This is a genomic window from Nocardia sp. NPDC004711, from assembly GCF_053601595.1.
In genome coordinates this window covers 1-57671 of record NZ_JBSGCB010000020.1, presented here as the reverse complement: position 1 = coordinate 57671, position 57671 = coordinate 1, and the positions used below count along the sequence as shown (strand labels likewise).

The following is a 57671-nucleotide window of genomic DNA, read 5'->3' as shown; positions in this document are numbered from 1 at the left end:
GCTGCAGGAACACGGCGTCACCATCTGGGACGAATGGGCCGACGCGCAGGGCGAATTGGGCCCGGTCTACGGCGTGCAGTGGCGGTCCTGGCCGACCCCGGACGGCACCCACATCGATCAGATCTCGCAGGTGCTGCAGACGCTGCGCACCGATCCGGATTCGCGGCGCATCATCGTCTCGGCGTGGAACGTGGCCGAGCTGAACAAAATGGCGCTGGCCCCCTGCCACGCCTTCTTCCAGTTCTATGTGGCCGACGGCAAGCTGTCGTGCCAGCTGTATCAGCGCAGTGCGGACCTGTTCCTGGGCGTCCCGTTCAATATCGCCAGCTACGCGCTGCTGACCCACATGGTGGCCCAGCAGACCGAGCTGCAGCCCGGTGACTTCATCTGGACCGGCGGCGATGTGCACATCTACGACAATCACCTGGCCCAGGTGCGCGAGCAGCTGACCCGCGAGCCCTACCCGTTCCCGCAGCTGCACCTGCGGCCCGCGCCCACGCTGTTCGACTACGCGTACGAGGACGTGGAAATCCAGGGCTACCAGCATCATCCGGCCATCAAGGCGCCGGTGGCGGTATGAGTGGCCAGGGCCGGAGGCGCCGCTCCACCTCCCCGCGCTTGCGGAGTGTAACCATGGAGGCCCCCAGCTCATACCCGGCGGGCACAGCATGAGCCGGACCATCGGGCTGATCTGGGCCCAGACGCCGAGGGGAATCATCGGGCGGGACAACACGATTCCGTGGCGCGTGCCCGAGGACATGGCGCATTTCAAGGACGTCACCTTCGGGCATCCGGTGATCATGGGCCGCAAGACCTGGGATTCGCTGCCGGTACGCTTCCGTCCGCTCGACGGCCGCCGCAATATCGTCGTGACCCGGCAGGCGGACTGGTCCGAGGCCGGGGCGGAGCGGGCGGGCTCGCTGGCCGAGGCCCTGCACATGACCGGCGAGAAGTCGGTGTGGATCATGGGCGGCGGCGAGATCTACCGTGCCGCAATGTCTTTCGCGACCGAGCTGATGGTCACCGAGATCGACGCGGACATCGACGGCGACACCCTGGCGCCGGCCATCGATCGCGCCTGGCAGACGGATGCGGCCGACTGGCGCGAGTCGTCGACGGGTCTGCGGTATCGCTTCCGCCGCTATCGCCGCGCCACCCCGGGCTTGCGGTAACGCCTGTATTCCTAGTCCGGCAATTCCTGCAAACACCGCCTCGAAACCGCCGATCGGCCCGGGTGCGTCCGGCATACTCAGCGATATTCCGGCGAAAGGCAGTCCATGGACAAGAAATCGCTGACCGCGGTTGCCCGCCAGCAGTTGAAGCTGGCGGCCACCGCCTCGAGCGGGCGCAGTTCGTTGACCATCTATGGCGGCCACACCCACACCCTGCGCCAGACGGTCATCGCGATGACGGCCGGACAGACGCTGGCCGAGCACGAGAATCCGGGCGAGGCGACCCTCGTGGTGCTGAGCGGGGTGCTGGTGGTGATCAGCGGCACCAACGAGTGGAAGGGCTCGGCGGGTGACCTGATTGTGATCCCCAACGCCCGCCACAGCGTGAAAGCCATCGATGACGTGGCATTTCTGCTGACCGTCGCCAAATAGTCCGGGGGACGCGGGCATACCGGACGGGTCGGCGGTCGGCCGCACCGCATAAGGTGGTGCCCATGGGTGAGCCACAGCCGATCCTCGACCCGCTCACACCGGCCGCGATCTTCCTCGTCGTCACCATCGACGAAGGTGGCGAGTCGGTGGCGCGGGATTTGCTCGCAGATCTGCCCGGGTTGCGCCGCTCCGTCGGATTCCGGGTGCCCGGATCCGGCCTCGCGTGCATCACCAGCATCGGGTCCGCCGCCTGGGACCGCCTGTTCTCCGGGCCGAAACCCGCACAGCTGCACGAGTTTCCGGGTTTCATCGGTGAGCGGCACCAGGCCCCGGCCACGCCGGGCGACCTGCTGTTCCATCTCAAGGCCGAAACCCAGGACGCCTGTTTCGAATTGGCGATGAAGATCGCCGAGCGGCTGTCCGGCGCGGCCACCATCGTGGATCAGACGGTCGGCTTCCGCTATTTCGAGCAGCGCGATCTGCTCGGATTCGTGGACGGCACCGAGAATCCGGAGGGCCGGCTCGCCGCCACCGCCGCGCTGGTCGGCGACGAGGATCCCGAGTTCGCCGGTGGCAGTTACGTCATCGTGCAGAAGTACCTGCACGATCTGGGCTCGTGGAAGGCGCTGTCCACCACCGAACAGGAAAAGGTCATCGGGCGAACGAAACTCGACGACTTCGAACTGTCCGACGCCGACAAGCCCGCGAATTCGCATGTGGCCGTGAACGATCAGGACGAGATCGGCAATATCGTGCGTGCCAATATGCCGTTCGGCTCGATCCAGGACGGCGAATTCGGCACCTACTACATCGCCTACGCCGACGACCCCGCCATCACCGAGAACATGCTGGTCCGCATGTTCCTGGGCACGGCCGACGCCGCCTACGACCGCATCCTGGATTTCTCCACGGCGGTCACCGGCACCTCGTTCTTCGCCCCGCCCGCAGGTTTTTTCGACGCACTGCCGGATGCACCCACCGCGTCCGCGGCCCGGCTCGATTCTGGACTGCGCTCCGCCTCCCCGCGCTTGGAGCGGGGGAGCGAAGCGGAGGAGCGGAGGAGGGAAGAATCGAGCTTGCAGGGCCGCGGACAGCCGGAGCGAAGCGGAGGCAAATTGGACACAGGATCCCTCGGCATCGGGGCCCTACGCAATCGTTGAACCGCCGCTACGGAATCGTTGAACCGAACGGAGCTGACGCATGAACAACCTGCATCGCGAACTCGCGCCCATCACCTCGGAGGCCTGGTCGGCCATCGAGGAGGAGGCGACGCGAACCTTCAAGCGGCACATCGCCGGTCGCCGCGTGGTCGATCTGTCCGGCCCGCACGGCACCGACTACTCCGCCGCCGGACTGGGCCGTACCTCCACCATCACCTCCCCCGGTGACGGGGTGCAGGCCCGCCAGCGCGTGGTGCTGCCGCTGGTGGAGCTGCGGGTGCCGTTCACGCTCTCCCGCGAGGAGCTGGACAATATCGAGCGCGGCGCGCACGACGCCGATCTGGATCCGGTGAAGACCGCGGCCAAGAAGATCGCCTTCGCCGAGGACCGCGCCATTTTCGAGGGCTATCCGGCGGCCGGGATCATCGGCGTCCGGGCCTCCACCTCGTGCGAGCCGGTGAAGCTGCCCGGCGACCCGCGCTTGGCCCCGGAGGCGGTCGCGCAGGCGCTGAGCAAGCTGCGGCTGGCGGGTGTGGACGGGCCGTACTCGGTGCTGCTGTCGGCGGATCTGTACACCGCGGTGAGCGAGACCTCCGATCACGGGCACCCGATCCGCACCCATATCGAGCGGCTCATCGACGGTGACATCATCTGGGCGCCGGCCATCGACGGCGCGTTCGTCCTGTCCACGCGCGGTGGCGATTTCGATCTGCAGATCGGCCAGGATCTGTCCATCGGCTATCTCTCGCACGATGCCGAGACGGTGCAGCTGTACTTCCAGGAGAGCCTGACGTTCCTGGTGTACACCGCCGAGGCGGCGGTCCCGCTCGAGGCGTGACCAGCTGATCCGGGACGAAACTAGGTGAGCCGGAAGCGGTTTCGATACTCCGTCGGCGTGGTGTCCAGTACGCGCCGGAAGGCCCGGGTGAGGGTGTCGGTGGTGTTGAAACCGCTCAGGGTCGCCACCCGTTCGAGCGTGTGATCGGTCGTCTCGAGCTGATTGCGCGCGAATTCGACTCGGGCGGACTCGATATAGGCCGCCGGGGTGGCGCCGAGATCGGTCTTGAAGATGCGGGTCAGCTGCCGTTCGCTGACATGGGCCTGCGCTGCCAGATCCGCGACCGTCAACGGCTCGGCGAGATGGCGGGCGATGTAGTGGCGCAGGTCGTCGATCCGGCGCGTGGTCGAGATGGGTTCGAGTGACACGCTGAACTGGCTCTGCCCGCTGGGCCTTTTCAGGAACATGACCAGCTGCCGTGCCACGCGCAGTGCGAGGGCGTCGCCGAAATCGTCGGCGACCAGTGCCAGGGCCAGGTCCAGGCAGGCGGTGAGTCCCGCACCGGTCCAGACGTTCTGGTCGCGGATGAAGATCGGATCGGCGTCCACGGTGACGGCCGGATGTTCCGCCGCGAGCTGCTGCGCGGTGGACCAGTGGGTGGTGGCGCGCTTGCCGTCCAGCAGCCCGGCGTCGGCGAGAATGTGCGCGCCGACGCAGACCGAGGCGACGCGGCGGCTGTCGGCGGCCAGCTTCGCCACCCACGCCACCACCCGCGGGTCGCTGAGCGCGCGCACCCGGCCGTCGCCGTCCACCTCCACCGAGCCGGGCACCACCAGCGTGTCGATCGCGCGCCCGGCGAGGTCGGCGAAGGTGTTGTCGGGCAGCACTCGGACTCCGGCGGAGGTGGTGACGGGGTCGAGGGTCTCGGCGGCCAGCGCCACCTGGTACCCGGTGTCCCCGTTCATCTCTCGCTGGAGCAGCGCGAAAACCTCCGGCGGCCCGGTCACATCCAGCAGATCGACCCGGTCGAAGAGCACGATGACGACGAATCGCGCCGGTGCAGCCACGGTTCCTCCCTCCCTCGGCATGTCCGAATCTGCAGGCTACATGACATTTCCGACACGCCCGCCGGCCCATAGCGTGGAAAACGTCCACCGCACAGGGCGGTTCGGATGTGCAAACCCAGGAGGATCTCCATGCCCGCGCAGACCCTGCGTGACCTCAGCGGCTTCGATCAGACCCCGGCCACCCTGGCCGACGCGACCCTGATCCTCGTCGACTACCAGAACACCTACACCCGCGGCGTGATGGAGCTGACCGGGTGGCAGCCCGCCCTCGACGCCGCCGCCGGCCTGCTGGCCCGCGCCCGCCGGGCCGGCTCGGCGATCATCCACATCGTCAACGACGGCGGCCCCGGCACCCCCTACGACATCACCGCCGAGATCGGCGCGATCCACCCCGCCGTGGCCCCGGCCGACGGCGAACCCGTTGTCGTCAAACAGGTTCCGAACAGCTTCCACGACACTGACCTGGCCGCCCGGGTGGACGCCGCGGGCAACAAGAACCTGATCATCGCCGGCTTCATGACCCACATGTGCGTCACCTTCACCACCGAGGGCGCCTTCCTGCGCGGCAACCACCCCACCGTCGTGGCCGATGCCTGCGCCACCCGCCCCCTGAAGTCGGCCGTCGGCGAGGTGACCGCGGCACAGCTGCACGACAGCGCGCTGGCCACCATCGCCGATCTCTACGGTGTCGTCGTGGCCTCCGCCGCCGAGCTGAACTGACCCGCGGGGCCGTCCGGGTATCACCCGTCCGCGTCGAATTCATCGGCGATGCGCACCGGCGGGTACGGTGACCGGCAGTCGGTTTCGGGAGGCGGAATGACGATGGTGCGGGCGGGCGTGGTGCCGGGGCGGCGCATGGCCGGGTACGTGGCCGCGGGGATACTCGCGGTGGCCGTCGTCTGTGCGGGCACGGTCGGGGTTTTCGGGCTGCATCGGGTGTTCACCGGACTGTTCTTCGGCGCGGCCGTCGCGGTGGGGCTGATGGTCGCGCTGTTCGGGCGGGACCGGGTGGAGCTGACCGAGGATGCGATCGTGCGGCGGACCCCGTGGGGCGCCTCGACGGTGGCGTGGGATCGGGTGGTGGCCGGACGGTTCGCGCTGGGCGAGAAGGGCCGCTGGACCCTCGCGCTGGATCTCAACGGCGGCGACGAGCCGCATCGGGAACTGGTGCTGCTGTCCATCCCGCCGGTGCAGCGGCCCATCGCCAACGCCTACGACATGCGCAAGCATGAACAGGTCGACGAGATCCGAACCATGTTGCGGCACAAGCGGATTCCGGTGACCATCCTGCCGGAGATCGCCGACGCCCTACAGCGGCACTGGAAGATCGCCCCGCCCACCCGCTGAGCCCGCACACCTAGGGGATCTCCCTGAGCGACCGGCGACCACCGGACGATGCGTCCGCCCCGGTCACAGCGCGAGAATCCTTGGTGTGGCTGGTGATCGCAGCGTCCTCTACGGAACCTCACAGCCACGGCGGATCGGATGCACAGCCGTAGGTGTGAGGGTGATGATCGTGGCGTTGAGCGTTGTGGCGGAGGACTTCCGCCAGTATGGATGGACGATCGAGACGACCGGCGACGGCGTCGACTTGATCACCGGCGAGCAGATCGCGGCCATCGAACTCACCGGGTCCGTCGCTGCCGGGGTGCGCCGGTACCTGCGCGCCAACAACCTCTCCGGACCGGTCATCGAGGTCCCGGGTCCGCAGCGGCGGGAAATCCATCTGGTCGTCGGCGTGGCCAAGGCCGCACGGGCCATCGAGAGCCTGCGCGCCGCGGGGGCGATCGTGCACACCGACGGTGACCGGGTCCCGCTGCCGCAGCCCGGCCGCGGGACCGCGTGGAGCGTCATGCCCCACGAGGCGCGCTGGGTGCCGCCGGTGGTCGCCATCGCCGCGGCCGTGCGCGCCGTCGCGGCCGGCGACCGGGCGCGGCTGCGGACCGTGGCCTGCTGACACCGGCCCGATGACACCGCGCCCGCGCCTCCGCGCTACCGCGGCTGGCTAGGGTGGGACGGGTGATTCGCACCGCGGCACTGGCGCATATCCGGGATCGTCGCATGTTGCAGACCCGGTCCACCGGCAAGGACGTCTTCTATATGGCGGGCGGCAAGATCGATCCGGGTGAGACCCCGGAGATGGCCCTGCACAGGGAGATTCACGAGGAACTCGGGGTGGCCGCCACCGGCGTCAGCGAGCTGGGCGTGTTCGAGGCGGAGGCCTACGGGCACGCGCCCGGCACCCGCCTGCACATGACCTGCTTCCTCGGCGAGCTCACCGACGAGCCGCGCCCCTCCGGGGAGATCGCCGAACTGCGCTGGTTCACCCTCGGCGAATACGCCGCCATGAACGCGGTCGCCCCCGGCTCGCTGCTGGTCTTCCGGCGGCTGCACGGGCTCGGCCTGATCGACTGACCCTCGCACTGTAACCACCCGCGCTACTTCTGAATGGCAACTACGCCAACCGGATCCGCGCCCCGAGATGCGCCGGTCCGGATTCCGGATCGCACCGAATCAAGGGTGATTGCAGTGATCAAACCGCTTACTCTGCTCGCGACGGCCGTGCTGGCCGCGGGTGGCCTCGGCTTCGGCACCGTGGCGGACACCCGTTTCGACTCCGGCGCCGACTGCCTGTGGGCGGGCGGCGCGCACCCGCAGGGGTCACAGGTGGTGGCGGGCGGCTCGGCCTTCACCTGCGGCAGCGACGCAGCCGGTCCGCACTGGTACCGGGGCGGCGCGGCGGGCGGGAGCACCGTGCCGAATCCCGGGGCGGATGCCAATCCGGCGGGCCGCTTCAGCGCGGGGGCGCGCCAGCCCGGCACCGATTACGACGACTACTGCGTCGGCGATCAGCTCATCCCCGGTGTCGGGGACGTCTTCGAGGCGGTCCCGACCAGCGGCGGCCTGCTGTGGAAGTCGGCGGGCCCGGTCTCGCAGTGGACCTTCGACCCCGGTGTGGTGCAACCGAGGACGTCCACCCGCTCGTCCGGGATGTGCCTCGACGGTCAGCTGCTCTGAGCCTCCTCGTCCTCGTCCGCCGCCGGGTAGGGCCGGTTCGGGATGAGGGCGGCCGAGGCCAGGCCGACGAGCAGGAACAGCGCCGCGGCCAGCAGCGCGGTCCGGGTGGAGTCGGTGAAGGCCCGGCTCAGCGCGTCCACGATGGCCGCGGCGCCGTGGTGGTCCCGCAACCCGCTGATGGCCCCACCGGCCGACTGCCGGGTCGCGGTGGCGAGGGTGTCGGCGGCCGGCTTCTGCAGATCGGGCACGTGTGCGAGCCGTTTGGGCAGATCGTGGGCCAGCGCCGCCGACAGCAGCGCACCGATCACCGCGGTACCGAAGGCCGAACCGATCTGCCGCACCGTGGACTGGGCGGCCGATCCCTGGCCCGACTGCTCCGGCGGCACATCGGCGAGCACGGTCCCGGTCAGCTGCGCGGAGGCCATCCCCAGCCCGATGCCGTACCCGATCAGCAGCACCGCCAGCCACCAGCCGGAAATGTGCGGGGTGACGAACAGCGCGGCCAGCACCACGGCGACGGCCTCGAAGACGAGGCCCAGCTGCACCACCCGCACCGGTCCGAACCGGCGCACCAGCCGCTCGGCGAGCCCCGCGGCCAGGAGCGCGCCGACCGCCATGGCGGCCAGCACATAGCCCGCGCCGAGGGTGGACAGCCCGAGCACGTTCACCATGAACAGCGGCAGCACGAACAGCAGGCCGAATTCGCCGAGCGCCACCAGGAACGCGGTGATATTGCCCCAGCGGAAGCTGGGGATCCGGAACAGCGCGGGATCCAGCAGCGCCGAGCGGCCGATCAGACGGCGGTGCTGCTCCCAGCGGATGAACAGGTACAGCGCCACCACCCCGAGCACCAGCAGGATCGGGATCAGCGAGACCGGCGCGCTGGCCGGCCAGTTCCACCCGACGAGCGGGAATTCCCGCAGCGGCTTCCCCCAGCCGTAGGTCTGACCCTCGATGAGCGCGAACACCAGCAGCGCGAAACCCGCTGCGCTGAGCAGGAATCCGTCCACGTCCAGGCCCGGCGCGGCCTTGCCCATGCGGGTCTCCGGGACGTACAGCACCAGCCCGATCAGCACCACCGCGCCCAGCGGCAGGTTCACCAGGAAGATCCACGGCCAGGTGAAGTAGGTGGTGAGCCAGCCGCCCAGCAGCGGGCCGATGGCGGCGACACCGGAGACGACCGAGCCCCAGACCGCGAAGGCGATCACCCGGTCACGGCCCCGGAAGAGGGCGTTCATGGTGGCCAGCGTGCCGGGCAGGACACCGGCCGCGCCGATGCCCTGCACGGTGCGTCCGAGGAGCAGGGGCCAGGCGCTGTGCGCTGCTGCGGAGAGCACGCTGCCGAGTACGAAGATCACCACGCCCAGGGCGAACATCCTGCGCCGTCCGAGCCGGTCGCCGAGGCGGCCGCTGGTGATCAGCAGCGCGGCCAGCACGACCGCGTAGATGCTGTTGATCCATTGCGCCTGAGTGAAATTCAATCGCAATTGGTCGATGATGACGGGCAGGGAGACCGCGACGATGGTGCCGTCCAGCACCACCATGGACAGTCCCAGCGCCAGGACACCGAGGGTGATCCATTTGTTGCGACCCAGGTCGAGCTGCGTTTCCGTCATTCGTCGCTCCCGCCGCTGAACAGCCGTCCGAAGAGTCCGATTATCCGTTAGCCGCCTATGCGCCAATTGTCCGTTCAACAGTGTATGTCGAGGCGGCTGGGCAGCCGAATATTTGCCGAGAGGTGACCTCTGAACGGCGGATGTCCGGATCGGATACGTTGGATCGTGTGTCGATGCTGAAGGGTTCCAACGTTCCGGTGGTGGTGTCCGAGATTCGGATCGAACTGGGGTGGCAGTCGGGACCCGGGGTTCCCGACGCCGACGCCTCCGCACTGCTGCTGTCGAGCGGCCGGGTGCGCTCGGACGCCGATTTCGTCTTCTACAACCAGCCGCTGCACGCGTCGGGCGCGGTCCGCCACCACGGCAAGCAGACGGGACCGCTGATCGTGGACGCCCTCTCGGTGCACCTGGGCCGGGTGGAACCGCAGATCGACGCCATCGTGCTCGCGGCCTCGGCCGACGGCGGCACCTTCGCCCAATTCCAGGGCCTGCACGTGCGTTTGGTGGATACGGGCGGCGTGGAGCTGGCCCGCTTCGACAGCACCGACGCCACCTCGGAGACCGCCTTCGTACTCGGCGAGCTGTATCGCCGCGACGGCGGCTGGAAGTTCCGCGCGGTCGGTCAGGGCTACGACTCCGGATTGGCAGGGCTGGCAACCGATTTCGGCATCTCGGTCGATGAAGCGCCTGCCCCGCAGCCGAATACACCGCAGCCCCTCACGCCCCCGCAGCCGGTCACCTCGCCCCAGCCCGCGGCCACCCGACCGCCGATCGCTCCCCCGCAGCCGGTGCCGGCGCCGCAACACAATTTCGGGCCGCCGCCGACGCCTGCACCCCGGCCGAACACCGGCAAGATCTCGCTGACCAAGGAGGCTCCGGCGGTCTCGCTGACCAAGCAGGGCGCGACCGGCGGGATCATGCGGGTCAACCTGAACTGGTCGGTGCCGAGCTCGGGTGGTTTGTTCGGGCGCAAGCGGGCGAACGGCGGGCTCGACCTGGATCTGTGCGCGTTCTGGGAACTGGCCGACGGGTCGAGGGGCTGTATCAGCGCGCTGGACACCTTCGGCGATCTGTACAAGCCGCCGTTCATCGCGCTGGATCGCGACGATCGCACCGGCGGCAGCGCGACCGGCGAGAACCTGTCCATCAACCTCGATCACATCGCGGATTTCCGCCGCATCCTGGTATTCGCCTCGCTCTACGAGGGCGCGCAGGACTTCCGTGGCGTGCACGCCACCGCGACCCTGTTCCCCCGCAATACGCCGCCGATCGAAATGGAAGTCGGTGGCTGCCAGGATGATTCGCGCGAGATGGTGTTGGCACTGATCGAGAACGTGCACGGCGAGCTGGTGGTGCGGCGGGAGGGCCGGTTCGTGCGCCCGCCGGAGGGCCGCCGGTTCTGGGGCAAGCTGGCGGTGGATCAGGCCTACGGCTGGGGCCTCAAGTGGGGCACCTCGAAGGGCAAGTCCTGACGCGGATCACTCCGGAGCGAGTCGCCGCGCCAATTCCAGTGCGGCGACCCGGGTTTCGGCCAGTGAACCGGGCCAGCAGAGCAGTCGCAGGATGGCGTCGGGAATGAGCTGCTCGGCGTACTCCGGCGCCGCGCCCTCATCGGAGCGCATATTGATGACCGACTCCACCAGCCGGAACGGCAGCAGTTCGGCCCCGGCCACCGCGCCCGCGCCGGCCGCGGCGATGACGGACCCGGCCTCGGCGATCACGGCGGCGGACAGCGTCTCGTAGTGGCCGCGCAGCTCGTCGCGGCGTTCCCGGAAGCGGGCGAAGCGTTCGCTGCGCAGCTCCGGCAGCAGGTACAGCGCGCCGAGATTCCAGCGGCTGGCGCACAGCTGGCTGACGTCGTACCAGGACAGCGCGTACAACCGCACGGCCGCGGGCTCGGTCCGGCCGGCCAGCACGCCCGCCAATTCCAGTGGCGTGGTGACCGTTTCGGCGAGCAGGGCGTCGAGGATGTCGTCCTTGGCGGCGAAGTGGTGATACAGCGAGGCCTGCCGGATGCCGACGGCGTCGGCGACCGCGCGGGTGGAGGTATTGCCGTAGCCGTGACTGGTGAACAACTCGGCGGCGGCGTCGAGGATTTCGGCGCGCGGTGTCTGGCCTGCACGCCGGCGCGGTTCGAGGCGAGGACGGCCGGGTCCGAGTTGGGTCACCCTGCCATTCTGTCCTACCCGCACCATCGGCCTGCCTACACGCATAGCCGGCCCGCCCACCCGAGCGGCCGACCTGCACAGTGAGGTTCCTGTCATTCGACAGAAATACCGGCAATACAGAAGTTACGGCGGGCCATCCGACCGATACAGCGGCGTCACCTGAGCCGCGATCGCGACCGGAAACCTTTCAAGCGATAGATATTCGCCTCGCGAAAGACTCACCGCCATGGTTGCCTCCGCCGACGCCATCATTCCCCAGCCCCCACCGGCCATCGCCGGGACCAGCCCGAACAGCGCCGAAACCAGCTCGGACAGCGCCGATCTGGCGCGCTTCGGCTATCAGCCGGTGCTGCACCGCAAGCTCGGCCGCTACGCCTCCTTCGCGGCCGGATTCTCCTTCGTCTCCATCCTGACCACGATCTTCCAGTTCTTCGGCTTCGGCTACTCCTTCGGAGGCGCGGCCTTCTTCTGGACCTGGCCGATCGTGTTCGCGGGCCAGTTCCTGGTGGCGCTGAACTTCGCGGAACTGGCCGCCCGCTACCCGATCTCGGGCTGCATCTATCAGTGGTCGCGCCGGCTGGCCGGGGAGATCGTCGGCTGGTTCGCCGGCTGGATGATGATCATCGCCCAGATCGTCACCGCCGCGGCGGCCGCGATCGCGCTGCAGGTGGTGCTGCCGACCATCTGGTCCGGATTCCAGCTCATCGGCACGAACAGCGATCTCACCTCCCGCGACGGGGCGTCGAACGCGGTGCTGCTGGGCAGCGTGCTGCTGGTGATCACCACCCTCATCAATGTGGTGGGCATCGACTGGATGGCGCGCATCAACTCGCTCGGGGTGACCATCGAGATCATCGGTGTGATCGCGGTGATCGCGGTGTTCTTCACCCACACCGACCGCGGGCCGGGCGTGGTCACGCACACCGATCAGGCCGCGGCCGGGCCGTACTGGGCCGCCTTCCTGGCCTCCGGATTGATGGCCGCCTACGTCATGGTCGGATTCGATTCCGCCGGTGAGCTTTCCGAGGAGACCAGGAATCCGCGGCACGTCGCGCCGCGCACCATTCTGTCGGCGCTGGCCGTGTCCGCGCTGGGCGGCGGACTCATCCTGCTGGGCGCGCTCATGGCCGCACCGAGCCTGTCCGACGGCTCGCTGGCCAGTGGCGGGCTGGCGTACGTGATCGAGGCCAAGCTGACCAGCGTTCCCGGCAAGGTGGTGCTGGCCTGCGTGGCGTGCGCGATCACGGTGTGCACCCTGGCGATTCAGACGGCCGGTTCGCGCCTGCTGTTCTCGATGGCCCGCGACGGGCGGCTGCCGTTCGCCAAGCCGCTGTCGACGGTGCATCCGCGCTTCGGCACTCCGGTGTGGCCCGCCGTGGTGATCGGCGTGCTGGGTATCGGCCTGCTGGTGGTGAACCTGGGCAATGCCGCCATCTTCGCGACGCTGGCCAGTGTCTGCATCGTCATGCTCTACCTCGCGTACCTGCTGGTCACGGTGCCGCTGCTGGTGCGCCGGATCAAGGGCTGGCCCGCCGATATCGCCGGCGACGCCGGCGGCACGAAACTGTTCGCGCTGGGCCGCTACGGCATTGCGATCAATGCGCTCGCGGTGATCTGGGGCATCGCCATGGCGGTGAACCTGGCCTGGCCGCGCGCCGCGGTCTACACCCCGACCGGCGGCGGCTGGTGGATGCTCTGGGCCGCACCGCTGTTCGTGCTGCTCACGGTGGCGGTCGGCGCGGTGGTGCATCGGATGGTGACCCCCGCGCGCGGCGTAGTCACCGATCCCATTCCCCAAATCGCCTGATCCACAGGATATTCCGATGATATCGCCGGAGACCCGGCCAACGCCTGCACCGCCGGCCGGGTCTCCGGCATCCCCGAGAAACGGAGTAGCAATGAGCACAGCCAACACCACCGGCGCGCGGGATCATGCCCGGTCCCAGGCGGCCGCCGCCGAACGCGTCGGGCCCGAGCTGCCCGTGGACGTCGACATCGCGAAAATCACTTTCGCCCAGCGGATTCCGGCGGGCGGATACGCGAATGCGGTGCTCGCGCGTGGTACCCGGGTGCGGCTGTCGGATCCGTTCGGCGCGGCGTGTGCGCATCTGCTGCTGCTACGAGCCGAATCGCCTTGGGAACGGCTCAATGTCGCCGACACGGTAAAGGTGCCGTGGCAGGCGTATCTGGGCGTCGGTCATCCGCTGCTCTCCGATCAGGGGCGGGTGCTGGCCACGGTGATCGCGGACTCCTCCGGCCGTCACGACACCCTGTGCGGCCCGTCGCCCGCCGCGCGCCAGAGCCTGCGACTGGCCGGGGTCAAGCAGGGGCTCGAGCCACGGGATATCGGTCCGACGGTGTCGTTCTTCCGGGGTGTGCGCGTGGAATCCGATGGCGCGCTGACGATCACCGGCGGCGCGGCGGCGGGCACGGCGGTCGACCTGCTCGTGCACCTGCCGGTGACCCTGCTGGTCGCCAATGCCGAACACCCGCTCGACCCCACTCCCCCGACCGAGCTCGACCTCGTGGCGTGGTCCGCCCCGGAAGAGCTCGCGCACGCGCACGGTACCGACCCGGAATACCTGCGCGCGGTGGAGAACACCGAACAGGACTGGCACGCACGCACTCTGGAGGCCCGCGCATGATCACCACCGCCCGCACCGTCGTACTCGACGAGACCGTCCCCGCCCGCGCCGCCTGGTCGGCCGTGGTGCGCGCGGGAGACCAGCTGGACATCATCGATCTGCACGGCAATCAGGCGGTGGACTGCCTGCTCTACAACGCCGCCGATCACACCGACCGGTACAGCGCGCAGACGACGATCACGGCCCAGCGCAATATCTTCCTGACCACCGGCAGCGTCCTGCTGACCGAGGCGGGCACCCCGCTCATGACGGTGGTCGCCGACGAGGTCGGCAATCACGACACCGTGGCCGGGGCGTGCTCGCAGGAGTCCAATACCCTGCGCTACGGCCACCACACCCGCCACCAGCACGCCTGTGTGGAGAACTTCCTGGCCGAGGGTCTGAAGTGGGGGCTGGGCAAGCGTGACCTGGTCTCGAACATCAACTGGTTCATGAACGTTCCCGTCGAGGCGGACGGCACGCTCGGCATCGTGGACGGGCTCTCGGCGCCGGGCAAGAAGCTCACGCTGCGCGCCGAGATCGACACCCTGGTGCTGGTCTCCAACTGCCCGCAGATCAACAACCCCTGCAATGGCTTCGACCCCACCCCGGTGCGCATGGTGGTGACCCGATGACCGCCGTGCTGCCGGACCTCACCGCACCCGAGCACTCGTCCCCGGCCGCGACATTCCAGGTGATCCGGCCGGGCATGCAGACGACCATGCAGGATTGGCCGGGCCGGGTGGGCTACTGGCATGTCGGGGTGCCGCCGTCCGGCCCGATGGACGACCTGTCGTTCCGGCTCGGCAATCGGGCGCTCGGCAATCCGGAGGGCGCGGCCGGGCTGGAGTGCACCCTGGGCGGACCGGCCCTGCGCTTCGACGCCGCCACCTGGGTGTGCGTCACCGGTGCACCGGTGCCCGTGACCGTGAACGGCCGCGCGGTGCGGCAGTGGCGCAGCGTGCTGGTGCCGGCGGGCAGCGTGCTGGACATCGGCATGGTGCGCGGGCCGGGAATGCGGTGCTACCTGCTGGTGGCCGGCGGTATCGAGGTGCCCGAATACCTGGGCAGCCGTGCGACTTTCACCCTCGGCAAGTTCGGCGGCGGCACCGGCCGAGCCCTGGCGGCGGGCGATGAGTTCACGCTCGGCGTGCCCGGGCGGGTGACGGCCGGGGTGACCGGCGACGATCAGCCCGTGCTGACCCGGCGCTGGGAGCTGGCGGTCACCGAGGGACCGCACGGCGCACCGGAGTTCTTCACCCGCAGCGATTTCGACACCATCATCGGCACCGATTACGAGGTGCACTTCAACTCCGATCGGACCGGGGTGCGGCTCATCGGCCCGAAACCCCAGTGGGCGCGGCGGGACGGCGGCGAGGCGGGACTGCACCCGTCCAACATCCACGACAACGCGTATTCCGTTGGCGCGCTGGACTTCACGGGCGACACCCCGATCCTGCTCGGCCCGGACGGCCCCAGCCTGGGCGGCTTCGTCTGCCCGGTCACGGTGGTGGCGGCCGAGCGCTGGAAGCTGGGTCAGCTCACGCCGGGCGACCGCGTGCGCTTCGTCCCGGTCCGCGCCGACCACGCGGCCTCGCTGCGCGAGCTCGGGGCCGAGCGCCGGGCCGCCTGGCCGGTCGTGCTGTCCACGGGCGGCGACGGTGACGACGGCGTCCTGGCCCGCCGCGACGGCGCGGACACCGCGGTCACCTATCGGCGCGCGGGCAATGACGGCCTGCTCGTCGAATACGGGGACATGACACTGGATCTGGAGCTGCGCGCCCGCGTGCACGCTCTGCACCAGGCGCTGCTGGAACGGTCCGAACCGGGGATCACCGAACTGACCCCGGGCGTGCGATCGCTGCAGGTGCGCCATGATCCCGGCCGGCTGCCCACCCGCACCCTGCTGGGCCTGCTCGCCGAGGTGGAGGCCGAGCTGCCGCCCGCCGACGAGCTGGTGGTCCCCAGCCGCACCGTGCGGCTGCCGCTGTCGTGGGACGATCCGTCCACCCGCGAGGCCATCACCCGCTACATGCACGGCGTCCGCGCGGATGCCCCGTGGTGCCCATGGAATATCGAGTTCATCCGGCGGATGAACGGATTGGCCTCCGTGGACGAGGTTTTCGACACGGTATTCGCGGCCGAATACCTGGTCCTCGGTCTGGGCGACGTGTACCTGGGCGCACCCGTGGCCACGCCGACCGATCCGCGGCATCGGCTGGTCACCACCAAATACAACCCGGCCCGCACCTGGACGCCGGAGAACGCGGTCGGCATCGGCGGCGCCTACCTCTGCATCTACGGCATGGAGGGTCCGGGCGGCTACCAGTTCGTCGGGCGCACCACCCAGGTGTGGAACCACCGCTCCAGCGGCGTCGGCGAAGACCCGTGGCTGCTGCGGTATTTCGACCGCATCAGCTGGTATCCGGTGAGCGCCGAGGAGCTGCTCGACCTGCGCGCCGACACCGCGGCGGGCCGCGGCGAGTTGCTTGCCGAGGACGGCGAGTTCCGTCTCGTCGACTACCGGAAGTTCCTGTCGGACAATGCCGCATCCATCGACGAGTTCCGCGCCCGGCAGGCCGATGCCTTCGCCGCCGAACGCAATTCCTGGCGCGAGGCGGGCGAACTCGCCGAAACACCCTGAGCGCCTCGGCCCGTTCGCTCCCATCCCAGATCTAGGAGAACCCATGACCGTGTGGATCCACCACCGCCCGGACGCCGAGGTGGACGCCGAAATCGCGACCGCCGCAGGCGCTCTGGCGGGACTGCGCCTCGCTGTCAAGGACAATGTGGATGTCGCGGGCCTGCCGACGACCGCCGCCTGTCCCGACTTCGCGTATACGCCGGATCTGGACGCGCCCGCGGTCGCCGCGCTGCGCGCGGCCGGTGCGGTCGTGGCCGGGAAGACCAATCTCGATCAGTTCGCCACCGGATTGGTCGGCACCCGCTCGCCCTACGGCGTCGTGGAGAACGCGCTGCGGCCCGGATACGTCTCGGGCGGTTCGAGTTCCGGGTCGGCGGTCGCGGTCGCGACCGGGGCGGCGGATATCGCCATCGGCACCGACACGGCCGGGTCCGGACGTGTTCCGGCCGCGTTCCACGGCCTGGCCGGTATCAAGCCCACAGTCGGCGTGATCTCCACCGAGGGCGTCGTCCCCGCCTGCCGCTCCTATGACTGCGTGACGATCTTCGCCGCCGATCTGCGCCTGGCAAGTCGGGCCATGGGCGTCATGGCCGCGGGTGCGCCGGGCCGGCCGTGGCCCGCCGACACCCGGCTGGCCGCGCCGCCGCAGCCGGTGATCGCGGTGTTCAGCGCGCTGCCGGAGCTGGATTCGCAGTGGCACAGCGCCTTCGAGCGGACGGTCGCGGGACTGCGCGATCGGGGCGCGACCATCGTGGAAGTCGATCCGGAGCCTTTCCTGGCCGCCGCCAGACTGCTGTACGACGGCGCGCTGGTCGCCGAACGCTATGCGGCGGTCGGCGAATTCATCGACGCACACCCCGAATCGGCCGATCCCACGGTCGGATCCATCATCCGCGCCGCCCGCGAGCTGCCCGCGCATCGGCTGGTCACCGATCTGGCCGCGCTCGAACGCCTGCGCGCCACCGCCATGGCGAGCCTCGCGGGGGCGGACGCGCTGCTGACCCCGACCGCACCGGCCCACCCGACCATTGCCGAGGTCGCCGCCGAGCCCATTGCCGTGAATGCCCGGCTCGGCACCTACACCAACTTCTGCAATCTCTTCGACCTCTGCGCGGTCGCAATCCCCACGGATGAGCCGCATTTCGGCGTGACCGTGCTGGCCCGCGCCTTCGAGGACGCCGTGGCGCTCGATATCGCCGCCCTGATCACCGGCACCCCGCTCGACCCCGGCGAGCCGTGCTGGCCCGCGACGGTCGCGGCCGCGCACGATCTGGTCGTCTTCGGCGCGCACCTGCGCGGCCAGCCCCTCGAACACCAGCTGATCGACCTGGGCGCGCGCTGGTGTGGCCCGGTCGAGACCGCTCCGCACTACCGCCTGGGCGCGCTGGACACGGTGCCGCCCAAACCGGCCGTAACCCGGGTCCCCGCAATGGAATCCGGTGTCGCGGTGGCCGGGGAACGCTGGCTGCTCTCGCCCGCCGCCCTCGGCCGCTTCCTCGCGGCCCTGCCCGCCCCCATGCAGCTGGGCGCGGTCGAACTCGCCGACGGCACCTGGCACACCGGGTTCGGCTGCACCGGCGCGGCCGCCGAATCCGCCAAGGACATCAGCGAATACGGCGGCTGGCGCGCGGCGCTGGCGGCGGGGGCGGTGAGCTGACGGTCCGTCAGTTCTGCCAGAGCGCCAGGACGCGGTCCGCGTCCGCCTTGCCCTGCGCGCGACCGGCTTCCAGGGACGGGACCCGGGTGGCGGTGTCGAGCGGGTTGAGGCCGAAGGCCGCGGTGGCCGCCTCGTCCGGGGCGATCACCTCGACCCGGGCGCCGGCCGCGACCAGGCCCGCCACCTGGGCCTCGAGTTCCGCGTCCGGCATGGGCGCGATCACCAGTACCCGGGCGTAGCCGGTGGCGAGATCGGCGTTCACCGACGTCCGGACGCCGCCATCGGTGTAGCGCGCGCCGTCGACGGTGGCGCAGGGCCACACCATGGGGACCGCGGAGCTGGCGGTCACGGCGTCGACCAGTGCGACACCGGAGTCCTTGTCGAAGATCCGCAGCTCGCCCGTCTCGGCATTCACCGAGACGATCCGGACATCCCGATCGGACCATTCGTCCACGGGCAGCCGGGTCTCGATGACGGCCCGCCGCTCCGGCTCCGGGACCGACTCCGCCCGCAGCGCGAGCGCGCCGATGCGCTGCCGGCGCTCGACCGAATCCACCTGCAGTTCCTCGATGATGGCGGCCAGCGTCTCCCAGAGCCCGGCGAACTTCTCCATCGAGGGCACGATCTCGCGGCTCTGCACCACCGGATCCACCTGCCGCCGAACCAGTTCCGCGAGTTCGAGCCCGCTGCCCACCTGGGCGGCCACATTGGACCCGGCGGAGGTGCCGAGCAGCAGATCCGCCCCGGTCACGTCCGCGCCCGCATCCGCCAGCCCGGCGAGAATGCCCGTCGCCCAGGAGATCCCGGCCACCCCGCCGCCGCCGATCACCAGCGCACGTTCCGTCGTCATACCCGCACTCACTCTCCTACCCGCTGCGAAAGACACCCTGCGGTACGAAAACTACCGGCCAGGCCGCCGGAGCGGTGGCTATGGCTCGATTTCCACCACTCATTCCGAGACGTGCGTCGCGTCGGGATTGGTGGCGTCGCGAATGATGCGCAGGCTCGCGGTGAGCTGATCGAGTTGCTCGGGGCCGAGCAGGCCGGTGAACCAGCGGTCCACGCCGTCGAGGTAGGCGGGCAGCACGCGCGCCACGCGGGTGGCCCCGGCGGCGGTGAGCACCGCGTACGAGCTGCGCCGGTCGGCCGGATCGGCCTCGCGACGGACGAAGCCGTTGCGCTCCAGGCGGTCCACCAGCCGGGTGACGCCGGAGGTGGACAGGCTGGTCTGGGTGGCGAGATCCGTCATGCGCAGCTTGCGGCCCGGTGAACGGCTCAGGCGCAGCAGGGCATTCAGGTCGAGTCCCGACAGGCCATTGCGCTTCCAGGTCTCCTCGAGCCGGTCGATGAGCCCGTCGTGAGCCTCGTAGAGCAGGCCGATCGCGGTCAGCCGGGGGTCGTCGAAGAGGTTGGGATCCACGGTGACCAGCCTAGACCAGACGTTTTCAGTGCGGATAGTTGACACGCGGAACATTTTCGATATCTTGTTGCTAACGCAATATTCCGCAACGCAACTACATGGAGGTTCCGATGACGACCGAGCGCTGGGTGGCGGGATTCCGTGCGCCGCTGGTGAATCCGGCCGAGGAGATCAAGCTCGCCGAGCCGCGGGCCTTCGCCGGCGAGACCGTGCGGCAGGTGGTGCGGGTGGCCGGCGGCGGGTCACGGCTGCGCGTGCGCCTGACCAATCGCTACGGCACGGACGAACTCGTGATCGGCGCGGCGCGGATCGCCGTGCGCAAGACGGGCGGCGAGATCGTGCCCGAGACCGATACCGCGGTGCGGTTCGCGGGGTCCGCGGCCACCCGGATCCCGGCCGGGGCCGATATCGTCAGCGACCCGGTGGACCTGGCCGTCGAGGCGGGAACCGAACTCGCGCTGAGCGTGTACCTGCCCGAACCGGCGCTGCCCGCGTTCGCGCAGTTCCCGGTCGAGAGCAGCTGGATCAGCGCCGGCGATCGGACGGGCGACGGCGCTCCGTCCGATGCCGAGGACACCGCGGCGCGGTTCCTCCTCACCGGAATCGACGTCGCTGCCGACTCCGAGGTTCCGGTGCTGGTGGCCTTCGGCGACTCGTGGTTCGAAGGCTTCGGCTCGACCCACGGCGCGAACCGCCGATCGGTGGATGTGCTGAACCAGCGGCTGGCCACCGGGTGGGCGGTCAATCAGGGCATCGGCGGCAACCGGCTGCTCACCGACGAGATCGGCGAGCACGGGCTGGCCCGGTTCGAGCGGGACGTGCCGTCGGTGCCGGGAGTCGCGGCCGTGTGGGCCAACTTCGGCATCAATGACCTGATCCTGGCCGGCACCGCGACCGCCGGGGCGCTCATCGCCGGCTTCACCGCGCTGGCCGAGCGGGCGCACGCGGCCGGACTGCCGATCTACGCCAACACCATCGGACCGTTCGGCGGGGCCATCTACCCGGGTCTGGCGGTGGCCGAGGGCATTCCGGTGCGGCGCGCGGTGAACGAGTGGCTGCGCACCACCACGGTGTTCGACGCCGTCTTCGATGTGGCCGCGGCCGTGGAGAATCCGGCGGATCCGGACTTCATCCGGCCCGAGTTCGACAGCGGCGACGGCATGCATCTCAATGACGACGGGGCCCGGGCCATGGCGGAGGCGGTGGATCTCACCGCGCTGCCGCCGGCCTTCCGGTGAGCGGCCGCTGTTCAGCGCGGTTTGACCTCGGCGAGCAGCTCGGGTCCACGGGCCTCCAACCGAGCGGTCGCCCAGCGGATTCCGAGTGCGGCGCCCACCCCGCCCAGCAGTACGCCGATCGGCAGTGCCGCCCACTGGAGTAGCGAATTATGGAGTGCCACACCGATTCCCAGTATCACGAGGACCGGGGCCGCCGTCAGCAACTGCACCAGGCCCACCGCGAACTGCATGAGGATCTTCAGGCAGCCGGGATTGCCCGAGCCCGCGAACGGGTTGCCGCGCTGCGGGGGCAGGGCGAAGGCGGCATGCGTGGACAGGAACACCACGGCCCCCACGCCCACGCCGACCAGCACCGGCAGCGTCGACAGCGCCCAGACGTACAGGTACGGCCGGCCGAGCGCGCCGGGCAGGATGAGGGTGGCGAGCACCGACGGCGGGGTGACCAGGAGCAGCCAGGCGTAGGCGCGGCCGCGCACATCCGCACGTGGCGCGCCGGGCGTCACCAGCGTTTGCCAGATCGCGGTGCCGTCGAATCCGTACAGGTTGGTGCTGGACATGGTGGCCAGCCACACCACGAAAGCGCCCGAGAACGGGATGGTTCCACTACCGCCGGTGCGGAGCGACAGGAAGATCGGCAGCACGAAACCGATGAGCAGCAGCGGCAGCAGGGCGGCGCGGCGGCGGCCGTCGCGCCACCAGGTGCGCAGCTCCTTGGCGACCACGGCGCCGACCGCGGTGGCGGGGATGAAACGGTCGAGCAGCCCGCCGCCGGTGTCGACCACCTGGCCGGCGGGTGCGGCCGGGGTGGTGAGACGGCGTTCCAGCAGGACCGCCCAGGACTGCCACAGGATCAGCGACAGCAGCGCCAGGCCCAGCAGGGGCAGCAGGGCGAGCAGGTAGTTGCCGCGGGCCGCGGCCTCGACGGCGTAGGGCGCCCAGCCCGACGGAACCGCGCGCAGCGTCACCGACAGACCGCTGTGGTCGCTCTCCAGTTTCGGGCCGACAGCCGAAACCAGCAGGTTCAGTGGGTAATACGCCAGGCCGATGAGGGCGGCGAAGAGCACGCCCAGGTCCTTGCCGCGCCGGGACCGCATGGCCGCGCCGAGCCAGGCCACCACGACCCGCGACAGCAGGACCACGAATAGCAGTTGCAGGACCGCGCCGAGCGCCGCGATCGCGGTGACGCCCAGGCCGATCGGCGCGGCGAGCAGGACCAGGCCGCCGAACGCGATCAGGTTGACGATGGGCGCCGGCCCGACGAAGGCCGCCGCGCCGAGCCCATAGGCCAGTTGCCGAGTCGTCAAGGGCAGCAGGCGGAATTGCTCGGGTTGCAGGGTCTCGTCGCTGCTGCCGGTGAGCACCGGGCCGCAGATCCAGCCGAGGGTCCAGGCCGCGAAGATCGCCGCCGCCACCGTCACTCCCCCGTGCACGGTCTCGCGCGCGCCGGCGATGATGAGCGCGGTGGCCACCGCGGCGATCAGGCCGAAGATGCTGCCGGTCCAGAAGTTCAGTGCCGCACGGCCTTCCCGCATGTGCCGCGCGGTGATACGCAACCGCATGCGGATCAGGACGCCAACCACGACAGCCCCTCCTCGCCGCCCACGCGTCCGCCCACCAGCCGCACGAAGGCCTCCTCCAGCGTGCCCTCGCCGCGCACCTCGGTGAGCGTCCCGCCCGCCACCACCCGTCCTCGGTTGATCACGGCGACCCGGTCGCAGATCGATTCCACCAGTGCCATCACATGACTCGACAGCACCACCGATCCGCCCGCGGCCACGAACCGCTGCAGAATCGTTCGAATCGTTCCCGCCGACACCGGATCCACCGCCTCGAACGGCTCATCCAGCACCAGCAGTTTCGGTGCGTGCAGCAGAGCGGTGGCGAGGCCGATCTTCTTCCGCATGCCTGCCGAATAATCAACCACCACAGTGTTTTCCGCGCCGTCCAGCTCGAGCACGTGCAGCAGCTCGTCCGCCCGCCCGACCACGGTCGCCTTGTCCATCCCGCGCAGCAACCCGGTGAAGTTCAACAACTCTCGCCCGGTGAGGCGCTCCGGCAATGCCAAGCCGTCCGGCAGCACCCCCACCGCGGTCTTCGCCCGCACCGGATCCGCCCACACCTCGTGCCCGAAGATCCGGGCCGCCCCATGATCCGGCCGCAACAACCCCACCGCCATCGACAGCGTCGTCGTTTTCCCCGCCCCGTTCGGCCCCACCAACCCGAAGAACGACCCGGGCGGCACCGCCAGGCTCACCCCATCGACCACCCAAGGCCCGCCGAACTTCTTGTAGAGCCCGTCCAGCTCGAGCGCCAGTTGCCCATCGACAGTCATATGCCCTCCTCGGAGCCCCCACCTACCGCCCTTTCACGATAAGCATGCTGCTCCACTGCCAGACATATCGCTCAACGCGCACTCCACCGCAACCGGGCGCTCGAATCCGGCGCTCGCGCATCAGGGCGCGCTATGGCCGGAGCGATGCGGGGTCGAAGGCGATGTCGAAGGGGAGGTTCAGGGCGGCAATCCGGCCGGCCGGGCACCGAGCGACCAATTCGTATTCGCCGCTGTCGGTGAGCGCGTACGCGAACAGGACCGGGAGCTCTTCGCTGGACAGCTGCCCCTTGAAGCGATTGGTCTCGATCCGCCAGAAGTTCGGGATCCCGCCGTCTGCGTAGAGGTCCGGTTTCATCCGGCGATCCATGGCGGCGGTCGAGCGCGAGACGACCTCCACCGCCAGTGCGACCTGCGCCGCAGGTATCCCCCGCTCGTCCCAGGGGACCGGGCCCGCACACACCAGCAGATCCGGGATCGGCTCATCGTCGCCGATGAGCACCCCGACCCCGGGGATCATGAAGAGCCCGTCCGGTAGCGCCGAGTCGAGTATCCGCCCCAGCTGGGACACCATCAGCTGATGGATGGGTTTCGGCGCGGCATTCACGACAAGCTGCCCATACACGACCTCGTACCGGAGTCCGTTCTCGGGAAGGTGATCGAGATCGGCCGCGGTCCAACGATCGGAAGCAGGCACATGCATAGACGAATTGTCTGGCTCGAGTACCGGCATCGCCAAGGCAAACACCCCCTTTTCCCCAATCTGGTTGCACACCACCGCCAACAAGGCTGAACGGTAGCTCGATCCCTACAGCGACTCGCCGGTGACGAACATTTGTTCGCTCATCACCGGCGAGTTGCAGCGCGCTCCGATCAGCGGGTGAGGGTGGTGAAGAATTCGCGGATGTCGCCGGTGAGCAGGTCGGGGACTTCCAGGGCGGGGAAGTGGCCGCCGGAGTAGAACTCCGACCAGTGCACGATGTTGTGGGCCTTCTCCGCGAAGCGGCGGATGGCGAAGTCCGCGGTGGTGAATACCGCGACGCCGGTCGGGACCGTGCCCTTCGGCTTCGGGGCGAACATCGTGTAGTCGTGGAAGCGTTCGTAGTAGTAGTTGGCGACACTGCGGGCGGTGTCGGTGAGCCAGTAGATCGCCACGGTGGTCAGGATCTTGTCCCGATCGATCGCGTCCTCGGGCAGCTCGTGGCCGGCGTCGGTCCACTCCTTATACTTCTCCACGATCCAACCCAGCTGTCCCGCAGGCGAATCCGCCAGCAGTTGCGCGATAGTGTTCGGCCGCGACCCGGCCAGGTTCATGTAGGCGGAGCCGTCGTCCTGGAACTGCTTCATCGCCGCCAACCGCTGCAGTTCCGCCTCGGTGAGCGCGGCCATGTCGGCCGGGTCGCCCGTGGGGAAAGTGACCAGCGCATTGACGTGCACCCCGATCACGCGGTCGCTGAAATCGCGGGCCACACGCGGCGCGACGAATGCGCCGTGGTCGCCGCCGTGCACCCCGAACCGCTCATACCCGAGCCGGGTCATGAGCTCGGCCAGGGCGGCAGCGACTTTCCCGTCGTCCCAACCGGTTTCGGTCAGCGGCCCGGAGAAGCCGTGCCCCGGCAGGGTCGGGATGACCAGGTGGAAGGCCGGGGCGGCGGCCTCGCCGTGGGCGGCCGGATCGGTCAGCGGGCCGATCATGTCCAGGAAGTCGGCGGGGGTGCCGGGCCAGCCGTGGATGAGCAGCAGCGGGGTCGCGTCGTCCCGTTCGGAGCGGATGTGCAGGAAGTGCAGGCGCTGCCCGGCGATGGTGGTGGAAAACTGCGGGCGGGCGTTCAACGTGGCTTCGATGGCCCGCCAGTCGAACTTCCCGGCCCAGTAGCCGGCGAGTTCACGCAGGTAGGAGGTGGGGACGCCGCGTTCCCAGCCCGTGCCCGGGACCTCGTCGATCCACCGGGTACGAGTCAGGCGCTGGTTCAGGTCGTCGAGGTCGGCCTGCGGGATGTCGATGCGGAAGGGGCGGATGCCGGTGTCGCTCATGACATCGAGTTTTCCGATAAAGAGGGGCCCTCCACATCACGACAATTCGTTATTCCCCGCACCGCACCGACCCACGACCGCCCACGCCGCAACTCCGCCGCCGACGAACCCGGCGCCCGCCGCTTCGAACTGAGCACCGACGCCGACAACCCCAACCGCTTCTACCTCGACGAGGCCTACGACGACGAGCCCGCCTTCAACCTCGACGCCAAGGGCCCCCACTTCGCCCGCTTCTTCGACGTCATCAACTCCTTCGCCACCGGCCCCACCTGGCTCATCAGAGGCACCCGAATCGAAGACCCCCAGTCGTAACTCTCCACCCACCAACCAAGATCAGGGAGCCCTGGGCGCGGAAATCCAGACAAATCCCACACCCAAAGCTCCCTGATCTTGAACTAGTCGAAAACCTGCTCGGCGGAATCCACCTCGAGCGTCCGATCGAGCCAATGGGCAAGCAGGTCAGAATCGGAACAGCCCACGATGCGCGCTCGAACGGCAGCGTCGACAGCCAGCCCACGACGTTCGAGAATCCGCAACACCGACCCGGCCAACGCTTCGGCCCGGCCCTCGGCGCGGCCGATGGCCTGGTGTTCGCGGGCGAAGTCGCTCTCCCAGTGGTAGTTCTCGATTGCGATGGCCACGAGCTCCTCCCACTCCTTCCGGTACCGGGAAGGTACGCATTACCGGCAGGCCGAGCACGTTGCGGGCGATCCGGGGTGCCACCTCGGGTCTGTGACGCAGCAATTGCAGCGGAACTTCGTGGCGGATGGACGGCACAACAGCAACGTATCGCCTTGCCCGAGTGCATATTTCGAGTTCCAGCGAACTGTCCGTTTCATCCGCGTGCCCGATGTCCGGCGTGTCCCACAGGTTGAATATTCGGATGTGGGCGGGTCAGCGGGTAACCGCGCGAACGCCGGCCGGATGAGAGGGCTTGGTGCACAAACCATCTGGCGGCGAGACCGATGGCGGCCCAGAGACATCCGCTGCTGCCGATGTGGGTATCGATCGCTGGTCGATGCGGATAACGATGTGTTGCCGGCCGGACAGGAAAGTGTGCGGCCGGTAACGGGGCAGGGGTCACTTGGAACGTCGAGGATCTCGATCGCACCCCGTGATGTTCACAGTGGTGTTGAGTTCGTGGGGGTACATGCCTCCAGTTGATCTGCGAGTTGTCGGGGGCGGGCGAGCGCGATCATGTGGCCGCCGTCGATCTCGTTGGGAACGACGCCGAGGCGTTCGGCGACGATACGGCGCATGAACGCGGCGGGCAGGAAGCGGTCATGACGGCAGAGCAGGAAGGTCGTCGGTGTCGCCGGCCAGGTGGGCAGGGGCCAGGGTTCGGTGAACGGGGTGGCGGATTGCCGACGGCTGTGTTTCCGGGCCTGGGCTACCAGCCCGGGCGGGACATCGTGGAAGAACAGAGCATCCTCGTCGTCGGGGTGTCGGCCGTCGCATTCGTCCTGCCGACGGCGGGCGTGCTCGTAACCGGTATTGGCCCACCACTCACCGGGGGCTTCTCCGGGCCGCGGGATCATCGCGGACAACAGCACCAGTCGCCGGACCGGGACGCGCTGGCAGACCAGCGGTGCGGTGAACCCGCCGAAGGAGTGGGCAACCAGCACGGTGTCGGTGTGATCGCTGATGGCAGCGGCCACGGTTTCGGCATACTCGGGCAGCCCGGCCGCGTCGTCGTCGCAGGGCAGGTCGGGAGTGGCCACGCGGTGGCCGCGGGACCGTAGCTCGCTCGCGAGCCGGTGCCAGTACCAGGAATCGGTCCCGGCCCCGGAGATGAACACGTACTCGGTCACGCCCGCCCCCATCGCGTCAATATGTCCACACCCAGCTCCTCGGGGTCATCGACCACGCCGGTCGCGGTCGTGCCCCTGTGAGACCGGCAGTGCGCGAAAAAGGAATCGGAGCCGAATCAGGGCAGGGCCGCAGGCAGACCGAAGGCGGCGAACACCTCGGGCCCGAACGCGGTGATCTCGACGATCTGCCCGTCCTCGACACGCACCGCGTTGAGCACCTGTGCCCGATAGACCTGCTCATCCGGTCGGCAGAGGTAGCCGGCCATGGCCGGCTGCCGGTTCGCCCGAACCGGCACGCCCCGCCACTTCCCCCTATACAAGGTCGAGCCCGGCCCCAACGCGTTCTCGGCGAACGCGGCGACCTCCGAACGGCCGACGAAGGAGTACGGCAACGGCGGCATGGACAGCCGCACATCCGCGCTCAACAGCCGCGCGAACGCCGCGATATCGGCGCGCTCGTGGGCGGTCATGAAACGCCGCAGCAGCTCCCGCTCTTGCGCAGTCATAGCCTGCCCGGAGCCGCGTTGCGGCAGATGCGCCCTCAGCACAGGTCGTGCCCGCTGCAACGCGCTCTTCACCGCGGCCACGCTCATGCCCAGCAACTCACCGGTCTCCGCCGCTGACCAGCCGAGCACGTCTCGCAGGATCAACACCGCGCGCTGCCGAGCCGGCAAGTGCTGGATCGCCACCAGGAACGCCAGCTCGATGGTCTCCCGCGCGACCACCACGGCCTCCGGCTCCGCTTCCGGGTCGGCCACCGGCTCCAGCAACCGATCCGGAAACGGCTGCAACCATCCCACCTCGGCCGGTCCGCCGGCCCCACCCGCCACCGGCTGCCGTGGGTGCCGGTCGAGGAAGTCCAGGCACACATTCGTCGCGATGCGGTACAGCCACGACCGAAACGTGGAGCGGCCCTGGAAACTTCGCCGATAGCGCCACGCCCGCAGCAACGTCTCCTGCGTCAAGTCCTCGGCCTCGTCGAACGAGCCCAACATCCGATAGCAGTGCACCCGCAACTCCCAGCGGTAACGCTCAGCCAGGCCCGCAAACGCCGCCTCGTCCCCAGCATCCGCCGCCGCGACGCTCTCACGCTCCACAACCCCGACCGTACCCACAGAGCTCAACAATCGACCCAGCCATCTGCTGGCCGCCCGGCATTCTCGGTGAGGAGCATCCGCATGCGCCAGCGCACGTCCACATCGACCCGGCTGAGGTTGCTCAACGAGTAGGCCGCTTGCCGCCCGGTGACGAACGGGGTGTTCGTCACCGGCGGGGCGGGGTCAGTCGATGAGGCGGATGTCTTCGCCTGCTTCGTCTCTCGGGTCGCCCGGGGTTGTGAACCAGTGGGTGACTTCGCCGTCTTCCAGGTCGGCGGGGGTGTTGCCGGTGGGGAGGACGGAGAGGGCGCCTGCGGTGGCGGAGGCCAGGAATTCGTCGATCGCGGGTTGGTCGGTGGAGGCGGTGGTGTACGTCGTGGACTCGTAGTCGACGTCGTTGTCGGCGCGCAGGGTGGCTGCGCGGTCGAGGGCCTCGGACTGGGTGAGGGTGGCCCAGGTGTCGGCGTCGCGGTAGACGAAGGCGGGGTCGGATTCGGACAGGGGGCGGACGCGGTCGGTGTAGGAGACCGGGTGCGCGGGGCGGGTGGCCAGGTCGGACTGGACCTTCGGGTCCGACGGGACCAGCCAGCGGACCGAGCTGGCGGCCGGTTCCTGGGCGATGCCGAAACCGGCTCCGGCGGCGAGGATGTCGCCGAAGGAGAGGCCGTCGGCGAAGAGCACCGCGGCACCGGCCTTGTGGATGGCCCAGACCGCGACCACCGCTTCCACCGTGTGCGGGAGGGCCACGGCGACGACGTCGCCGGGGCCCGCGCCGCGCTCGATGAGCAGGCGCGCCAGCTGGGAGCTGCGGCGATCCAGGATGGCGTACGCGATCTCCTGGCCGTCGGACAGCAGGGCGGGCGCCTGCGGGTCCTCTTCGACGACCTCGGCCAGCACATTGGCCACGGTCGCGGTGCCGACGCGCGCCGCGTCCGCCGCGGAATCGGCGGGGGTGACGGCGCTTTCGGCGAGGATGCGGGCGCGCTCGGTGGCATCGAGGATGTCGATGTCACCGACCAGGCCCTCGGCGGCTCCGACCAGCGCGTCCAGGATCCGGTTGAAGCGCGCGGCGAGGATGGCGACCTCGTCGGCGGTGAACCGGCTGCCCAGGTAGCGCATGGAGATGTCGATGGTCTCGCCCGCCATGATGACCAGGCTCATCGGGTAGTGGGTGTTGTCGTTGATGCCCACACCGCTGACGGACATGCCGTCGATGGAGCTGGCCGCGGCGATGGCGTCCTTGTCCACCGGGTAGGACTCGAACGCCATGATGGTGTCGAATTCCGCTCCGGCACCGGCCAATCGCTGGATCTCGGTGAGCCCGATGTGGTGGTGTTCGAGCAGATCGGCCTGATCGTGCTGAACCCGCTGCAGCAGCCCCGCGATGGTCAGCCGGTCGTCGACCCGGATGCGCACCGGCACCGTGTTGATGAACAGACCCACCATGGACTCGACACCGGGCAGATCACCCGGGCGACCGGAGACGGTCGCGCCGAACACCACGTCACTGCGCCCGGTGAGGCGGCCGATCAGCACCGCCCAGGAGGTCTGGATCAGCGTGTTCAGCGTGACATTGAGTTCCCCGGCGCGCTTGGTGAGCGCGCGGGTGCGGTCGGCGTCGATATCCAGTGTGTAGCGGCCGATTTCGTAGTTCTCGTCGCGGGTCGCGACGGGCGCGAGCTGGGTCGGCTCGCTCACCCCGGCGAGGGCGCGCTGCCAGGCGGCGAGCGATTCGTCCCGGTTCCGTCCGGCCAGCCAGGCCAGGTAGTTCCGGAACGACGGCACCCGCGGCAGCACCGACATGTCGCCGCGCACCGCGTACAGCACCAGCAGGTCCTGCATGAGCAGCGGCATGGACCAGCCGTCCACCAGGATGTGGTGGGTGGTGATGACCAGGTGCACCAGGTCGTCACTGATCCGGAACACGTTGAACCGCATGAGCGGCGCCGCGGACAGGTCGAAGTGATCGGCGCGATCGGCCTCGATCATCTCCCGCATGCGCGGATTGCGTTCGGCCTCCGGCAGATCCGTGAGATCGATGACCGTGAACGGCGCCTCGACCCGGTCCAGCACCACCTGGTGGGCCTGGCCGTCGGCGTCGGTGACGAACGCGGTCCGCAGGCTCGGGTACCGGTCCAGGATGGCCTGCGCGGCCACCTTCAGCCGATCCACGTCCACCACACCGCTCAGGTCGAGCACGGTCTGAATGGTGTAGACGTCCACCGTGTTCTGGGTGAGCAGCGCGTGGAACAGCAGACCCGACTGCAGCGGCGAGAGCGGCCACACGTCGGACAGCGCCGGGTACGTCCGCTCCCACACCTCGATGTCGGACTGCTCCACCCGCACCAGCGGCAGGTCGGACGGCGTGAAGCCGCCCGCCTCCGGCCGCTTGGCGTGCGCGGCCAGCGCGGTCAGCGCCGCCACGAACAGGTCAGCGAACTCCCGCACCCGTTCGCGTTCGAGCAGCCCACTCGGGTAGGAGAAGGCCGCGCCCAGCTCCGGGCCGTCCGCGCCGTCGGTGACGATGGCGTTGATGTCGAGGGTGGCGTTGGCGGGCATGTCGGCGTCCATGTCGCCGTCGAGGCGGCCCAGGTCGTCGACCGGCACCCAGCCCAGTTCGGCCATGCCCTCGGGCACCTCGCCCGCGGACATCCGGCCCAGGTAGTTGAAGCTGATCTGGCCGACATCGCGCAGCTGCGTGGCGGTTTCGGGGTTGAGGTAGCGCAGCAGACCCCAGCCCAGACCCTTGTCGGGCAGCGCCAGCAGCTGTTCCTTGACCGATTTCACGATGTCGCCCAGGGCGTTTCCGCCCTCGAAGGCATCGGCGAGATCCGCGTCGTTCAGGTCCAGTCGCACCGGGAAGGCGGCGGTGAACCAGCCGACCGTCCGCGAAAGATCCGCGCCCGGAACGATGTCCTCTTCACGGCCGTGGCCCTCGAGCTTGATCAGCGCCGAGCCGCCGGTGGTCTCCCCGCGCCAGCGCGCGACCGCCAGGGCCAGCGCCGACAGCAGACCGTCGTTGACGCCACCCCGGTACAGGCCCGGGACGGCGGTGAGCACGGCCTCGGTGACCGATGCCGGCACCGTGACCTCGATCCGCTCGACGGTGGCGAAGGTGTCGACCTTCGGGTCGAACGCCCGCGACCCGAGCAGCGGATCCGGCGTCTCGGTAACCCGCTGCCAGAACGGCAGTTCCGCGACCCGCGCCTCACTGCGCGACTCCTCGACCAGGGCGTGCGCCCAGCGTCGCATGGAGGTGCCGGTCTCGGGCAGCGCCAGCGGCTGCTCGAACGCCACCTGCGACCAGGCCAGGCCCAGGTCCGGAATCAGGATGCGCCAGGAGACGCCGTCGACCACCATGTGGTGCGCGACGATGAGCAGCACGTCCCGGCGGACGCGTGCCTCGTCGGAACCCTCGGGGGCGAAGGCGAACCAGACGAACTGCACCATGGCCGCATTCGCCGGATCCAGACGGCCCAGCGCCGCATCGAATTCTATGCTGCCGACCCGGGTCAGCTCCTCGTCGGAGATGTCCGCGGCCAGTTCGACCCGGTGCACCAGCGCGTCGACGTCGACGGCCCCGCGCGGCAGCGCCTCGAATTCGAAGCCGTCCGTTGCGTTCTTTGCACGGGCACTGCCGCGCAGACGTGACCGCAGCACGTCGTGGTGGTCGAACAGCGCACCGATGGCCCCGACCAGCACCGTCCGCGTGATGCCGTCCGGCAGTCGCAGCGGCATGGTCTGCGAGAACCGCTCGTACGACGACCCACTCGACAGGATCGCGTGCATGATCGGCGTCAGCGGAATGTCGCCGACCCCGCCGCCCGGCAGTTCCGCCAGCTTCTCCTGCGTGGTGTCCCCGCCCAGCGTGGCGATCTCGGCCAGCCCCGCGACGGTCCGCTTCTCGAACACGTCGCGCGGCGAGAACACGATGCCGCGCGCCTTGGCCCGGGAGACCAGCTGGATGGACAGGATCGAGTCGCCGCCGAGCGCGAAGAACGAATCGTCCGCACCCACCTGGTCGACGCCGAGCACGTCGGCGAAGACCTCGGCGATGCTCGCTTCCAGTTCGGTGACCGGCGCGCGGAAGTCCCGCGCGGTGAACACCGGCTCGGGCAGCGCCCGGCGATCCAGCTTGCCGACCGGGGTCAGCGGGATGGCGTCCAGGATCGTGATCGCCGTCGGCACCATGTATTCCGGCAGGCGGCCCGCGACATGCTCGGTCAGCGCCGGGATGTCGATGGTCCGGCCCGCCACCGGCAGCACGTAGGCCGCCAGGATGGTGGCCCCGGCCTCGGTCTTGTGACCGACGGTGACCGCGAAGTCGACGGTCTCGTGCGAGGCCAGCGCGGCGTCGATCTCACCGAGCTCGATGCGGAAGCCGCGCACCTTCACCTGGAAGTCGTTGCGGCCCACGTATTCCACCTCGCCGGTGGGGGTCCAGCGGACCACGTCACCGGAGCGGTACATCCGCTCGCCGGCCACGAACGGGTTGGCGACGAACCGCTCGGCCGACAGGCCCGGGCGGTCGTGGTAGCCACGCGAGAGCTGGATACCCGACAGGTACAGCTCGCCCGCGACGCCCACCGGCACCGGACGCAGGCGCGCGTCCAGGATGAGGGCCTGCATACCGCGGATCGGACCGCCGATGGTGACCAGATCGCCCGGCACCAGCGCATCGCTGATGTTGGTCATGATCGTGGTCTCGGTGGGGCCGTAGCCGTTGTGGAACGCACGAATCGTGCGGTTCTCCAACGGAATCGCCCACTTCTCGACCAGATCGGCCGGCACGGCCTCACCACCGGCGACCAGCACCCGCAGCGAGTCCAGACCCTTCGGGTCGAGGGTGGCGAGCGCGGCCGGGGTGATGAAGGCGTGCGTGGCCCGCTCGCGCTTGATCAGCTCGGCCAGTTCCTCGCCGCCATAGACGCCCGGCGGGACCACCACGAGGGTGCCGCCCGCGCCGATGGCGAGCAGGTACTCCAGCACCGACGCGTCGAACGACGGCGAGGCGAAATGCAGTGCCCGCGAACCGGAGTCGAGGTGGTAGCGCACGATCTGCTCGGTCGCGAAGTTGGCGAGACCGGAGTGCGTCACCACGACGCCCTTCGGCATGCCCGTCGTACCCGAGGTGTAGATCACGTAGGCCACGTGGTCCGGCCGGACCGGCGCCCACCGCTCCGCGTCGGTGACGGGTTCGGCGAAGTGCGAGGCGATCTCGGCCTGCACCATGGGATCGTCGAGCGAGATCCAGCCCGCCAGGCTCTTGACCGGCGGCAGCCCCTCGAGCTCGGCGTCGACCGTCAGGCCGAGCACCGCGCCGGAGTCGTTGACCATGTGCGCGATGCGGTCCGCCGGGTAAGACGGATCGACCGGCACGAAGGCCGCACCCGACTTGGCGACGGCCCAGATGGCCAGCACCGATTCGAAGGAGCGCCGGATGGCCACGGCGACACGGGTTTCCGGTCCGGCGCCGCGCTCGATGAGCACGCGCGCCAGGCGCGAGGAGGCCGCGTCGAGTTCGGCGTAGCCCAGGGCCTGGCCCTGGAACACGACCGCCTCGCCGACCGGGTTGTTGGCGACGGCCTCGGCCAGCAGCTCGGGCAGCACGCGCGGCTCGATGGCCGGACCGCCCGTGCGGGAGATCAGGTCGGCGCGCTCGTCGGCGGCCAGGATCTCCAGGTCGCCGACCGCGGTGCGCGGCGCGGCGATGATCTCGCCGAGCAGGCGGAGGAACCGCTCCGCGAAGCCCGCCACCGTCTCCTGGTCGAACAGGTCACGGGCGTAACCGAATTCGGCGTACATGCCGGCGTCCGCGTCGGCCGGAGCCTCGGTCAGGGTGAGCATGAGGTCGAACTTGGCGATCTCGTTCTCGAAGTCGACCGCCGCGGCCCGCAACGCGGGCAGTTCGAAGGAGCTGTCGGGCAGGTTCTCGAACGACAGCGCCACCTGGAACAGCGGGTGCCGCGCGGTGGACCGCTCCGGGTTGAGCAGCTCGACGAGCCGCTCGAACGGAATGTCCGCGTGCGCGAACGCCTGCAGGTCACTGTCCTTGGCCTGGGCCAGCAGCTCGGTGAAGCCGGCCTGTCCGCTCACCTCGGTACGCAGCACCAGGGTGTTGACGAACATGCCGATCAGGTTGTCCAGCTCGGCCTCGCCGCGGCCCGCGATGGGCGCGCCGATGGCGATGTCGGAGGTGCCGGACAGGCGCGCCAGGAACACCGCGAGGGCGGTGTGCACGACCATGAACATGGTCGCGTTGTTGGTGCGCGCGAGCTGCTGGAGTCCGCGGTGCAGGTCCTTGCCGATCGGGAACAGCACCCGGCCGCCGCGGAAGGACTGCGCGGTGGGGCGCGGGCGATCCGAGGGCAGGTTCAGCTCGTCGGGCAGATCCGCCAGTGCGGTGCGCCAGAATTCGGCCTGCGCGGCGATCAGGCTGGTCGCGTCGTCCTCGGAGCCGAGTACCTCGCGCTGCCAGATCGAGAAGTCCGCGTACTGCACCGGCAGCGGCGCCCAGCCGGGCGCGACACCGGCGGCGCGGGCGGCATAGGCCACCATGACGTCGCGGGTGAGCGGGCCCATGGACCAGCCGTCGGCGGCGATGTGGTGGGTGACGAAGACCAGCACATGCTCGACGGCGGCGGTGCCGTCGATGGACTCCGTTTCGGCACCGTCGACGCGGAACAGCTTGGCGTGCAACGGCACTTCCGCGGTCACGTCGAAGCCGGCGGTGACCAGCGCGGCGATCCGCTCGGTCACCGACTCGGCCGCGACGACGACCGGCGTCAGATCCGGAACCGCCTGCGCCACCGGCACGATCACCTGCGCGGCCGCGCCGTCCACCTGCGGGTAGACGGTGCGCAGCGTCTCGTGGCGGCCGATCACGTCGGCGACGGCCTGCTGCAGCGCGTCCACATCCAGCGCACCGGTCAGACGCACCGCCACGGGGACGTTGTACGCGGCCGACGCGGTGTCGAACTGGTTGAGGAACCACATGCGCTGCTGTGCCAGCGACAGCGGCACATTGTCGGGCCGCGGTGCGGCCGTGAGCGCCTTGCGATCTCCCGCACCAGCGTGCTGCTCGACCTTGGCGGCCAGCCCGGCGACGGTCGACGCCTCGAACACGGCGCGCACCGGTACCCGCGCGTCCAGGGCCGCGCCGATGCGCGCGGCGACCTGGGTGGCGAGCAGCGAGTTGCCGCCGAGGGCGAAGAAGTCGTCGTCCGCGCCCACGCGCTCGGCGCCCAGGACCTCGGCGATGACGCCCGCCACGATCTCCTCGATCGGGGTGGACGGCGCCCGGAAGGCGGTGGTCTCGAACTCCGGCTCCGGCAGCGCCTTCCGGTCCAGCTTGCCGTTCACATTGAGCGGCAGGGCATCCAGCACCACGAAGGCCGACGGCACCATGTACGACGGCAGCGCCGCCGCCAGCGCCGACTTCACCAGCGGCACATCGACACCCGAGCCGGACGGCACCAGGTAGGCCACCAGGCGGTCACCCGTCCTGGCGTCCTGCTTGGCCAGCACCGCGGTCTGCGCGATCTCCGGCAGCGCCAGCAGCGCCGCCTCGATCTCGCCGAGCTCGATACGGAAACCACGGATCTTCACCTGGAAGTCGGTGCGGCCCCGGTACTCCAGCTCGCCGTTGCCGGACCAGGCGACCAGGTCACCGGTGCGGTACATGCGCTCGCCGACGGCGAACGGGTCGGCCACGAAACGATCCGCGGTCAGATCCGGACGCGCGAAGTAGCCGCGGGCCAGCTGCGCACCGGCGAGGTAGAGCTCGCCGGAGACGCCGTCGGGCACGGGGTTCAAGCGCGCGTCGAGCACGTAGACCCGCGAATTCCATTCCGGCGCACCGATGGACACCGAACCCTGGTCGGCGTCGGTGACCCGGTGGCTGGTGATGGACACCGCGGCCTCGGTCGGGCCGTACAGGTTGAACAGCCCGGCGTCCGGATTGCCCGCACGGAAGCGCTGCGCCACTGTCGCGGGCAGCGCCTCACCGATGGCGAGCACCCGCCGCAGTGAATCGTTCAGCGTCCCTTCGGCCGCGGTGAGCAGCGCGTCCAGCATGGACGGCACCACGTGCAGGGTGGTGACCCGCTCGCGCGCCATCAGCTCGTCGAGGTACGCCGGATCCCGGTGCCCGTCGGCCGCCGCGATCACCAGGCGGCCACCGGACACGGCGGCCGACCAGAACTCCCAGACCGACAGGTCGAAGGTGGCGGCGGTCTTGAGCAGCACCGCGTCGTCCGCGCCGAGCTCGAATTCCGCGCTCTTCCACTGCAACTGGTTGGCGATGGCCGCGTGCGGCAGCGCCACGCCCTTCGGGCGACCGGTGGAACCGGAGGTGAAGATGACGTAGGCGGTGTGCTCGGGCCGCAGCGGGGCGACTCGCTCGGCATCGGTGACCGGGCCGGGGTTCGCGCCGGACAGCGCGAGCTCGTCCAGCCGCACCAGCGGCGCGATATCGGTCGTGAACTCGGCCGCGGCGTTGGTCAGCACGCACACCGGCGCGGCGGTTTCCAGGATGTACCCGGTCCGCTCGGCCGGCTGGTCCGGGTCCACCGGCACGTACGCGCCACCGGCGACCGAGACCGCGTACATGGCCACGACCAGGTCGACGGAGCGCCGCAGCGCCAGCGCGACCCGCGCCTCCGGGCCCACGCCCAGCGAGATCAGATGGCGGGCAAGGCCGTTGACCCGGGCGCCGAGTTCGGCGTAGGTCAGCGTCTCGCTGTCCGGTCCGATGAGCGCGATGGCGGTCGGCTTGGCCGCCACCGTCGCTTCGAGCATGGACACCAGCGTCGCGGCCGAATCCACCTGGTGCGCGGTGGCATTGCGCCGCTCCAGGATCTCGGTCCGTTCGGCCCCGGCCAGCAGCTCGATCTCGCCGACCGCGGTGCGGGGTGCGGTCACGATCTCGCGCAGCAGGTGCACGAACCGATCCGCGAAGCCGTGCGCGGTGTCCCGGTCGAAGATATCGGTGGCGTAGGTCAGGATGCCGGTGATGCCCTGGGCCGCACCGTCTTCGCCGTAGATGTCGGAGACGATGAGGTGCAGGTCGAACTGCGACAGCTCGGTGTCGACGTCCAGGCCGGACACGCTCAGGCCCGGCAGTTCCAGGGTGGAGCGGGTCAGGTTCTGGAAGGACAGACCCACCTGGAACAGCGGGTGCCGCGCGGTCGAGCGGGCCGGGTTGAGCACCTCGACCAGGCGCTCGAACGGCACGTCGGCATTGGCGTAGGCCTGGATATCGGTCTCGCGCTGGCGCGCCAGCAGCTCGGCGAACGGCTGCCCGCCGTCGACCAGCGTGCGGAACACCAGGGTGTTGACGAACATACCGATGAGGTCGTCCAGGACGGCCTCGCCACGACCGGCCATCGGGGTGCCGATGGCGATGTCGTCGGAGCCCGACAGGCGCGACAGCAGTACCGCGAGCGCGGTGTGCACGACCATGAACAGCGTCGCGCCCTCGGTGCGGGCCAATTCGACCAGCGCCGCGTGCAATCCGGCGTCGATGCGGACGTCGATCTTGCCGCCCGCGAAGGTCTGCACCGCCGGACGCGGCCGGTCGGCCGGGAGGTCCAGCTGATCCGGCAGGCCGGCGAGCGCCTGCGCCCAGTAGGCGACCTGCTTCGACGCCAGCGATTCCGGATCGTCCTCGCTGCCCAGCAGTTCGCGCTGCCAGATGGAGTAGTCCGCGTACTGCACCGCCAGCGGGGTCCAGCCCGGCTTCTGCTTGATGGAGCGCGCCGCGTAGGCGGTCATCAGGTCGCGGGTCAGCGGGGCCACCGAGGAACCGTCGCCGGAGATGTGGTGGATCACCAGGGCCAGCACGTATTCCGCGGGCGCGGGGCCGTCCGGGTCCACGACCGGGAACTGGCCGGTGGGCTCGATGTCGGCGAAGTCGAAGGTGTAGGCCGCCGCGTGCGCCGCGGCCTCCGACGGCCCGCGCGTCGCGGCACCGGACTCGGCCGCGGGAGCCGGGACCTCGCCCTCGATCTTGAACAGCGCCACCTTGATCGGCACCTCGACGGTCACGTCGAAGGCGGTGGAGGTCAGCTCGACCACCGCGCCCACGACCTCGTCGGCGGTGACGGTGCGCACCTCGAGCTCCGGCACGGCCTGCGCCGGCGGCAGGATGACCTGCACCGGCCCGTCCTCGGTCTGCGGGTAGATGGTCCGCAGGATCTCGTGGCGGGCAACCACATCCGCGATGGCGGCGCGCAGCGCGTCCTCGTCCAGCAGGCCCGACAGCCGCACCGCGACCGGCACGTTGTAGGCGGCCGAGGCGGTGTCGAAGCGGTTGAGGAACCACATGCGCTGCTGGGCCAGCGACAGCGGAACGTTGTCCGGCCGCGGTCCGGCGGTGAGCGCCTTGCGGCCGCCGGCGCCGGCGTCGCGTTCCACCCGGGCCGCGAGCGCGGCCACCGTGGACGCCTCGAACAGCAGTCGCACCGGCACCCGGGTGTTGAGCGCCTCGCCGAGGCGCGCGGCCACCTGGGTGGCGAGCAGCGAGTTGCCGCCCCACGCGAAGAAGTCGTCGTCCAGGCCGATGCGGCCGGATTCGACGCGCAGCACCTCCGCGAACACGCCCGCCACGATCTGCTCGATCGGGCTGACGGGGGCGCGGAAGACCGCCTTCTCGAAGGTGGGCTGCGGCAGCTCCTTACGGTCCAGCTTGCCGTTGGCGTTGAGCGGCAACGCGGTCAGCGGCATGAAGACCGACGGGATCATGTACGACGGCAGTTCGGCGGCCAGCGCCGACTGCAGCTGCTGCTTGTCGGGGTCGCCGTCGCTGCCGACGATGTAGGCCACCAGGCGGTCGCCGAGCACCGGATCGGTGTGCGCGACCACGGCCGCCGAGGCGACGGAATCCAGGCGCAGCAGCGCGGATTCGATATCGCCGAGCTCGATGCGGAAACCGCGGATCTTCACCTGGAAGTCGGTGCGGCCCCGGTACTCCAGCTCCCCGTTCTCCTGCCAGGCCACCAGGTCACCGGTGCGGTACATGCGGGAACCGTTGTCGAAGCGCGGGGAGGCGGAGCGGAACGGGTTCGCCACGAACCGGTCGGAAGTGAGGTCCGGGCGGCCGTGGTAGCCGCGCGCCAGTTGCGCGCCGGCCAGGTACAGCTCGCCGGAGACGCCCACCGGCACCGGCCGCAGGCGCGCATCCAGCACGTACACCTGGGAGTTCCACTCGGGCGAGCCGATGGACACCGACAGCTCGTCGCGGGCGGTGACCCGGTGGCTGGTGATGGACACCGCGGCCTCGGTCGGGCCGTACAGGTTGAACAGCTCGGTGCGCGGCCGCTCCCGCAGCACGCGCTGCGCCAGCGGGCCGGGCAGCGCCTCACCGATGGCCAGGATGCGCCACAGCGAATCCGGCAGCCCGTCGGCGAGCAGCGCGTCCAGCATGGACGGCACCACGTGCAGCGTGGTCACCCATTCGCGGGCCATGAGCTCGTTCAGGTACGCCGGGTCCTTGTGGCCGTCCGGCGCGGCGATGACCATGCGGCCACCGCAGGCGGCGGCGGACCAGAACTCCCAGACCGAGAGGTCGAAGGTGGCGGCGGTCTTGAGCAGCACCGCGTCGGCCGGGTCGAGGCCGAATTCGGTGACCTTCCACAGCAACTGGTTCACGACCGCGCCGTGTGGCAGCGCCACACCCTTGGGGCGGCCGGTGGAACCGGAGGTGAAGATGACGTACGCGGTGTTCGCGGCCGTCAGCTCGCGCACCCGCTCGGCGGCCGTGACCGGCTTGGCCGAGTGGCCGGACAGGTCCAGCTCGTCGATGCGCAGCACCTCGGCGAGTTCGGTCTCGAAACCGACTGCGGCCGTGGTGAGTACGGCCTCGGGCGCGGCCGTCTCCAGGATGTAGCCGACGCGCTCGGCGGGCTGATCCGGGTCGATCGGCACGTAGGCGGCACCGGACTTGGCGACCGCGTACATGGCGACCACCAGGTCGGTGGACCGTCGAATGGCCAGGGCCACCCGGTCTTCCGCGCCGATGCCGCGCGCGATGAGCTCGCGGGCGAGCTGGTTCACGCGGGCGTCGAGCTCGGCGTAGGTCAGCTGCTCGGTGCCCTCGGAGGTGTCGGCGACGATGGCCACGGCCTTCGGGTCGTCGGACACCGCCCGGTCGAGCAGCGAGACCAGGGTGGCCTCGGAACCGCCGTCCATGACCGACTCCACGTCCTGGGCGGTGTTGTTCCACCGCTGCAGGATTCGCACGTTCTCGTCCTCGCCCAGCAGGTCGAGGTCGCCGACCGCGACGGTGGTGTCGGCCAGGATGGCGTCCAGCACCCGCACGAACCGGTCGGCGAAGGACCGCACGGTCGATTCGTCGAACAGGTCGGTGGCGTAACCGAATTCGGTGAGGATCTCGGCCGGTGTGCCGTCCTCGGTGTACCGGTCGTAGAGCGTGACGTGCAGGTCGGTCTTGGCCAGCTGCGAGTCGAATTCGACCGCGGCCACGTGCAGGCCCGGCAGCTCGAAGGCGGTCTCGGCCAGGTTCTGGAACGACAGGCCCACCTGGAACAGCGGGTTGCGCGCGGTGGAGCGGACCGGGTTGAGCACCTCGACCAGGCGCTCGAACGGCACGTCGGCGTTGGCGAAGGCTTCGAGGTCGCGCTCGCGCACCTCGGAGAGCAGGTCGGCGAAGCTCGCGGCGCCGTCGACCTGGGTCCGGAACACCAGGGTGTTCACGAACATGCCGATCAGGTCGTCGAGTTCGCGCTCACCGCGGCCCGCGATCGGGGTGCCGACCGCGATGTCGTCGGTGCCGGACAGACGGGCCAGCAGTACCGCCAGGGCGGCGTGCACGACCATGAACAGCGAGGCGTTGTTGGCCCGCGCCAGCTCGTGCAGCTTGGCGTGACGCTCGGCGTCGATATCGAAGCGCAGCGCCTTGCCGTGGAACGACTGCGCCGGGGGGCGCGGCCGGTCGGTGGGCAGCTCCAGCTGGTCCGGCAGCCCGGCCAGGGCGCGGGTCCAGTACGAGACCTGCTTGGCGGCAAGCGATTCCGCGTCGTCCTCACGGCCGAGCACCTCACGCTGCCACAGCGCGTAGTCGGCGTACTGCACCGGCAGCGGAGCCCACTGCGGCACATCGCCGTTCACCCGGGCCACGTAGGCGGCCATGATGTCGCGCGCCATCGGGCCCATGGAGGAGCCGTCGGCGGAGACGTGGTGGACGGTGAAGGCCAGCACGTGCTGGGTGGTCTCACTGTCCGCGATGCGGAACATCTTGACGGCGAGCGGCACCTCGACGGTGACGTCGAAGGTGGTCATGGCGAATTCGATGACCTTGCCGAGCAGTTCGCCCTCGGTCACCTCCTCCGGCACCAGCGACAGATCGGTCTTCGAGGCGGGCAGCACGACCTGGTGCGGCCCCTCGGCCGACGCTCCACCTCCCTGCGCTTGTGGGTACACCGTGCGCAGCACCTCGTGGCGGGCGATCACATCGCCGATGGCCTGCTTCATGGCGTACAGATCCAGCGCGCCGGTGAAGCGGACCGCCAGCGGAATGTTGTCGACCGCCGAAGTGCTGGTGTCGAACTGGTTGAGGAACCAGTAGCGCTGCTGCGCCGGGGACAGCGGCAGGTGCGCGGGACGCTCACCGGGAATCAGGCGCGGCCGCGCCCCGGAACCGGCATTGCGCTCCACCCGCGCGGCCAGCGCCGCGACCGTGGACGCCTCGAACAGATCGCGCACCGCGAGCTGGGTGTCCAGGGCCGCGCCGAGGCGGGCGGTGACCTGGGTGGCGATCAGCGAGTTGCCGCCGAGCTCGAAGAAGTCGTCGTCCAGGCCGACCCGTCCGACGCCGAGCACGTCGGAGAAGGTGCCCGCCACGATCTCCTCGATCGGGGTGGACGGGGCGCGGAAGACCTTGGCCTCGAACACCGGTGCGGGCAGCTGCTTGCGATCCAGCTTGCCGGAGGCATTGAGCGGGAAGGCATCCAGCACCACGAAGGCGGTCGGAACCATGTAGCCGGGCAGGCCGTCCTGCAGTTCGGCGCGCACGGCGTCGAGGTCGACGCTGTGGCCGGCGGTCGGGATGACATAGCCGACCAGCTGCTCGCCGAGCCGATCGTCGCTGCGGACCACGACCACCGACTGGGCGATGGCATCGATGGCGGTGAGCGCGGATTCGATCTCGCCGAGCTCGATGCGCAGACCACGCAGCTTCACCTGGAAGTCGGTGCGACCCAGGTACTCCAGCTCCCCGCGGCCGGTCCACTTGACGAGGTCGCCGGTGCGGTACATGCGCTCGCCGTCGTGGAACGGGTCGGCGACGAAGCGATCGGCGGTCAGCTCCGGACGGGCGACGTAGCCGCGCGCCAGCTGGACGCCCGACAGGTACAGCTCACCCGCGACACCCGGGGCGACCGGGTGCAGGCGCGAATCCAGCACGTACACACGGGTGTTGAAAACCGGCGCGCCGATCGGCACCGACAGCGCGTCGGTGTCCTCCACCTCGTGGTAGGTGACGTCGACGGCCGCTTCGGTCGGGCCGTAGAGGTTGTGCAGTCGTGCGCCGGTGAGCTCGCGCAGCTTCTGCGCGGTCGGCGCGGGCAGCGCCTCACCCGAGGCGAAGACCTGCTGCAGCGAAACACATTCGGCGGCCTTCTCCTCCGCCACGAACACCGACATCATCGACGGCACGAAGTGCGCGGTGGTGACACCGGTCTCGATGATCAGGTCGGCCAGGTAGCCCGGATCGCGGTGACCGTCCGGCTTGGCGATGACCAGGGCCGCGCCGATCTGCAGGGGCCAGAAGAACTCCCACACCGACACGTCGAAGGTGGCCGGGGTCTTCTGCAAGACGACATCGTCGTCGAACAGGCCGTACTCGGTCTGCATCCACACCAGGCGGTTGACGATGGCCGTGTGGCTCACCGCCACGCCCTTCGGGCGGCCGGTCGAACCCGACGTGAAGATCACGTATGCGACATGGTCGCCGCGCAGCGGGGCGATCCGGTCGGCGTCGGTGATCGGGGCGTCCGAGTAGCCCGACACGTCCAGCTCGTCGATCAGCAGTGTGCGCGTGGTGGTTTCGAACCGATCCCCGCGGGTGCTGAGCACGCACACCGGCCGCGCGGTGTCGAGCACGTACTGGTTGCGCTCGGCCGGGTGGTCCGGGTCCAGCGGCACGTACGCGCCACCGGCGACCGTGACGGCGTACATGCCGACCAGCAGCTCGAAGGAGCGGCGCATGCCCAGGGCCACATAGGTGTCCGGTCCGACGCCCTCGGCGATGAGGTGGCGGGCCAGCTGGTGCACGCGAGCGGCGAACTCGCCGTAGGACAGACTCGTCCCCTCGAACACCAGCGCGGTGAGGTCGGGGGTCTGCTTCAGCTGGGTCTGGAACATCGACGCGAGGGTGACCTCGGCGTCGATCTTCTTGCCGCCCAGGGCGACCCGCTTGACGTCGTACTCGGTGGCGTTCCAGGTGCGCAGCACCTGGCGGCGCTCGGCCGCGTCCAGCAGCTCGACATCGCCGACCAGCGCGGTCGGCTCGGCGACCACGGTCGACAGCAGGCGCACCAGGCGCTCGCCGAAGGCGGCGATGGTGGCCGGGTCGAACATGTCGGTGGCGTAGGCGAATTCGGCGGTCATGCCGTCGCCGTCGGCCCGTTCGGTCAGGTTGAGGTGCAGGTCGAACTTGGCGGTGACCACGTCCAGCGGCACGCCCGCCACTTCCAGCCCGGGCAGGGCGAAGGTCGCCGCGCCGGTGTTCTGGAACGACAGCATGACCTGGAACAGCGGGTGCCGGGCCTGCGAGCGGGCCGGGTTGAGGATCTCGACCAGGCGCTCGAAGGGCAGGTCGGCGTGGCCGAAGGCGGCCAGGTCGGTGTCCTTGGTGCGGGCCAGCAGCTCGGCGAACTTCTCCCCCGAGTCGACGGCTGTGCGCAGCACCAGGGTGTTGACGAACATGCCGATGGCGTCGTCGAGCACCTGCTCGCCACGGCCCGCGACCGCGGTGCCGATGGCGATGTCGTCGCCGCCGGACAGGCGCGCCAGCAGGGCCGCGAAGGCCGCGTGCACGACCATGAACAGCGAGGCGCCGTGCTCACGGGCCAGGCCGTTGAGCCCGGCCAAGAGGTCGGCGTCGATCGAGAACTCGTGCACCCCACCGGCATTGGACGCCACCGCCGGGCGCGGGCGATCCGAGGGCAGGTCGATCTGGTCCGGCAGCCCGGCCAGTTCGCTGCTCCAGTAGGAGACCTGCTGGGCGATCAGCGAGTCCGCGTCGTCCTCGTCGCCGAGGGTTTCGCGCTGCCACAGCGCGAAGTCGGCGTACTGCACCGGCAGCGGCGCCCAGTGCGGCGCTTCACCGGTGGCGCGGGCCGCGTAGGCGACCATGACGTCGCGGGCCAGCGGGCGCACCGACCAGCCGTCGCCGGAGATGTGGTGCACCACGAAAACCAGTACGTGCGTGGGCTGTCCGGCATCCGAGACCCGGAACAGTCCGGCGCGCACAGGGGCCGCGGCGGTCACGTCGAAGCCGGTGAGGACCAGCTCGGCGATGTGCTCGCGCAGGTCGGCCTCGGCCACCTCGACCGCGGCCAGGCCGGTGCCGCCGCCGTGGATGCCGGCATTGGCGGCCGAGTCCAGGCGGACCTGGTCGGCGGGCAGGATGACCTGCACGCCACGGCCTTCGGCGTTCTCCGGGTAGATGGTGCGCAGCACCTCGTGCCGCTCCAGCACGTCGCCGACGGCGGCCAGCAGGGCGTCCACGTCGAGGTCGCCGGTCAGGCGCACCGCGAGCGGGATGTTGTTGACGGCCGAGGCGGTGTCGAAGCGGTTGAGGAACCACATGCGCTGCTGGGCCAGCGACAGCGGGATCTCGTCCGGCCGGGCCTGGGCCACCAGCGCGCGGCGGCCACCGGTGCCCGCCTGCGCTTCCACGCGCGCGGCCAGGGCGGCCACGCTCGGGGCGTCGAACAGGGTGCGGACGGGGATGCGGGTGTCGAGCGCCGCGCCCAGTCGCGCCACGACCTGGGTGGCGATCAGCGAGTTGCCGCCCAGTTCGAAGAAGTCGTCGTCCGCGCCGACCGGGTTCTCGAGCCCGAGCACCTCGGCGAAGACGCCGGCCACGATCTCCTCGGCACGCGTTGCGGCGGCACGGAACTCACGGGCGGCGAACTCCGGTTCGGGCAGTGCGCGGCGGTCCAGCTTGCCGTTGGCGCTGAGCGGGAACGCGCCCAGGGCCACGAAGGCGGCGGGGACCATGTAGGACGGCAGCTGCGCGGCCAGGTGCTCGCGCACGGCCTCCACGTCGAGGACGTCCGCGCCGAGCGCGACCGGTTCGGTCGAAACCGATTGCGCCGGAACCACGTACGCGACCAGCTGGTCACCGGTGCGGGCATCGGACCGCAGCACCACGACGGCCTGGGCGACCGACTCGTGGGCGGTCAGCGCGGCCTCGATCTCGCCGAGCTCGATGCGCAGACCGCGCAGCTTGACCTGGAAGTCGGTGCGGCCGATGTACTCCAGCTCGCCGTCCGCGGTCCAGGTGACCAGGTCACCGGTGCGGTACATGCGCTTGCCCGGCGTGAAGGGGTTGGCCACGAAGCGATCCGACGACAGGTCGGGGCGCGCCACGTAGCCGCGCGCCAGCTGCACGCCGGCCAGGTAGAGCTCGCCCGCCATGCCCGGCGCGACCGGGTGCAGGCGCGAATCCAGCACGTACACCTGGGTGTTGAACACCGGGCGGCCGATCGGCACGGTCTCGGTGTCGGCGTCGGTGACCTGGTGATAGGTGACGTCGACGGCCGCTTCGGTCGGGCCGTACAGGTTGTGCAGGGCGGCGCCGGTGACCCGGCGCAGCTGCTGGGCGGTGGTCGCGGGCAGCGCTTCACCGGAGGCGAAGACCAGCCGCAGGCTGTGTCCAATTCGCCCCTCCGCTTCGCTCCGGGGCGGGTTCGGGGTTTCTCCGGCTCGACTCTCGAGCTCCGCGACGAACACGGCCAGCATGGACGGCACGAAGTGCGCGGTCGTGACGCCTTCGCGGGCAATGGTCTCGGCCAGGTACACCGGATCGCGGTGCCCGTCCGGCTTGGCCACGACCAGCTTCGCGCCGATCTGCAAGGGCCAGAAGAACTCCCACACCGACACGTCGAAGGTGGCCGGAGTCTTCTGCAGCACCACGTCGGCGGCGGTCAGGCCGTACTCGGCCTGCATCCACACCAGGCGGTTCACGATCGCCGAGTGCGGCACCGCCACACCCTTCGGGCGACCGGTCGAACCCGACGTGAAGATCACGTAGGCGGTGTTCGAAGCCCGTAGCGGCGCACTGCGATCCGCGTCGGTCAGCACGGCGTCGGAGTAACCCGACAGGTCGACGGTGTCGACCGCGACGGTCGGGACGCTCGCGTGGGTGAATCCGTCCCGCTCGGTGGTGAGCACGCACACCGGCCGAGCGGTCTCGAGCACGTAGTCGATTCGGTCGGCGGGCTGGTCCAGGTCCAACGGCACGTACGCGCCACCGGCCTCGATGATCGCGTACATCGCGACCACCAGGTCCACCGAACGGCGAATGCCCAAGCCCACCAGGCTCTCCGGGCCGACCCCGGCCTCGATGAGCTTGCGGGCCAGCTGATGCACCCGTGCGGTGAACTCGCGGTAGGGCAGACCTGACCCCTCGAAGCTGACCGCAGTCGCCTCGGGGGTCCGCGCGGCCTGGGCCTCGAACAGTGCGACCAGGGTCTCGCCCGCGTCGCCGGAGGCGCTGCGCACGATCTCGCCCTCGGCCGTGGTCTCGCCCGACAGGGTGCCGGAGGTCAGTTCCGCCAGCACGGAGACGACGTCGGCGGTGGTGCGGTTCCAGTCGCGCAGTACCCGGGTGCGCTCGCCGGAGACCAGCAGGTCGATATCGCCGATGGCCCGTTCCGGCTGCGCGGCAATGGCCTTCAGCAGCCGGTCGAACCGGTCGGCGAAACGCTCCATGGTGGCCGCGTCGAACAGGTCGGTGGCGTAGATGAGTTCGGCGGTGATGCCGGACGGGGTCGCGCCGTGGCCGTTGCCCGCCACGTCGTGGGTTCCCAGCTGCTCGGTGAGGACCAGCTGCAGGTCGAACTTGGCGGTGTCGATCGGGAGATCGACGGCGCTCACGGTCAGGCCGGGCAGTTCCAGTTCGGTGATGCCGGTGTTCTGGAACGACAGCATGACCTGGAACAGCGGGTGCCGCGCCTGCGAACGCGCCGGGTTGAGGATCTCGACCAGGCGCTCGAAGGGCAGGTCGGCGTGGCCGAAGGCCTGGATGTCGGTGGCGCGCACCGTGTCCAGGAGCTCGGTGAAGCCGGCGCCGCCGTCCACCTCGGTGCGCAGCACCAGGGTGTTGACGAACATGCCGATGAGGTCGTCGAGGGCGCGTTCACCACGACCGGCGACCGGGGTGCCGATCGCGATGTCCGCCTCACCCGACAGCCGCGACAGCAGCGCCGCCAGGGCGGAGTGCATGACCATGAACAGGGTCGCGCCGCGGGTGCGGGCCAGTTCGGTCAGCTTGGCGTGGGTGTCGGCATCGACGGTGAAGACGTGCGTCGCACCGCGGCCCGACGCGACGGCCGGACGCGGCCGGTCAGCGGGCAGGTCCAGCTGGTCGGGCAGGCCGCGCAGTGAGTCGCGCCAGTACGAGATCTGCTGGGAGATCACGGATTCGGTGTCGGTCTCGTCGCCGAGCACCGCGCGCTGCCACAGCGCGTAGTCCGCGTACTGGACATCCAGCGGCTGCCAGCCGGGCTCGCCGCCCTCGACGCGAGCGCCGTAGGCGGTCATCACATCCCGGGTGAGCGGGCCCATGGAGAAGCCGTCGGCCGAGATGTGGTGCACCACCAGCGCGAGCACGTGCTCGGTGGGGCTGACCTCGAACAGGCGGGCCCGGAACGGCACGTCCACGGTGACGTCGAAGCCGCTCAGCACCAGCTCCGAGAGCGCCTGCGGCAGTTCGGCTTCGGAGACCTCGACCGGGGTCAGGTCCGGAATGACCTGTGCGGTGGGGACGATCTCCTGGAACGCTTGCGCTCCGCCTCCCCGCGCTTCGTCGATCTCCGGGTAGCGGGTACGCAGCGACTCGTGCCGCGCCAGCACGTCGGCGACGGCGATCTGCAGGGCCTGGCGGTCCACCAGACCCGACAGGCGCACGGCCGCCGGGATATTGTCCACGGCCGATTCGGGATCGAACCGGTTGAGGAACCACATGCGCTGCTGGGCCAGCGACAGCGGCAGCCGCTCCGGCCGCTGCTGCGCGGTCAGCGCCTGGCGAGTGCCCGCGCCGGAATGGGTTTCGGCGCGCGCCGCCAGGGCGGCCACGGTCGACGCCTCGAAGATCTCGCGCACACCCAGGTGGGTGTCCAGCGCGGCCGACAGGCGCGCCGCCACCTGGGTGGCGATGAGCGAGTTGCCGCCGAGGGCGAAGAAGTCGTCGTCGAGGCCGACCCGCTCCAGGCCGAGGATCTCGGCGAACACGCCGGCCACGATCTGCTCGACCGGAGTGACCGGAGCGCGGAACACCGCGGCCTCGAACACCGGCGCGGGCAGCGCCTTGCGGTCCAGCTTGCCGGAGGCATTGAGCGGGAACTCGTCGAGCGCCATCAGGACCGACGGCACCATGTACGCGGGCAGGCTCTCGCCGATCTCCAGGCGCACCTTCTCGACGTCCACGGTGTGGCCCGCCGCCGGGATGACATAGGCGACCAGCTGATCGCCGGTGTGCACGTCGCTGCGCACCACGACCACCGACTGCGCGATGGAATCCAGTGCGGTGAGCGCGGATTCGATCTCCCCGAGCTCGATGCGCAGACCGCGCAGCTTCACCTGGAAGTCGGTGCGGCCGATGTACTCCAGCTCACCGTCCGCGGTCCAGGTGACCAGGTCACCGGTGCGGTACATGCGCTCGCCGTCCCCGAAGGGGTTGGCCACGAAGCGATCCGAAGTGATGTCCGGGCGCGCGACATACCCGGTCGCGAGCTGATCGCCCGCCAGGTACAGCTCACCCGCGACACCCACCGGAACCGGCCGCAGACGCGAATCCAGCACGTACACCTCGGTGTTGAACACCGGGCGGCCGATCGGCACGGTATCGACGTCCGCGTCCACGACCTGGTGGAAGGTGACGTCGACCGCGGCCTCGGTCGGGCCGTACAGGTTGTGCAGCTCCGCGCCCGTGAGCTCACGCAGCTTGTGCGCGGGCTTGGGCGACAGCGCCTCACCGGAGGCGAAGACCTTGCGCAGGCTGGTGCAGCGCGCGGCGGCCTCCTCGGCCACGAACACCGCGAGCATGGACGGCACGAAGTGGGTGACCGTCACACCCTCGCGGGCAATGAGATCCGCGAGATACGCCGGGTCGCGGTGGCCTTCCGGCTTGGCCACGACCAGCGTCGCGCCGATCTGCAAGGGCCAGAAGAACTCCCACACCGACACGTCGAAGGTGGCCGGGGTCTTCTGCAGGACGACATCGTCGGCGGTCAGCCCGTAGGCCGCCTGCATCCAGACGAGGCGGTTGACGATGGCCGAGTGCGGCACCGCCACACCCTTCGGGCGGCCGGTCGAACCGGAGGTGAAGATCACGTACGCGTTGTTCGACTCCCGCAGCGGCGCACGGCGATCCGCATCGGTGAGCGGAGCGGCCGAGTAGTTGGCCAGCTCCAGCATGTCGATGCGGACCTGCGCGGTATCGATCGGCAGATCCTCGCCGGAGGTCAGCACGGTCACCGGGTCGGCGGTCTCGAGGATGTACTCGATGCGCTCGGCCGGGTGATCCGGGTCCAGCGGCACGTAGGCGGCACCGGCGACGGTGACGGCGTACATGCCGACCACCAGGTCGATGGAACGCCGCATACCCAGGGCCACGAACGATTCCGCTCCGACACCACGCTCGACGAGCCAGCGCGCCAGGCGGTGTACCCGGTCGGCGAACTCGGCGTAGGACAGAGTTGTAGCCGGTTGGGAGGTATCGGCGTGCTCGAAGCTGAGCGCGGTCGCGTCGGGCGTCCGCTCCACCTGCGCCTCGAACATCGCGACCAGGGTCGCGGCCTCGGCCGCCAAGCGCGGGGAGGCGGAGCGATCGGTGAGCACGGCCTCGACGTCGAAGGCGGTGTCGTTCCAGCGCTCGACGACCAGCTCGCGTTCGGGTGCGTCCAGCAGTTCGATATCGCCCACGGCCGCAGCGGGTTCCGTGGTGATGGCGGTCAGCACGCGCACCAGGCGGTCGGCGATGCGGTGGACGGTGTCCTCGTCGAACAGGTCGCGCAGGTAGCCGGCGCGGATGCGCAGGCGGGTGTCGAGCTGGGCGATGAGGGTCAGCGGGTAGTGGGTGGCGTCCGCCGCGTCCAGACCGGTGACGGCCATGCCGTCGATATCCGCGGCCTGCGACCGAATGCCTTCGGCGTCAACGGGATACGACTCGAACACCACCAGGGTGTCGAAGAGTCCGCCGATGCCGGCCGCCGTCTGGATGTCGGCCAGGCCCACGTAGTGGTGGTCGAGCAGATCGGCCTGCTCACCCTGGGTACGGGTGAGCAGCGCGCTCGCCGGCTCGGCCGGGTCGAAGGCGACCCGCACCGGCACGGTGTTGATGAACAGACCCACCATGGACTCGACGCCGGACAGCTGGGCCGGGCGGCCGGACACCGTGGTGCCGAAGAGCACGTCCTCGCGGCCGGTGAGGCGGCCGAGCAGGATGCCCCAGGCGACCTGGAGCACGGTGTTCGGGGTGACGCCGAGGTCGGCGGCCAGCGCGGTCAGGCGCGCGGTCGCGGCCTCGTCCAGGTCGAAGAAGTACTCGCCGGACAGGGCGGTGATCTCGCGGCCCGCGTCGGGGCGGGTGAGCAGGGTCGGCTCGGAGACGCCGTGCAGCGACCGCTGCCACGCCGCCAGCGAGGCCGGACGGTCCTGCTGCGCAACCCATTCCAGGAAGTACCGGTAGGACCGCACCGGCGGCAGCACCGCGGTGTCGGAGTGCGTGGCGTACAGCACCAGCAGGTCCTGCATGAGCAGCGGCATGGACCAGCCGTCGAGCAGGATGTGGTGGTTGGCCACGGCCAGCTGGTAGCTGTTCGCGGCGGTTCGCACCAGCGTGTAGCGGATGAGCGGCGGCGCGGTCAGGTCGAAGCGCTGCACCCGGTCGGCGGCGATGATCTCCGCCGCGCGTGCCGCGCGGGCTTCCGCGTCGGCGATATCGGTCAGGTCGTGGTTGGTCCACGCCACCTGCACGCCGTCGATGACCACCTGCACCGGAACACCCGACGCGTCGTTCACGTAGGCGGTGCGCAGGATTTCGTGGCGTTCGATGAGCGCCTGCGCGGCCGACCGCAGCCGGTCGGCGTCGACGCGGCCCTCGAGGGTGAGCACCGCCTGCGCGGTGTACACGTCGACCGAGGTGGCGGCCAGCTGCGCGTGGAACAGCAGACCGGCCTGCAGCGCGGACAGCGGCCACACCTGGTTCAGCGCACCGTACTGCTTCTCCCAGCCGTCGATATCGCGCTGGGTGACGCGCACCAGGCCGAAGTCGGACGGGGTGTGCCCGCCCGCCTGCGCGGAATCGGCATGCCGGGCAACGGCTTCCAGCGCCGAGGTCCACAGCGCCGCGAATTCGGCGATCTCCTGCGCACCGATCAGCGTGCTCGGGTAGCCGATATTGGCGGTCAGCTTCTCCCCGACCACGATGGCGTTGATGTCGATCGGGGCCATGGCGGGCATGTCGCCGTCGTAGGCGCCGGCCAGGTCCGCCAGCTCGGGAGCCGGGATCCAGCCGAAGCCGCGCAGCGCCTCCGGCACATCGCCCTCGTTGACGCGGCCCAGGTAGTTGAAGCTGACCTGGCCCGGCAGCTGCTTGGGCAGCTGCGAGGCGGTGTCGGAGTTCATGTAGCGCAGCAGGCCGTAGCCGATGCCCTTGTCCGGCACCGCGAGCAGCTGCTCCTTGACGGCCTTGATGGCCCGGCCCATGGCGGGCCCGCCGGTGAGGGCGGCGTCCACGTCGATGCCGGCCAGCTCGAAGCGCACCGGGAAGATGGCGGTGAACCAGCCGACCGTGCGCGACAGGTCGGCACCGGGCACGACCTCTTCCTCGCGGCCGTGGCCCTCGAGGCGGACGAGGGCTGTGTCCTGCCCCCCGGCCTTCTCCCCCAGGCCCTTGGCCGCGCGGAACTTGGCCACCGCCAAGGCGAGTGCGGTCAGCAGACCGTCGTTGACACCGCCGTGGAACAGCGCGGGCACGGTGGTCAGCAGCGCCTTGGTGGCCTCGGCCGACAGTTCGACGCGGTGCTTCTCGATGGTGGCGGTGACGTCGACGGCCGGATCCATGGGGCGCTCGGTGAGCAGCGGGTCCGGGCCCTCGACGACGGTGCGCCAGAACTCGAGTTCGGCGACGCGCTCGTCGGTGGCGGCCTCACGCTCGAGGGCGTGCGCCCAGGTGCGCATGCTGGTGGCGGGCGCGACCAGCTCGGGGGTCTGTCCGGCGGACAGCTGACCCCAGGCGGCGACGAAGTCCGGCACCAGGATTCGCCAGGTGACGCCGTCGACCACGAGGTGGTGCGCGGCGACGACGAGACGTCCGGCACGAGCGGTGCCCGATTCCCGGCTCGCCGTGGCGCCGGACGGCTCCAGCCACACGAACCGGATGACCTGTCCCGCAGCCGGATCCAGCTTGTCGAGGGTGGCATCCAGTGCGGCGGTGGCGATCTCGACCAGCTGTGCGTCGGTGACGCCCGCGTCGAACTCGGTGCGATCGATCAGCGCATCCGCGTCGATCGTTCCGGGAGCGGCGGTTTCGACAATCCAGTCCGCGTCCGGCACCCGGCGCAGGCGCGCCCGCAGCATGTCGTGGCGGTCGATGACCGCGCCGACGGTGGCGGCGATGCCCGCGCGATCGATGCCGATCGGCAGCTCCAGCGCCATGGTCTGGTTGAAGCGGCCGAACTCGCCCGACCGGCCCGCCATGAAGCGCACGACGGGGGTCAGTGGCATGACGCCCACGCCGCCGCCCGGCAGCTCGGTCAGCTGCGGGGTCGAATCGCCCTGGCCGTCCACGGATACCGTCGCGATGGCGGCCAGACCGGAGACCGTGCGCTGTTCGAACACGTCGCGCGGGCTGAACACCACGCCGCGCGCCTTGGCCCGCGACACCAACTGGATGGAGACGATGGAGTCACCGCCCAGGGCGAAGAACGAGTCGTCGATACCGACCCGCTCCAGGCCCAGCACCTCGGCGAAGACCTCGGCGATGGTGTGCTCGAGGGCATTGCGCGGCGCGCGGAAGACCACCTCGGTGGCGAAGACCGGCTCGGGCAGCGCCCGGCGGTCCAGCTTGCCGACCGGCGTCAGCGGCACCCGGTCGATGACCATGACCGCCGACGGCACCATGTACGCGGGCAGACGCGCCTCGACGTGCGCGGTCACGGCCGCCACATCGATCGAACGACCCGGCGTGACAACCACATACGACACCAGCGACGTCGCGCCCGCGGCGTTCTTGTGGCCCACGGTGACCGCGAAGTCGACGGACTCGTGCGAGGCCAGCGCGGCGTCGATCTCGCCCAGCTCGATGCGGAAACCACGCACCTTGACCTGGAAGTCGGACCGGCCGACGTACTCGACCAAGCCGTCCGGGGTCCAGCGCACCACGTCGCCGGTGCGGTACATGCGCTCGCCCGCCACATACGGGTTGGCGACGAACCGGTCGGCGGTCAGGCCCGGTCGGGCGTGGTAGCCGCGCGCCAGCTGAATGCCCGACAGGTACAGCTCACCCGCGACACCCACCGGAACGGGGCGCAGGCGGTTGTCGAGGATCAGCGACTGCATGCCCCGGATGGGACCGCCGATGGTGACCAGATCGCCCGGCACCAGCGCATCGCTGATGTTGGTCATGATGGTGGTCTCGGTGGGACCGTACCCGTTGTGGAAGGCACGAATGGTGCCGTCCGGCCCGGTCCCCTCGCCGATCGGCACCGCCCACTTCTCGACCAGATCGGCCGGGACGGCTTCACCACCGGCGACCAGCACGCGCAGCGAGTCCAGACCCGCCGGTCCGAAGGTGGACAGCGCGGCCGGGGTGATGAAGGCGTGGGTGGCCTGCTCGCGGCGGATCAGCTCGGCGAGCTCCTCACCGCCGTAGGTGCCCGGCGGGACGACCACGAGGGTGCCACCCTTGCCGATGGCGAGCAGGAACTCCAGCATGGACGCGTCGAACGACGGCGACGCGAAATGCAGTGCGCGCGAGGAGGAGTCGAGCGCGTACCGCTCGGCCTGCTCGACGCTGAAGTTGGCCAGACCCGCGTGGGTGACCACGACGCCCTTGGGCACGCCGGTGGAACCGGAGGTGTAGATGACGTAGGCCGGGTGCTCAGGGCGCAGCGGGCGCACCCGCTCGGCGTCGGCGATCGCGGTGTCCGCGAACGCATTCGCTCCACCTCCCAGCGCTTGCTCCAGCTCGTCCAGCACCAGCCACTCGACCGAGTCCGGCATGTCCGCGCGCACCGATGCCACGGTGAGGCCGACCGGCGAACCGGAGTCGGTGACCATGTGGGCGATGCGGTCGGCCGGGTAGTTCGGGTCCACCGGTACGAAGGCCGCACCGGTCTTGGACACCGCCCATTCGGCGAAGTAGGAGTCGTCCGACCGCGGCACGGCCACGGCGACCAGATCCTCGGCGCCGATGCCGCGCTCGATGAGCAAGCGCGCCAAGCGGTTCGAGCGCGCATCCAGCTCGCCGTAGGACAGACTCCTGCCCTGGAACACGACCGCGGTCGCGGCCGGATCGATGGCGACGGCGTCGGCGATGAGCTCGGGCAGCGTGCGCTCCGGGACGGCGGGCAGGCCGAAACGGGCCACCAGATCGGCGCGTTCGTCCTGGTCCAGAATGTCGATCGCGCCGACGCCGAGCTCCGGGTCGGCCGCGACGGCCTCGAGCACCCGCACCCAGCGCTGCGCGAATCCGGCCGCGGTGGCCTCGTCGAACAGGTCGGTGGCGTAGGTCAGCGCCAGCGCCATCCCGGAGTCCTGCTCCGACAGCGTGAACTGCAGGTCGAAGCGGGAGATGTTCTCGTCGAGGTCGAGCGTGGAGACGGTCAGCCCCGGCAGCTCGATGCTGGTGCGATCCAGGTTCTGGAACGCCAGCATGACCTGGAACAGCGGGTTGCGGGCCTGCGAGCGCTCGGGCGCGAGCAGTTCCACCAGCCGCTCGAAGGGCACGTCGGCATTGCCGAAGGCGTCGAGGTCGGTGTGCCGCACGCGGTCCAGCAGGTCGGTGAACGACTCGGCCGGATCGATGCCGGTGCGCAGCACCAGCGTGTTGACGAACATGCCGACCAGGTCGTCCAGCGCGGCCTCACCACGACCGGCGACCGGGGTGCCGACCGCGATGTCGTCGCCGCCGGACAGCCGGGCCAGCAGCACCGCGAGGGCGCTGTGCATGACCATGAACAGCGACGAACCCCGGCGGCGGGCAACGTCTTCCAGCGCCGCGACGAGCTCCGGCGACAGCGTGCGCTGCAGCGTGGCGCCGCGGTGCGAGGCGATGGCCGGGCGCGGGCGGTCGGTGGGCAGGGCCAGCTCGTCGGGCACGCCGCCGAGCACGCGCTGCCAGTAGGCCACCTGGCGGGCCATGATCGAGGACGAGTCCTCTTCGGAGCCCAGCACTTCGCGCTGCCACACGGCGAAGTCGGCGTACTGCACGGCCAGCGGGGCCCAGCCCGGAACCGCGCCCTGGTTGCGCGCGGTGTAGGCGACCATGACGTCGCGGGCCAGCGGGGACATCGAGAAGCCGTCGCCCGCGATGTGGTGCACGACCACCACGAGCACGTGCTCGGTGGCGTCCTCGCCGCCGACGCGGAACAGGCGGGCGCGCAGCGGAACCTGTTCGGCCACATTGAAGCCCAGCGTGGCGAAGGCGGTCACGGTGGCGGTCACGTCCGCGGCCGCCACGGTGACCGGCCGCAGGTCGAGGGCGATCTCCTCGGCCGGGACGACCACCTGCATCGGGGTGCCGCCGTGCTCCGGGTACCGGGTGCGCAGCGACTCGTGCCGGCGGACCACGTCCGCGACCGCGAGTTCCAGTGCGGCGGTGTCGAGTTCGCCGGTCAGGCGGATGGCCAGCGGCAGGTTGTAGGCCGCCGAGGAGGTGTCGTACTGGTTCAGGAACCACATGCGCTGCTGCGCGAACGACAGCGGCGCCAGGTCGCCGGGAGTCCTGGTCCGGGCCACCAGCTTGGCGCGGGACGCACCGTCGGCGTGCGATTCGATGCGGGCGGCCAGGGCCTCGACCGTGGTGGCCTCGAACAGGGTGCGCACCGCGACCGTGGTGTCCAGGGCCGCGCCGATGCGCGACACCACCCGGGTGGCGATGAGCGAGTTGCCGCCCAGGTCGAAGAAGTCGTCGTCCAGGCCGACCCGCGGTAGATCCAGGACCTCGGCGAAGACGGCGGCGACCGTCTCCTGCACCGGGGTCTCCGGGGCGCGGAAGGCCCGCGCCTGCGCGGCCGGAGCCGGGAGCGCCCGGCGGTCCAGCTTGCCGTTGACGGTCAACGGGATTCGGTCCAGCACCACGATGGCGGACGGGACCATGTAGGACGGCAGCAGCTCGGCCGCGCCGTCGCGGACCGCGTCCACGGCCGGCGCGATGCCGTTCTCCGGCACCACATAGGCCACGATGCGCTGATCGCCCGGCTGGTCCTCGCGCACGATGACCGCGGCCTGCGCCACGCCCGGCTGGGCCAGCACGGCGGACTCGATCTCACCGAGCTCGATACGGAAGCCGCGCACCTTGACCTGATCGTCGGCGCGGCCCAGATATTCCAGCTCACCGAAGCGGTTCCAGCGCGCCACATCACCCGAGCGGTACAGCCGCTCGCCCGCGATGCCGAACGGACTGGCCACGAAGCGGGCCGCGGACAGGTCCGGGCGGCCCAGGTAGCCACGCGCCAATTGCGGTCCGGCCACGTACATTTCGCCCGCGACACCGACCGGCACCGGGTGCAGCCGGTCGTCGAGAACGTAGACGCGCAGGCCCGCGATGGCCCGGCCGACCACCGAACCGGTGGCGGCGGCGATGGTGTCGGCATCGAGCACCCGCACGGACACATGCACGGTGGTCTCGGTGATGCCGTACATGTTCACCAGGTACGGCGAGGAATCTCCGTGGCGGGCAACCCAATCCGACAGGCGGCGCAGCTCGAGTGCCTCACCGCCGAAGACGACGTAGCGCAGCGCCAGCGACTGCTGGTCACCGGCGGCGGTATCCGATTCCCGGCTCGCCGAGGTAGCGATCCGGTCGGCCTCGGCCAGCTGGTAGAAGGCCGACGGGGTCTGGTTGAGCACCGTGACCTGCTCGCGGCGCAACAGCTCCAGGAACTGCTCGGGCGAACGGGACACGTAGTAATCGACCACGACCAGCTGGCC

The 57671-nt window shown here is 70.1% G+C and carries 31 protein-coding genes (1 of these 31 running past the window's edge); 18 read left to right on the top strand and 13 right to left on the bottom strand.

Features of this window, described 5'->3' with window-relative positions; translation table 11 throughout:
- The 5 genes from ACWEKS_RS21420 to ACWEKS_RS21400 all read left to right on the top strand — a co-directional run.
- Positions 1-580, top strand: partial view of a thymidylate synthase gene (locus ACWEKS_RS21420; protein ID WP_452341710.1) — the 3' portion only. Its footprint begins 227 nt before the window's first position; the window shows 580 of its 807 coding nt (coding positions 228-807); the start codon falls outside the window, past its left edge; the stop codon is at positions 578-580.
- Positions 581-668: 88 nt separating this feature from the next.
- The gene (locus ACWEKS_RS21415; protein WP_452341709.1) at positions 669-1172 is read left to right on the top strand and encodes a dihydrofolate reductase; all 504 of its coding nucleotides are present in this window, start codon (positions 669-671) and stop codon (positions 1170-1172) included.
- A 105-nt stretch (positions 1173-1277) separates the two neighbouring features.
- Positions 1278-1604 (top strand): cupin domain-containing protein, encoded by a 327-nt coding sequence (locus ACWEKS_RS21410; protein ID WP_354836345.1) that lies wholly within the window; start codon positions 1278-1280, stop codon positions 1602-1604.
- 62 nt (positions 1605-1666) lie between these two features.
- On the top strand, positions 1667-2764 hold the full coding sequence (locus ACWEKS_RS21405; protein WP_452341708.1) for a Dyp-type peroxidase: 1098 nt from the start codon (positions 1667-1669) through the stop codon (positions 2762-2764).
- 40 nt (positions 2765-2804) lie between these two features.
- Entirely contained in the window at positions 2805-3602 is a 798-nt protein-coding gene (locus ACWEKS_RS21400) for a family 1 encapsulin nanocompartment shell protein (RefSeq protein ID WP_354836349.1), read from the top strand.
- Positions 3603-3622: 20 nt separating this feature from the next.
- Here ACWEKS_RS21400 and ACWEKS_RS21395 read toward each other — a convergent pair whose 3' ends face one another.
- A complete protein-coding gene (locus ACWEKS_RS21395; protein WP_452341707.1) occupies positions 3623-4609 on the bottom strand; it encodes a GlxA family transcriptional regulator in 987 nt (328 codons plus the stop codon).
- 129 nt (positions 4610-4738) lie between these two features.
- Here ACWEKS_RS21395 and ACWEKS_RS21390 point away from each other — a divergent pair, with 129 nt between their 5' ends.
- The 5 genes from ACWEKS_RS21390 to ACWEKS_RS21370 all read left to right on the top strand — a co-directional run bounded on the left by ACWEKS_RS21390 (position 4739) and on the right by ACWEKS_RS21370 (position 7627).
- Positions 4739-5329, top strand: a complete 591-nt coding sequence (locus tag ACWEKS_RS21390; RefSeq protein WP_452341706.1) for an isochorismatase family protein — start codon at positions 4739-4741, stop codon at positions 5327-5329.
- A gap of 96 nt (positions 5330-5425) precedes the next feature.
- The gene (locus tag ACWEKS_RS21385; RefSeq protein ID WP_452341705.1) at positions 5426-5956 is read left to right on the top strand and encodes a hypothetical protein; all 531 of its coding nucleotides are present in this window, start codon (positions 5426-5428) and stop codon (positions 5954-5956) included.
- 163 nt (positions 5957-6119) lie between these two features.
- Complete coding sequence (locus ACWEKS_RS21380; RefSeq protein WP_379397265.1) at positions 6120-6566, top strand: hypothetical protein; 447 nt, start codon at positions 6120-6122, stop codon at positions 6564-6566.
- A gap of 62 nt (positions 6567-6628) precedes the next feature.
- Positions 6629-7024: an NUDIX hydrolase gene (locus ACWEKS_RS21375; protein ID WP_452341704.1), complete on the top strand. Its 396-nt coding sequence runs from the start codon at positions 6629-6631 to the stop codon at positions 7022-7024.
- A gap of 114 nt (positions 7025-7138) precedes the next feature.
- Positions 7139-7627, top strand: a complete 489-nt coding sequence (locus ACWEKS_RS21370; RefSeq protein ID WP_452341703.1) for a hypothetical protein — start codon at positions 7139-7141, stop codon at positions 7625-7627.
- Here the strand turns inward: ACWEKS_RS21370 and ACWEKS_RS21365 are convergent.
- Entirely contained in the window at positions 7615-9243 is a 1629-nt protein-coding gene (locus ACWEKS_RS21365; RefSeq protein WP_452341702.1) for a DHA2 family efflux MFS transporter permease subunit, read from the bottom strand. The two genes, ACWEKS_RS21370 and ACWEKS_RS21365, sit on opposite strands and share 13 nt — an antisense overlap.
- Positions 9244-9416: 173 nt before the next feature.
- On the opposite strand from ACWEKS_RS21365, the gene ACWEKS_RS21360 reads away from it, so the two are divergent.
- Positions 9417-10715 (top strand): TerD family protein, encoded by a 1299-nt coding sequence (locus ACWEKS_RS21360; protein ID WP_452341701.1) that lies wholly within the window; start codon positions 9417-9419, stop codon positions 10713-10715.
- A gap of 6 nt (positions 10716-10721) precedes the next feature.
- On the opposite strand, the gene ACWEKS_RS21355 is transcribed toward ACWEKS_RS21360, so the two are convergent.
- Positions 10722-11411 carry a helix-turn-helix domain-containing protein gene (locus ACWEKS_RS21355; protein ID WP_452341700.1) on the bottom strand — a complete coding sequence of 230 codons (690 nt, stop codon included), beginning with the start codon at positions 11409-11411 and terminating at the stop codon, positions 10722-10724.
- A 226-nt stretch (positions 11412-11637) separates the two neighbouring features.
- On the opposite strand from ACWEKS_RS21355, the gene ACWEKS_RS21350 reads away from it, so the two are divergent.
- The 5 genes from ACWEKS_RS21350 to atzF all read left to right on the top strand — a co-directional run bounded on the left by ACWEKS_RS21350 (position 11638) and on the right by atzF (position 18336).
- Positions 11638-13218: an amino acid permease gene (locus ACWEKS_RS21350; protein WP_452341699.1), complete on the top strand. Its 1581-nt coding sequence runs from the start codon at positions 11638-11640 to the stop codon at positions 13216-13218.
- 91 nt (positions 13219-13309) lie between these two features.
- Positions 13310-14056 (top strand): DUF1989 domain-containing protein, encoded by a 747-nt coding sequence (locus tag ACWEKS_RS21345; RefSeq protein ID WP_452341698.1) that lies wholly within the window; start codon positions 13310-13312, stop codon positions 14054-14056.
- Positions 14053-14670 (top strand): urea amidolyase associated protein UAAP2, encoded by a 618-nt coding sequence (locus tag ACWEKS_RS21340; RefSeq protein WP_452341697.1) that lies wholly within the window; start codon positions 14053-14055, stop codon positions 14668-14670. Before ACWEKS_RS21345 ends, ACWEKS_RS21340 begins: the two co-directional genes overlap by 4 nt.
- Before the next feature lie 74 nt (positions 14671-14744).
- Entirely contained in the window at positions 14745-16679 is a 1935-nt protein-coding gene (locus ACWEKS_RS21335; protein ID WP_452341804.1) for a 5-oxoprolinase/urea amidolyase family protein, read from the top strand.
- Positions 16680-16722: 43 nt separating this feature from the next.
- Positions 16723-18336, top strand: a complete 1614-nt coding sequence (atzF, locus tag ACWEKS_RS21330; RefSeq protein WP_452341696.1) for an allophanate hydrolase — start codon at positions 16723-16725, stop codon at positions 18334-18336.
- A gap of 7 nt (positions 18337-18343) precedes the next feature.
- On the opposite strand, the gene ACWEKS_RS21325 is transcribed toward atzF, so the two are convergent.
- Positions 18344-19186 carry a patatin-like phospholipase family protein gene (locus ACWEKS_RS21325; RefSeq protein WP_452341695.1) on the bottom strand — a complete coding sequence of 281 codons (843 nt, stop codon included), beginning with the start codon at positions 19184-19186 and terminating at the stop codon, positions 18344-18346.
- 99 nt (positions 19187-19285) lie between these two features.
- Positions 19286-19756, bottom strand: a complete 471-nt coding sequence (locus ACWEKS_RS21320; RefSeq protein ID WP_452341694.1) for a MarR family winged helix-turn-helix transcriptional regulator — start codon at positions 19754-19756, stop codon at positions 19286-19288.
- Positions 19757-19866: 110 nt separating this feature from the next.
- On the opposite strand from ACWEKS_RS21320, the gene ACWEKS_RS21315 reads away from it, so the two are divergent.
- Positions 19867-20994, top strand: coding sequence for a GDSL-type esterase/lipase family protein (locus ACWEKS_RS21315; RefSeq protein WP_452341693.1), 1128 nt, complete (start codon positions 19867-19869; stop codon positions 20992-20994).
- A gap of 11 nt (positions 20995-21005) precedes the next feature.
- Here the strand turns inward: ACWEKS_RS21315 and ACWEKS_RS21310 are convergent, their stop codons facing one another.
- The 4 genes from ACWEKS_RS21310 to ACWEKS_RS21295 all read right to left on the bottom strand — a co-directional run bounded on the left by ACWEKS_RS21310 (position 21006) and on the right by ACWEKS_RS21295 (position 25357).
- Positions 21006-22574 (bottom strand): hypothetical protein, encoded by a 1569-nt coding sequence (locus ACWEKS_RS21310; RefSeq protein ID WP_452341692.1) that lies wholly within the window; start codon positions 22572-22574, stop codon positions 21006-21008.
- Positions 22559-23326: an ABC transporter ATP-binding protein gene (locus tag ACWEKS_RS21305; RefSeq protein WP_452341691.1), complete on the bottom strand. Its 768-nt coding sequence runs from the start codon at positions 23324-23326 to the stop codon at positions 22559-22561. The genes ACWEKS_RS21310 and ACWEKS_RS21305 overlap by 16 nt, the downstream gene beginning before the upstream one ends.
- A 130-nt stretch (positions 23327-23456) precedes the next feature.
- On the bottom strand, positions 23457-24026 hold the full coding sequence (locus ACWEKS_RS21300) for a Uma2 family endonuclease (RefSeq protein ID WP_452341690.1): 570 nt from the start codon (positions 24024-24026) through the stop codon (positions 23457-23459).
- 170 nt (positions 24027-24196) lie between these two features.
- Positions 24197-25357, bottom strand: coding sequence for an epoxide hydrolase family protein (locus ACWEKS_RS21295; RefSeq protein WP_452341689.1), 1161 nt, complete (start codon positions 25355-25357; stop codon positions 24197-24199).
- Here ACWEKS_RS21295 and ACWEKS_RS21290 point away from each other — a divergent pair.
- Positions 25289-25669 carry a putative quinol monooxygenase gene (locus ACWEKS_RS21290; protein ID WP_452341803.1) on the top strand — a complete coding sequence of 127 codons (381 nt, stop codon included), beginning with the start codon at positions 25289-25291 and terminating at the stop codon, positions 25667-25669. The genes ACWEKS_RS21295 and ACWEKS_RS21290 overlap by 69 nt on opposite strands.
- Positions 25670-25752: 83 nt before the next feature.
- On the opposite strand, the gene ACWEKS_RS21285 is transcribed toward ACWEKS_RS21290, so the two are convergent.
- From ACWEKS_RS21285 to ACWEKS_RS21270, 4 genes are all read right to left on the bottom strand, one after another.
- Positions 25753-25998, bottom strand: a complete 246-nt coding sequence (locus tag ACWEKS_RS21285; RefSeq protein WP_452341688.1) for a hypothetical protein — start codon at positions 25996-25998, stop codon at positions 25753-25755.
- A gap of 480 nt (positions 25999-26478) precedes the next feature.
- Positions 26479-27168: an alpha/beta fold hydrolase gene (locus tag ACWEKS_RS21280; protein ID WP_452341687.1), complete on the bottom strand. Its 690-nt coding sequence runs from the start codon at positions 27166-27168 to the stop codon at positions 26479-26481.
- A gap of 116 nt (positions 27169-27284) precedes the next feature.
- Entirely contained in the window at positions 27285-28265 is a 981-nt protein-coding gene (locus tag ACWEKS_RS21275; RefSeq protein WP_452341686.1) for an RNA polymerase subunit sigma-70, read from the bottom strand.
- A 183-nt stretch (positions 28266-28448) separates the two neighbouring features.
- Positions 28449-57671: non-ribosomal peptide synthase/polyketide synthase (locus ACWEKS_RS21270; protein WP_452341685.1), on the bottom strand; the 29223-nt coding region annotated here is incomplete at its 5' end.

What these genes read in the sequence shown, in the direction of transcription:
- ACWEKS_RS21415 (WP_452341709.1), top strand. Translation starts at nt 669, where the DNA reads ATGAGCCGGACCATCGGGCTGATCTGGGCCCAGACGCCGAGGGGAATC.
- ACWEKS_RS21410 (WP_354836345.1), top strand. Translation starts at nt 1,278, where the DNA reads ATGGACAAGAAATCGCTGACCGCGGTTGCCCGCCAGCAGTTGAAGCTG.
- ACWEKS_RS21405 (WP_452341708.1), top strand. Translation starts at nt 1,667, where the DNA reads ATGGGTGAGCCACAGCCGATCCTCGACCCGCTCACACCGGCCGCGATC.
- ACWEKS_RS21400 (WP_354836349.1), top strand. Translation starts at nt 2,805, where the DNA reads ATGAACAACCTGCATCGCGAACTCGCGCCCATCACCTCGGAGGCCTGG.
- ACWEKS_RS21390 (WP_452341706.1), top strand. Translation starts at nt 4,739, where the DNA reads ATGCCCGCGCAGACCCTGCGTGACCTCAGCGGCTTCGATCAGACCCCG.
- ACWEKS_RS21385 (WP_452341705.1), top strand. Translation starts at nt 5,426, where the DNA reads ATGACGATGGTGCGGGCGGGCGTGGTGCCGGGGCGGCGCATGGCCGGG.
- ACWEKS_RS21380 (WP_379397265.1), top strand. Translation starts at nt 6,120, where the DNA reads ATGATCGTGGCGTTGAGCGTTGTGGCGGAGGACTTCCGCCAGTATGGA.
- ACWEKS_RS21365 (WP_452341702.1), bottom strand. Translation starts at nt 9,243, where the DNA reads ATGACGGAAACGCAGCTCGACCTGGGTCGCAACAAATGGATCACCCTC.
- ACWEKS_RS21360 (WP_452341701.1), top strand. Translation starts at nt 9,417, where the DNA reads ATGCTGAAGGGTTCCAACGTTCCGGTGGTGGTGTCCGAGATTCGGATC.
- ACWEKS_RS21350 (WP_452341699.1), top strand. Translation starts at nt 11,638, where the DNA reads ATGGTTGCCTCCGCCGACGCCATCATTCCCCAGCCCCCACCGGCCATC.
- ACWEKS_RS21345 (WP_452341698.1), top strand. Translation starts at nt 13,310, where the DNA reads ATGAGCACAGCCAACACCACCGGCGCGCGGGATCATGCCCGGTCCCAG.
- ACWEKS_RS21340 (WP_452341697.1), top strand. Translation starts at nt 14,053, where the DNA reads ATGATCACCACCGCCCGCACCGTCGTACTCGACGAGACCGTCCCCGCC.
- ACWEKS_RS21335 (WP_452341804.1), top strand. Translation starts at nt 14,745, where the DNA reads ATGCAGACGACCATGCAGGATTGGCCGGGCCGGGTGGGCTACTGGCAT.
- atzF (WP_452341696.1), top strand. Translation starts at nt 16,723, where the DNA reads ATGACCGTGTGGATCCACCACCGCCCGGACGCCGAGGTGGACGCCGAA.
- ACWEKS_RS21325 (WP_452341695.1), bottom strand. Translation starts at nt 19,186, where the DNA reads ATGACGACGGAACGTGCGCTGGTGATCGGCGGCGGCGGGGTGGCCGGG.
- ACWEKS_RS21315 (WP_452341693.1), top strand. Translation starts at nt 19,867, where the DNA reads ATGACGACCGAGCGCTGGGTGGCGGGATTCCGTGCGCCGCTGGTGAAT.
- ACWEKS_RS21305 (WP_452341691.1), bottom strand. Translation starts at nt 23,326, where the DNA reads ATGACTGTCGATGGGCAACTGGCGCTCGAGCTGGACGGGCTCTACAAG.
- ACWEKS_RS21300 (WP_452341690.1), bottom strand. Translation starts at nt 24,026, where the DNA reads ATGCATGTGCCTGCTTCCGATCGTTGGACCGCGGCCGATCTCGATCAC.
- ACWEKS_RS21295 (WP_452341689.1), bottom strand. Translation starts at nt 25,357, where the DNA reads ATGAGCGACACCGGCATCCGCCCCTTCCGCATCGACATCCCGCAGGCC.